Origin of the sequence: Calidifontibacillus erzurumensis, from assembly GCF_013303125.1 — a bacterium.
GTDB classification, from domain to species: domain Bacteria; phylum Bacillota; class Bacilli; order Bacillales; family Bacillaceae_J; genus Calidifontibacillus; species Calidifontibacillus erzurumensis.
This window is the reverse complement of sequence record NZ_JABTTE010000010.1, coordinates 57,672-113,748: the sequence shown is the minus strand read 5'-3', so window position 1 is coordinate 113,748 and position 56,077 is coordinate 57,672. Positions and strand designations below refer to the sequence as shown.

The following is a 56,077-nucleotide window of genomic DNA, read 5'->3' as shown; positions in this document are numbered from 1 at the left end:
TGTCAATCAAAACAGTAAGGGGTTATTGAAAAGCTGGCAAGCCTTTTTTTATGCAGCTTGGTTCTGCATAAATTCTCTGCAAATCTCTGTACTTCTATTTTGCAATAAACAGGGAATAATCTTGCACGATTTTTAATAAAATAATTAAGTCATTTATGTGGGATCATTATTTCAATTGTGTTTGTTTCAGATGCCTCATTCATGGGGATCTACCTCATTTTCAAATTTTATTTCTAGTTTTCATTCACAGTTAAGACAAGTTGGGCTATAATAGAACTATATTTTGTCTTTGGAACGCTTACATAAGGAGGGTTTTCCCATGGGTTTTATCTTAATCATGGTTGTTATCCTTGCATTTTTAACAGCGATCTTTACTGCTGGATACAATGACAAACCAAATGAAAATTAAGAAAAGCTTTAAGCGTCTGTTAAAAAGATAAGCCTACATAATGAGTAAAAGCGGATGATGAATTTTGCGCTGCTCAAACTTATGGACGCTTACGCTAGACAATTGTTTACAAAATTTATACGTTCTTACTACCAAAAAAATGACCTTCGTGAAGTGATTTGTACACCTCGCGAAGGTCATTTTTATGATAAACCAGGAAAGTTTTGTTGTCGTAATGCTTCATACACTAAAATAGCAGCCGTGTTTGATAAATTTAGTGAACGAACATTTTCTGTCATCGGTAAGCGAAGGCAAGTATCCGGATGCTCGGCAATTAAATCTTTCGGTAAACCGGTAGTTTCTCTACCAAAAATAAAATAAATTTCTTCATTTGGATTGCTGAAATCAAAATCTGAATACTTATTTTTTCCAAATTTCGTAATAAAGTAATATTTACCACCTTTGTTTTGATCAAAAAAGATATCTAATGAATCATAATTGTATATTGTTACAAATTCCCAATAATCAAGACCGGCTCTTTTTAAATATTTATCTTCAGTTGAAAATCCGAGCGGATGGATTAAATGTAAGGGAGTATTTGTCGCCGCACAAGTCCGAGCAATATTGCCTGTATTAGCAGGAATTTCTGGTTGGTATAATACAACATGGATCCCCATTTTTTCACCCCAAAATTTATTTCATATGTTTATTAAATTTTTAGCCCATCTATTATAACACTTTTAGCCATTTAGTTGTAACTAGCTTGTATTTGATGATTGAATTAAATTCCCTGGACAATTCATGGAGAAATTTACAATCACCATTTTATGTAATATTGAATGTTTTCTCCTTCCCCATTCATTTAGTGAAGAGCTCAAACTAAATGAATGGGATCGAGTTTTTTCCATATTTATTTTATATGTGGCATCATGTGGCATCTTACTTCCGATCAAGAATATGGAAAAATTTATATTTAATATTCGGCGTATAAGCGGATGAATCTTTATAAGCCCAATAACGCATTCTACTATTATACGTGTGGGCATTTACTAACGGTTCATTATTGGCATCTTTTGCAACGACGATGGTATTATGGTTCCATCTACCATCTCCTTCAAAATCGTAACATATTACATCACCAAGGCTTAAATCGCTTGCGGAACGAACTTCTTTTGCATTAATGCCTTGCTCTTTGTTAGACCCACTTAAATGCCAGCGAAAAGCGTGGGCCACCGCCCAACTGTAACTCCAAGAATTCCCGCTATACCACCAGCCTTTGTTTCTGTCCCCAAAACCGGACATCGGAATGCCGCCTTCATGCAAGCATTGAGAAATAAAATTCGTGCAATCATCTTTGAACCTTTTATATTTAGGATTGTAGCTATTCCACCATCTCTCAGCATATTGAACAGCTGCTCTTCGATTATATTGATACTTCTGACGCTGGTCAGAGGAATTAAAAATATCTTTTAATCGTATTTCATTTTCATCTTCATCTATTAAAGAATAGTCGCGTTCCACTGCGGAATCGGAAATAATTTGACCAGCTTTTATAATCGCCTGCCGCTCTTCCATATTTTCTTCGAGATAAAACTTTTCATTCGGTTGTTTCACTAAATATTGATGGTGGACCACATAGTCAATATATTGCAAATCATCAATTTTCTTTTGTTCTTTGATACGGCCATTGGCCATTGCCTTGACGATTTCAAAATCCCGTTCTGAAAAAAGAAGCTTTTTTCGTTCGAGGACAGCAAGTTCATCGTCCTTCAATAAAGGATCTAGTTTACGACCCAATTTATTGCCAACAAGCACCTTCAATCGATCATTCGTCAGCCGCTCCAACTCCTCTAACCATGAAGCCATCAATCGGTTCATTCCTTTCTTGTAGGCATTCATCGTTATAAGTATATGAACTGCATTCGAAAGTCTGACACAAACATCTAAAAGTGCCGCAGAAGGTGCCAGAGACGGTACACCAGAGGGGTCTGGCACCGCACCTCAGATGGTGCCACAGACGGTGCACCAGAGGGGTCTGACACCGCACCTCAGATGGTGCCACAGACGGTGCACCAGAGGGGTCTGGCACCGCACCTCAGATGGTGCCACAGACGGTACACCAGAGGGGTCTGGCACCTCTATAAAGTGCAAATATTTTCTATTTCGAGCAGTTTTACTTTTTTGTCCAGACCGCCGGTGAAGCCGCCTAGTTTTCCGTTCGTATTGATGACGCGGTGGCAAGGAATGATAATTGGCAGCGGGTTGTGACCAATCGCTGTTCCGACTGCTCTTACCGCTTTTGGCGATCCAATGGCTTCGGCCACTTCTTTGTAAGTTTTGGTTGTACCATATTCAATCTTTAATAATTCATTCCATACTTTCTTTTGAAATGGTGTGCCATGTACATCAATTTTTAAATGATCGAACGCACCTTTTCCACTACCGCTAAAATAGTTTTCAAATGCTTGTACATATGGCAAGAACAAATCTATACTTTCTTTTAAAGTGATATTTCCAAAATGTTTTTTCAGCCATTTCACCAAATCATCCGACACATCGTCCATCTTTCCGAACTCTACATCACATAATCCGTCATCTACTGTACCGACAATCGTCAGCGGTCCAACGGGACTATCCATCTCCAAAAAATAAATTTCTTTAGTCATTCTCCTCATGACCTTTCATTTAGTGATACGAATCATTTTTTTTAAATTAATCCTGTTTTTCAATCATTCTGTCCATCAATAACCGAAGACCTTTTTCTATCTCTGCCAATACTTCTTCATCCGTTTCTTTGAGCTTTGCTCGTTCTAAAATTTTCTTTCCTTCAGGCGCCCCTATTCTCCCAATGGCCCATGCAGCCGTCCCTCTAATGACCGGTCGCGGATCTTCTGCCAACACTTTCGCAAGGTCATCAATAGCCGTCACATCTTTATAATGGGCTAGGGCAAGTATCGCATTACGCTGCAACGGTTTTTTCCCGCGCCACGATCCAGCAATTGGTCCAAATTTTTCTTTAAACTCCTTATTGCTAAGAAAAAGCAACGACCTCAGCCGCGGCTTTACAACTTCAGGATCCGGCTCCATTTCAGGATGTAAGTGGAAATCCACTCCTTTATTATGAGGGCATACCATTTGGCAAGTATCACACCCATAGATGCGATTCCCAATTTTCCCGCGATACTCATCTTCCAAAAATCCTTTCGTTTGCGTTAAATATCCGAGACATTTTTTCGCATCCAATTGACCTGGCTGAACTAAAGCACCCGTTGGACAAGCTTCTAAACATTTCGTACATGTTCCACACATATCTTCAATGGGTTGATCTGGTGGAAAAGGAATGGTCGTAATCATTTCTCCCAAATATACAAAAGATCCAAATTCAGGCGTGATGATCGCACAATTTTTCCCGCTCCACCCAATACCGGCCCGTTCAGCCACTGCCCGGTCAGATAGCTCTCCTGTATCAACCATTGACTTCACTTGAGCTTGAGGCACTTTCTCCAAAATAAATTCTTCTAATTTTTTTAAACAGTCGCGCAATATATGGTGATAATCATAACCCCAAGACGCCCGGCAAAAAATGCCTCGCCGATCACTTCTAGTACTTCGTGGTGCATCTTTGATTTTCGACGGATAAGCTAACGCTATTGAAATAATGGAGCGTGCACCTTGTAAAAGCAATTCAGGATTCGTCCTTTTTTCAATATCTTGTTCCTCAAAACCAGATTGATAATTTAATTGTTGCTGCTTATATAGTCTTTTTTTCAATTCTAAAAATGGATCGGCGCTAGCAAATCCAATCTTATCAATCCCAATTTCCTTACTAAAATCAATAATTTCCGCTTTTAAGTTAGCAAAATCCAAATGCCGCCCACCTCCATTCATCAAAAGGGCTGTCCTAAAACTTAGTTGCGCAAATGTTCTACTACTAAAAAAATCTTTATAAAAAACCGCTCACACAGCGAATATTCAACCGTGCTTGAGACCATTCTAGGATCACATAATATTACCTACTACTAATTAAAAAACGCAATGCCCCGTTTTCCTTGAAACGAAACACTGCGTTGATAACAATTTTTATTATTAAAGTGAACTCGATGTTTCACATTATATCACCGAGCCTTCATTCAATCAATAGGTTTCTTGTAAAAAAGTTGTCGAATTTGAAAGAAATTTTGTATTGACATAGATACTTAGCATCAGAAATTTTACATTAACTACCAATTTTCATCAAAACATACTTAACTTATATTTCTTAGACAATAATTCTAATAACTTGATCCCCGCAATGCTGTTTCCTTTTTCATCTAATGCAGGGCCAAAAATGCCAATCCCAAATCTTCCTGGAACTGCCCCCATAATTCCGCCGGAAACACCGCTTTTTGCTGGAATACCAATTTTTATCGCAAATTCTCCGGAAGCATTATACATCCCGCAAGTGACCATAAATGTTTTACAAATACGGGCAACATTAGCTGGCATAATTTGCTTGCCGCTCATTGGATCAATACCATCCATAGCAAACACTACACCTATGCGTGCTAAATCCAAACAATTCATTTCAACAGCGCATTGTTTTGTATATAAATCGATTAGCTCTTCAATTTCCCCATTAATTGCACCATGTTGTTTTAAAAAATAACATAGGGAACGGTTAAGGTAAGTTGTTTCAAATTCCGAACGGGCAACTTCTTCATTGTAAGTAATCTTAGGGTCATCTGCCAATTCCCTGATAAAACTTAACAATCGCTCAAATTTCTCTTCAACGTCCGCACCTTTAATCATTTGGGTAACGACTAAAGCACCGGCATTTATCATTGGATTTAAAGGTTTCGAAGGAGCCAATGTTTCTAATTTAATCATTGAATTGAAAGGATCTCCTGTCGGCTCCATCCCTACCCGCTCAAACACATACTCAGGTCCACGATCCATTAAAACTAAAGCCAAACTGATCACTTTTGAAATGCTTTGGAGAGTAATTTTTTTCTCAATATCTCCTGCTGAAATACAGCTTCCATCCGGATAATGAATGGCAATCGATAAATCATTTGGATTTGCTTTTGCCAGTGCTGGAATATAATCGGCCACTTTTCCTTTTACAGTATATCTTTTTGCTTCCTTTACATATTCATTTAATTCCTCATTGGATTGACATAACATTTTCATCACCATTACTAGTATGATGAAAACGTATTTGAAATATGATTCGTTTCTTTATGTAGGAGGTCAATTATTCAGTTTTATCCAGACTAGAATTTCGTTCATTCAATAAAACTACACGACAACATGATCAGGTCTTTGATTCGTTACACCTTTCATAAGGTTATCAGCTGCAAGTTCCGCCATTTTTAATCTTGTTTTAATACTTGCGCTGCCAATATGCGGCAATGCAACAACATTAGGTAATGTCAAAAGTGGATGATCCAATGAAACAGGTTCAATTGCAAAAACGTCTAGACCTGCAGCCCAAATTTGACCTGTTTTCAAAGCATTATAAAGGGCTTCTTCATTTACAATCCCGCCCCGTGCTGTATTGATTAAAACAGCAGTTTTTTTCATAAGTGAAAGTTCCCGTTCAGAAATTAAATTGACGGTTTCTGGTGTATAAGGCGTCATAATAACTACAAAATCCGATTGCTTGAGCAATTCATCTAATTCCACATATGTTGCTCCAAGCGTTTTTTCTGCGTCAACTTTTCGATTTCGATTGTGATACAAAATGTTCATATCAAAAGCTTTCGCTCGTCTTGCAACGGCTTCACCAATTCTCCCCATGCCAATGATACCGATTGTTGCACCGTAAACATCTTGTCCAGTTAACTGCATCGGTGACCATGTTTTCCATTCACCATTGCGCAAATAAGTAGAAGCCTCTATTAAACGGCGAGCAGTCGCCATAAGTAAGGCAAATGTTAAATCAGCAGTAGTTTCTGTTAATACACCAGGTGTATTTGTTACAGTAATTCCTCTCTCCCTGCAAGCTTCAATATCGATATTGTTGTAACCAACAGCCATATTGCTAACAACTTTTAAATTTTTTGCTTTTTTTAATAAATCAGCATCTATCTTTTCAGTAATTAAGCAGAATAATCCTTCAACATCAACAATTTTTTGTTCAAGCACCTCTCTTGGAATCGGTACTTCTTCTTCATTCCACATGTCTACATCGCAAACAGAAGAAATTTTTTCGACAATTTCCTGGGGAATTTTTCGTGTGATTAAAACTTTTGGTTTCATTGTAATCACCTTTTCTTATATTATTTATTTATAAAAATAATAACATTAGCTAGAAACTTAACTACAATATTTAGCTCAAAAAATTATATAAGAGAAGCGGCAAACTAGACAATTATTTTTATCACAAGCTTCCTTACTTTACTGTTTTAAAAATTTGACCAACATCATTAATATTTTCGTTGTTACCCTTATCCTACGAGTTTAATAATTCTCCAGAATTGCAAAATCCACAACAAAAATGGCCGTTCAAAGTCGTATTTTCCAACTATGAACGCCCTTTTCTTTCACCATTTTTTTAATATAAATTTGTAATTTTTCCCCAAACCTAAATTCTAATTACATTTTCTATGCCTCTAAACGACCCTAATCTCCCTTTCACTCATGATTTATCAATAATCCTGGCCCTTCAAAAAAATTTTACAATATATCCATCCAAATTTTCACGGCTGTCGCAAATATTAAAACTGCTAAAATGATTTGCAAGATCTTAGTATTAACTTTTTTCCCGGTCATTGCACCTAATGGTGATGCTAGCAAACTAGCAATAATCATTATGAATGCCGGAAAGTATTCCACTTGTCCTGTTGTAATTTTTCCAATCGTTGATCCAATGGAAGAAATAAAAGTGATCGCTAAAGATGACGCGATGGTCATTCGAGTTGGGATCTTTAAAACGACAAGCATAATTGGAACTAACAAAAAAGCACCAGCCGCCCCAACGATGCCCGATCCTATTCCGACGATAAAAGCTAGTGAAGCTGCGAGCCATTTATTAAATTTCACTTGATCGAGAGGAATATCATCAATTCCTTTCTTAGGAACAAACATCATGATGGCTGCGATTGAGGCGAGAATGCCGTAAATGACATTAATTCCTTCCTCTGACATTAGTTTAGAACCAAAACCGCCAATGAAACTTCCTAGTAAAATGCTGATCCCCATATAAGCAATTAAAGTTTTATTTAAATAGCCCCCTTTACGGTAAGCCCACACACCACCTAATGTTGCAAAAAAGACTTGTACCGCACTGATACCGGAAACTTCATGGGCTGTGAAGGCAGAAAGTCCAAATAAGGGCGGGATATATAAAAGCATTGGATATTTAATAATCGAACCACCAATACCAAGCATGCCAGAGATATAGGAGCCTATAAAACCAATAAGAAAAATTGTAATGATTAATGCAAAATCCATAAGCTCCCTCCTTTCTAAAATGAAGGAATTATCCATTCTCCTCTATAATATTCATGAAACTTTTGATACAACTAGGCGTTCAAATACCTAAATTTTCATAGAACTTATAACCAAACTTGTGGTCAGGGATTCCTCCAATCCCACTATCTACCAATTTTCATAAAACGTTTGACAAACGAAGTAAATCCCTGATCCATACCTTTCTAATTTTTAATAAAACATTAAACGCAACCTAAACAAAGGAAAGGGACCTCAAAAGATCCCTTCCATTATCAACCTGCATGATGGACCGCGCATCGGTTTGGACCTATTTCTAATTCCTGCATTTTTTCAGGATCAACGAATTTTCCTCTGCGGTTAATTGCAACAATTTCTTCAAAGTTCGGCGGTTTTACTGAGCTTGCAGATTTTTCAACTTGTTCTAGGAATTGTTCTTCGGTCGCATTAAACATCTTTTCATTGCGCTTTCGAATATCTCCAAGCGTTGCACCAATATAACCAAATTCATTCATTTCTTCATCTAAATTTCCGTAGTGACCAGGAAGGACAATGACATCATCCGCAATTTGAGAAACTTTAGAATAAACCGTTTTGTACAAGTCTTTCGCCCATTCTTTCACCTTATTTCCAAGATCCGGGCGGCCTAAGCCACTAACAAAAATCGTATCTCCAGAGAATAATAGTTTGTTATTTACAAAGAAGGAGACACTTCCTGGTGTATGCCCAGGTGTTTTAACAGCTAATACTTCCAACATGACATTTTTAAATGTGATTTTTTCATGATCTTCTAATGGGAGAAAATCAAATGTAGCCCCTTCACTTTTCATTAAATAGTAGTCAGCTCCTAATTTATCAGCAAGCATCCGACCACCTGAAATATGATCAGCGTGAAGATGTGAATCTACAATATGCTTGATTTCGGCCCCAACCTCTTTGGCAAAAGCTTCATATTCTTCTACAAATCTTGATGGGTCCACAATGAGTGCCTCCCCATCAGAAACGATCATGTAAGATAGACAGCCTTTTCCAACCCGTACAAATTGATAGACCGTAACATCTTGATCTTCATATACTTTTATTTTTTCTAAATGTTCACTCCATGATTTCATGCCGCCTTCTAAATAAGATGCACTTATACCTGCTTCATCTAACATATCTGCAACCATTTTGGAAGAGCCTTCTTTTGCACAAACAACGAGTATTTCTTTATTTTTTGGAAGTTTTTCTTTAATCGGATCGACCCCATCAATTAATTCAAAATAAGGAACATTCAAATACTCAAAATTTTCCCCTTCAATTTTCCAATCATTAAAATCAGCTTCATTACGAACATCTAAAATAAACAAATTTTCCTTCTTAAGAGCTTTTTCAGTAATTTCCTTTGCAGTCATTGCTTTTACTGCCATAATTTAATTACCCCCTTAGGTATTTTGGTTTGTAAAAAAAATTATTATAGATATTCGGATTCGTTGTGGAAAAACTAAATTTCCACAACACAATCCGAAAAAATAGATTAGAACGTCAATGTAATATCTGCATCTTTCGCATATTCTAAAAATGTTACGGCTCCGCCAACTTCAATCCCATCAACAAATGATTCTTTTGTAAGACCCATGACATCCATCGTCATTTGACAAGCGATAAATTTTACACCCATTTCTTGTGCCATATTTGCTAATTCAGAAATAGGCGGAACATTGGCATTTTTAAAACCTTCAGCGATATGCTCTTTTCCTGCTGGCAATGGCAATTCTTTATTTGCTTCTTTGTGAATTAAATTTAGTCCTTCAAATGTAAAGAAAACTGCTACTTCCATATCTGTGGCTGCTGCTGCTGTTGCAATATTAAATACTTTGTATGCATCAAATATTCCACCATTACTTGCGATAATTGCTACTCTTTTACTCATTTAAAATACCTCCTACATTTTTATTAATTTATGCTCAAGGCTTTTGCCTTGGTTCATTTTTACTTTTTTAAGTGAAGAAAACATTTTACTATTATTGAATCCCTGTCGTTTCTCCAGTCCATCCACTCATACCTGGAACGACATTAAAAACTTTTCCAAAACCATTTTTAGCTAACTTTTGTGCTGCAAAATCACTTCGGTTTCCATTCCGACAAATTACATATATTTCCTTATCTTTATCTAGTTCCTGCAAACGGTCCTCGATGTCACCTAAAGGAATCGAAACGGCTCCAGGAATATGACTGAAAATGTATTCTGCTTCTTCCCTTACATCCAATATGACAATCGGCTCATTGTTTTTTATTTTGCTTATTAATTGTTCATTTGTAACGACGTCAGGATGCTTTCTTTCAATCGTTTCATCATTTGGAGATTTTCGAATATAGTGTTTTAAAACATTTTCATCTTCCAGTGTACCTATATATTGATGGCCAGTGTTTTCAGCCCAAGCTTTAATATCAGCTTTCGAACCTTTATCTGTTGCAATGATTTCCAACACACATCCTGCTTCAACTTCATTAATTGCCTTTTTTGTTTTCACAATTGGCATTGGACATGATAAACCTTTTGCATCAACAATTACATCAGCTTTTATACGATCCATTACAAACCTCCACTAAAATTAATATAGCGTTACCTGTATGGGTATTCATAAATTAAAAAATTTTTTCTACAGTACCTTCCCATTCCAACATGCCGCCAACCATATTAACTGCCTTATATCCGCGGCTTTCAAGAAATTGAACAGCCCGACCACTTCGAGCACCAGAACGGCAAATTATAATATATTCTTTCGATTTATCTAACTCATGCAGCCGGAACTCAAGTAAACCTAACGGAATATTGACGGCACCCGGAATTTTTCCAGTTGCGACTTCATGAACTTCACGTACATCAATTAAATGTAGTTCTTTCCCCTTTTTTATTAATTCTTCTAATTCATTCGCTGTGATTGTTCTCATTGGTTTTGGCCCCCATCTCTATTTTTTAGATCCTTTTTTAATCCAAAACTTTAAAACTTCATTATCAATATCTTGTTTGATTAATATGTGCCCTGCTGATTTCGCCCATGCAGGGAGGTCTTTGATTGAACCTTTTTCTGTTGTGTGAATTTCTAAAATTTGGCCAGATTCAAGTTCATCCATCGCTTTTTTCGTTTTAATGATTGGCATTGGACACGATAATCCTTTTGCATCTAAAATTTTATCAGAATTCATCTCTGAAACCTCCAAAGCATGTATTTATCGATTCGAATATAAAAATTGGTATTAACTCCTTCATCTAGGGTAAAATTAATTTACAATTCATATCATATACCCCATATGGTATTTTGTCAACCTTTCAATACAAAAAAATTTATAAAGTATTTTTAGTATTTTTTACTATGCCATGAATGAGCGGACCTTCGTGATCTTTTACTATATTAAAAATGTAAGTAAAACGTGAAAAATTTTGCGAAACGAAACGGATTACAACAAAGAGCGAAATTTCTTTATTCAAGATTGGTAAACCAAATTTTTAGGTAAACTTGGCAAATCAATCGATCGAACGCACAAATAAAGCTCTCACCCTTTCGTTCTCTTTTGAGGTGATTCACTGAATATCTTCATCGATTTATCTATATGCTAATTTTATAAAAATAGTTGTAATAGATTAAAGAATGTAAATTATAGATTGACCAACCAACGAGGAAGGTTGATAGAAAAAGTATTAAGAACCAAACGATAGAACAAATAATGGTAAAGAAATATGGCTATAAACCATCCGACATACCATTAGAAAAGTGGATGCACTTTAATCAAGAATAGATAACAGGCACTGGCCTATTAAATATTGGTTGCACTAAACACCTAAGGCAAATTTTGAAAATAATAAGGTACAAAATCATAGATGATTTCATACCTTCATTTGCTTACTTTTTATATTAATCGCCCATCCAAAGAGAACTGGTATATAGACGGCCTTTACTAAAAAATTAAGCTTTACGAAATATTTTTAAATTGCTTCACTAAACGCAAAATTGCAACCACACGTTCCTCTATCCAGCGATCCGCTTGTTTCATAGCTTCCTCTAAAGTACACGGTCCAGGAACGATAGAAAAAGCAGACAAAATTCCGAGTTCATCAAACTTATTCGCAGGCAAACTTAGTCCACCACACAAAGCAATTACCGGAATATCATACTCCTTCACTGCATTACAGACCCCATTAATTACTTTTCCTGACAATGTCTGTGAATCGAGCCTTCCTTCACCGGTAATAACCAAATCGGCATCTTTCGCTTTTTCTGTAAACTGAATCCCTTCCATGACAACTTCAATGCCAGACTTTAGTTCAGCTCCTAAAAATGTAATAAGCGCAGCACCCAAACCACCAGCAGCCCCGCCACCGATAATGTTGCTCATTTCAACGTTTTTTTGCTTATGTACAACTTCTGCGAAATGATTTAATGCTTGATCTAGTTTAGTGACCATCTCTTTTGTCGCACCTTTTTGCGGCCCAAATACAAAACTTGCACCATTCGGTCCACAAAGCGGATTTGTCACATCGCAAGCGACAACAATCGTACTTTCTTTGATACGTGGATCTAAGGTAGATTCATCGAAAGTATGTAAATCGAGTAAAGCACCTCCGCCTTCATCAAGCGGTGAACCATCTTTTTTATAAAAACGAACGCCCAATGCTTTTAACATTCCTAAACCAGCATCATTAGTCGCACTCCCACCAAGCCCAACGATAATTTTTCTGTACCCGTCATCCAAAGCTGCTTGGATTAGTTCACCCGTACCAAAGCTTGTTGTGATCAATGGATTTCGTTCATGTTCCTGAAGAAGCGGTAAACCCGAACTTTGAGCCATTTCAATAACAGCCGTTTCACCGTCACCAAGCACACCATATTCCGCCGTTATTCTCCTGCCAAGAGGATCGGTCACTTCAACTTGTTTTTTCACACCACCTGAAGCAGCAACCATATTTTCCATCGTCCCTTCCCCGCCATCGGCTAAAGGGATTTCAACCACTTGAGCATCGGGGACAACTTGATGAACTGCTTTTTTTACAGCCAAACAAATATCTCTAGCGGAAATCGAGCCTTTAAATGAATCTGGTGCAACTACGATTTTCACAGTATCCACCTCATTTTCATTGTTATTATTTTCAATATAAAATCTATGAAAGAAAAAAACACCTTTTTCAACTACAATACAAAATTTCTAATCAATTGGTTTCATTCATAGATAACGAATGCAGCCGTCAACCAAAACCTCTTTAAGAAAGCAATAGAAATCCGGTAACGACCGTATACTTTTTCCAATTTTATTTACCATCAATCCTCTTTTTAAGGGATCATTACGCTAATGAGCACTATTTCCATTCAGTTAAATAAAAATAGTCCAATTCCCCCCTAGAATCTAACCAACTCACCACTCTTTTGCGCTTTAAACTCAACTAATTTTTACAAAAAATTACATTTAATTTAAAAAAGAACAGAGATTCTGGAAATTTTTGCGGTGTTCAACAATTTGTTTGCGGTCAATACCATCTAGTTTTGCAGTATAATAAAGGTAATATTTCTACTAAAATTTGTAAGGAGGGAATCCATATGAATCTTGATTTTCTATTTGGTTTAATTAGTGGATTGCTTGGAATGTTTGATATTAGTGGAGTAGTTACTTTTATAGCAGGAATTAATGATTATATTACTGGTTTTTCAATGACTTTTTAATTGAATAAAAGCTATGCCAATAATGCCTAATGAATCATTGACAGACTTTGATTCTTTAGGCTATTTTTTTGAATTTGAGAAAACAGTACAAGAGGAATCTCTTTGCTGGAAGCTCGCAAGTGAAACGCTAATTCCATTATTTACATAGATTCCTCTCATTTGATCCATTACTCCTATATATTATTTAGAATCAAAAATTTCAAAATCCTATCTTACGTGTTTAAAAACATTCCAGTTTATACTTCCTTACAAATATATTACTTAAAATACCATTTCCAAGCATTCTCGTATAATATTTTTTCAGCTTCTTTTTCATCGAATATACGCTGAATCAATTCAACGTCTGCATACGAGAAAGGTCTTTTTGCCCTTGTAGATGGCAAATCGGTGCCAAACATGAGTGCATCTGGATTTGTTTCAAAAATAGATTTCAAAGCATTTTCAACATTGAGTTCGACTCTCCCAAATCCTGTTGCTTTCACACGAATCCCTTTTTCTACTAACTTCAATAAATGGGGCAAACCCTCTTCTGACAAACCTAAATGATCGATCGAAATCGCCGGCAGCTTTTCAATCGTTGATGCGATTTCAGGCAAATCTTTTGCATCCATATAAAGTTCGCTATGCCAACCAACGAGATCATACACTCTTCTTGCAAAATAATCGAGTTTCGGTAAATCTTCTGAACCACCACGTTTGATATTAAAACGTAATGCTTTTACTCCTTTTTCATGTAAGTTTATTATTTCTTCGTCCGATACAGTCACAGGCAATTGGGTTACGCCGCAAAATGTTGGGCCAAGTTGTGCCAGTGCATGTAACAAATACTCTTGGTCAAAACCTTGAAATGAACCGGATACAACTGCACCACCAACCACATTTAAATTAGCCGTATCTTTCAAATAATCTTCTGTAACATAATTAGGCGGCAAATATCCTTGGTTCTCCTGAATTGGAAAATTGTAATCAATAATATGAAAATGCGCGTCAAAAATTTTCATATCAATCTCCCCCCTTTGTATCTTAACCTATCAAAATATCATATATGAAGTAAACTTAAAATAAAATCAATTTTCTGGTACCTTTATTTTTAGGATTTTGGTACTTTTCTTTATATCAAACCGATGCAATAATTTTTAAAATCAATACTCAATTTTTGTACAAACATATCGAATGATTAAAAAACTGATTCCCCTATACACTTGGGATCAGTTTTTTATTACCATTTCGCCGTGTTTTTTGAATTTAAACCATGCACATAGACCAATTCTCTTACAAATACAAATAGGTAGGTGTTCAATTTATGACAAAACCAATAAGAGTTCGCTATGCTCCTAGTCCAACGGGCCACTTACATATTGGGAATGCCCGTACCGCACTCATCAATTATTTATTTGCTAGAAGTCAAAAAGGAAAATTTATTATTCGTATAGAGGACACGGATATCGCACGAAATATTCCTGGCGGCGAAGAAAGTCAGCTTAAATATTTAAAATGGCTTGGAATCGATTGGGATGAAAGCATCGACAAAGGTGGAGCTTATGGACCATACCGTCAAACAGAGCGCCTTGAAATCTATACTAAACTAACAGAAGATTTGTTAGAAAAAGGACTTGCCTATAAATGCTATTGCACCGAAGAAGAGCTTGAAAAAGAGCGTGAGGAACAAAAAGCTAGAGGAGAAATGCCTGCTTATTCAGGTAAATGCCGTCATTTAACTCTTAGCGACCAACAAAAGTTAGAAAAAGAAGGTCGCAAGCCTAGTATACGTATAAAGGTACCAAAGAATAAAATCTATTCTTTCCTTGATATCGTAAAAGGCAAAGTATCGTTTGAATCAAACGGAATCAATGATTTTGTCATTGTAAAAAAGAATGGGATTCCAACCTATAACTATGCTGTTGTCATTGATGACCATCTAATGGAAATTAGTCATGTCCTTCGTGGAGATGATCATATTTCGAATACACCGAAACAATTAGTCGTCTATGAAGCATTTGGATGGGAACCACCGGCTTTTGGCCATATGACATTAATTACCAATGGTCGAAAAAAGTTAAGCAAGCGCGATGAAACGATCATTCAATTTATTGAGCAATATGAAGAGTTAGGCTATTTACCAGAAGCAATCTTTAACTTTATTGTTCTGTTAGGCTGGTCACCGGGCGGAGAGGAAGAAATTTTTACAAAAGAACAATTAATAAAAATATTTGACGCTAAACGTCTAGCTAAATCACCGGCAGTGTTTGATACAAATAAATTAAAATGGATCAATAATCAATATATGAAGAAAATAGATCTTGATCGACTTGTTGAACTTTCATTACCGCACCTCATTCAAGCAGGTAGATTGCCAAAAGAATTAACTGATGAACAACGAAACTGGACTTGTGAATTAATTGCCCTTCATCAAGAAAAGATGAGCTACGGAGCAGAAATTGTTGAACTGACAGAGTTGTTTTTTAAAGAAGATCTTGAATTTGATGAAGATGCAAAAGAAGTATTAAGTGGAGAAAACGTTCTTGAAGTCATCAAAAGTTTTAAAATTGAGATTGAAAAGCTGGCTTCCTTTACCGCTGATGATATTCAGGCAGCCATAAAAGCCGTTCAAAAAGAAACAGGACAAAAGGGGAAAAACTTATTCATGCCTATTCGCGTTGCAGTGACCGGTCAAATTCATGGTCCTGATTTACCAAAAACAATCAGTTTATTAGGGAAAGGAACCACTCTTTCACGGCTTGAAGCATTGCTTAAAAAAGGTAGTATCCTCCAATAAAGCGATGGTTCCTTCGTCAAAACGAGAGAATTTCCCGAATTCTAGCTCCTTTGTAGAAATTTGGAACACTTCTACAATAGGAGCTTTTTATTTTTTATAAATGTTCGCTCTTCCTTCATTTCTACGATAAAAAAATCACGGCCTTTTGACCACAACCGAGAATAAAAATAAATTCTTTCACTTTTTTCATAGAAAAATAGTAGTACAAACCTAACCTAGGTCTGCACTACTAATGGTAGCAAGTTTCTTCCATTATATTATACCCAACCTCTAAAACGAGAAGCTTCTGCCATTTTACGAATACCTACCATATAGGCTGCCAGTCTCATATTCACCCTGCGCAGCCCTGCCATTTCATACACATTGTTAAATGCTTGAATTAAAGTTTTACGAAGCTTTTCATTGACTTCTTCTTCAGACCAGTAATAGCCCTGGTTATTTTGCACCCATTCAAAATAGGAGACAGTTACTCCCCCAGCACTTGCTAATACGTCAGGTACAAGCAAAATTCCACGGTCCGTTAATATTTTAGTAGCTTCCAAAGTTGTCGGACCATTAGCTGCCTCAACAACAATCGATGCTTTAATATTCGGTGCATTTTCTGCTGTAATTTGATTCGATACGGCAGCCGGTACAAGAATATCGCAATCCAATTCTAAAAGTTCTTGATTTGTAATTGTATTTTTAAATAGTTTCGTTACGGTTCCAAAGCTGTCTCGGCGATCTAATAGATAATCAATATCCAATCCATTCGGATCAAAAAGGGCTCCGTATGCATCAGAAATACCAATGACTTTGGCCCCTAAATCATGCATAAATTTCGCTAAATAGCTGCCTGCATTTCCGAATCCCTGAACGACCACGCGGGAACCTTCAATAGATATTCCTCGTTTTTTAGCCGCTTCTTCAATATTAATGACAACACCTTGAGCCGTTGCCTTTTCTCTGCCATGAGAGCCACCTAATACTATCGGTTTGCCTGTAATGAACCCTGGAGAATCATATTCACGAATTCGACTATACTCATCCATCATCCAAGCCATTACTTGTGAGTTTGTAAAAACATCTGGGGCTGGAATATCTTTCGTAGGACCAACAATTTGACTAATCGCCCTTACATACCCACGGCTTAAACGCTCCAATTCCCCCATTGACATTTCACGAGGATCACAAACAATACCGCCTTTGCCGCCGCCATATGGCAAGTCAACAATCCCACATTTTAAACTCATCCACATCGATAATGCCTTAACTTCTTCTTCAGTAACCTCTGGATGAAATCTTATTCCGCCTTTCGTAGGTCCAACTGCATCATTATGTTGTGCGCGGTAGCCTGTAAAAATTTTTACAGTTCCATCATCCATTCTAACGGGAATTCGTACCGTTAACATTCGTAAAGGCTCTTTTAATAGCTCATACATTTCTTCTGTATATCCTAATTTTGTTAGTGCTTCTTTTATAATGATTTGAGTTGATGTTAATAAATCTAATTGTTTTTCCACTTTCTTCTCAAGTTTTATACTCATAAAGCACCTCTTGAATGATCATAAATTTTAAGGTTCATTTTCGTGGCAGGCGGATGCTTTCCCGAGGTCTAGCTTGAGCCACCTCGCTCCTTGCGCTCCTGCGATCTCTCAAGCTAAAGTTTTCCCCCAAGAGCCTCTTTCTGCCATACGATATCAAGTGCAAACATCATCATTGGTCTTAAATACAGCTTAACTTTTCATGAATGATGTGCATACAGTTATACAAAAAGCTGATTCCAGGGGGTGAATCAGCTTTTTGTTTTAATGAATTCTCTAATTAAGGGGTGTAAAAAATAGAGAATTATTCACAATTAAACATTACCAATTGATAGATATTTAGTTTCTAAATAAGGCTCAATGCCTTCTAGACCTCCTTCACGACCTAATCCACTTTCTTTCATACCTCCAAATGGAATATGAGCACCGGATGGAGCACCGTCGTTCCAGCCAATAATTCCGAAATCCAAATTTTCATGCAAGTAAATGCCTGTTTTATAGTTATTCGTGAAGAAATAAGCCGCCAGTCCATATGGAGTACTGTTCGCAATTTCAACCGCTTCCTCAAGAGTTTTAAAAGTAATAATCGGAGCAACAGGTCCAAACGTTTCTTCCTGCATAATGATCATATCCGTTGTAACATTTGCTAAAACGGTAGGATAAACAAAGAAATAGCCTTGTTCTTTATCAGCTTCGAACCGGTTTCCTGCCAGTACAGTTGCTCCTTTATTCACCGCATCATTGATATGCTCTACAACCTTATTGAAGCTGCTTTCATTAATAATCGGTCCGATTTGTGTCCCTTCATCAAGCCCGTTGCCTACTTTTAATTGGCTTGCTTCCTCTGCTAATTTTTTAGAAAATGCTTCTGCAACATTTTCATGGACAATTAAACGGTTGGCACATACACATGTTTGACCTGCATTTCTAAATTTCGTTGCCATCGTTTGCTTCACTGCAAAATCAATATCAGCATCTTCTGCAACAATTAAAGGAGCGTGCCCGCCTAATTCCATCGTCACATGTTTGACAGTATCCGCACTCTCTCTAATTAATTGCTTTCCAATAGGAGTTGATCCGGTAAACGTAATTTTCCTAATATATTCGTTCTTTGTAAAAATTCTTCCAACAACAGAACCAGATCCATTCACATATTGAATCACATCCGTCGGAATCCCTGCTTCATGTGCAAGCTCCACTAATCTCATCGTCGTCAGTGGTGTCTCAACAGCAGGCTTAACGATAAATGGACAACCGGCTGCTAAAGCAGGAGCGGCTTTTCTTGTCATCATCGCTGCTGGGAAATTCCACGGTGTGATAGCCGCGACTAATCCAATTGGCTGTTTAGAGACAATGATTCGTTTCGTTTCCGTTGATGCAGGAATTGTGCGGCCGTAAATTCTTTTGGCTTCCTCTGCATACCAATCAATATAGCTTGTCGCATAATCAACTTCAGCCCGTGATTCAGCTAAAGGTTTCCCGTTTTCTAGCGTCATAATTTTTGCGATTTCTTCTTTATGCTCTTGAATCATCCGCGACCAGTTATATAATAACCGAGAGCGTTCATGTGCATTTACTTTTGACCATTTTTTAAAACTGTCATGCCCTCTTTTAATGGCTTGAACAATTTCTTCTTCTGAATTGACTTTCACTTCTTGTACGACCTGGCCAGTGGCAGGGTTTTTAACTATGATTACATCGCTCATCTAAATGACACTCCCTCATTTTGCAATTATTGAAAAGCATTTTCTAAAATAGCTAGTCCCTTTTCCAATTCTTCATCAGTAATGACGAGTGGTGCTAGGAAGCGAATAACATTGCTTTTAATTCCTGCAGAAAGGAGCAATAAACCGTTATTATTTGCATATTTTACAATTTCAGCTGTTTTTGTTTTGTTCGGCTTTTTACTCTTGCGATCCTCCACCAGCTCTACTGCAACCATGGCACCTAAACGGCGAATTTCACCGACATACTCATGTTTTTCTGCAAGCTCTTTTAATTTTGCTTCAATTTTTTGACCAATCATTTCTGCTTTTTCTGGCAATCTTTCTTCTTCCATAATATCGATCACAGCTAATGCAGCCGCACAAGCAACTGGATTCCCCGCATAAGTCCCGCCTAATTCACCAGGGTCTGCAACAGTAAGAATCTCTTTTCTGCCAACGACACCACTAAGTGGAAGTCCTGCTGCTAATGATTTCGAAACCGTCATTAAATCAGGTACAACCTCGAAGTGGTCAATAGCAAATAACTTTCCAGTGCGTCCAAATCCCGTCTGAATTTCATCAGCAACAAAGACAATTCCATGTTCTTTACAGAATGCATGAACCGCTTGAACGAATTTTTTCGGAGGAATAATAAAGCCGCCTTCCCCTTGAACAGGTTCCATTACGACGCAAGCAACTGTTTCAGGGGCTACTGTTGCAACGAAGAAATCTTTAAACTCTTCAATTTTCATATCAATATATTCTTCATCCGTCATGCCTTCTGGCTTATGATACATGTACGGGAATGGAGCTTGATAAATTTCTGGAGCAAACGGACCGAATCCGAACTTATATGGTTTCACCTTACTAGTCATTCCCATTGTTAAATTGGTTCTTCCATGATAGCCGCGGATAAATGAAACAACTGCTTGACGTCCTGTATAGCGTCTGGACATTTTAACCGCATTTTCAACAGCTTCTGCCCCAGAGTTAAAGAAAATTGCTTGTTTTTCATAATCTCCAGGTGTAATTTGGCATAGTTTTTCTGCAAGATTGATATACGTATCGTACATAATAACGTTAAATCCAGGATGTAAAAATCTTTCCACTTGATCTTTAACAGCTGCGATTACTTTCGGATGACAGTGACCTACATTCAATGTGCCAATTGCGCCCGCAAAATCGATCCATTCTTTTCCTTCTATGTCTATGACCGTTGCACCTGATGCTTTATGTGCGATGCTTAAATTTCCGTTACTTACACCTCTTGCGACATATTTTTGTCTCTTTTCTTGTAATTCCTTTGTAGATAATAAAGAAGTTGTGCCCATCGTTCTCCCCCTCGGCTTCCATAATTTTTTAATGATTGAAATTTAATGATATTCTGACACCTTTTTGGTACAATAAAAAGTACCAATAATAAAAAAATGATGGTACCAAGAGGCAGGGATCTCTAATGATTTTTTTAAAAAAAGCTCAAGAGATGGACAAGAAGTATATTTATCAACATATTTACGAGGAAATAAAAGAAAACATTTTGAACGGAAGGCTTAAACCCGGAGAAAAATTGCCACCAAAAAGAACATTGGCGGAACATTTAAATGTCAGTATTAATTCTGTGATGAACGCCTATGAACAATTGCTTGCAGAAGGCTATATTTATACGGTTGAACGAAAAGGATACTTTGTCGAAAAAATCACGCAATTTATCAATGTAGGAAACACCAACAAACCGTTATTAGCCGACGATTTAAAAGAAAGCATCCATGATAAAGATGGTTGGCTCTCACTTTCCCATATGAACTCGAATATTTCACTTTTTCCGTTTAAAGAATGGATGAAATGTCAACAAAAAGCCATTGAGAATCATAAAAGTGAACTGTCAGAAATTATCCATCCACAAGGCCCTTACATTGTCCGAAAAACCATTAGCCGGCTAATCTATCTAAATCGTGGAGTCGTTTGCGAACCGGAACAAGTCGTGTTTGGGGCAGGGACGATGTCGTTGATCCAACAATTAATGGGGATGCAAGATAAAAATTCAATTGTTGCGATGGAATGCCCTGGCTACTCAAGGCTGTACCATCTTTTGAAAAGCATGGAATTTGATGTCCATCCCATTCATTTAGATGATAAAGGAATTAACATTCAAGAAATCGAAAAATCGAATGTGAACTTTGTATTTGTAACACCGTCCCATCAATTCCCAACTGGAAAGATTATGCCCATTTCAAGACGAATTGAACTTTTAAACTGGGCAGCTGTAAGTGAGAATCGTTTTATTGTAGAAGATGACTATGACAGTGAATACAAATATGAAACAGATAATATTCCTTCATTACAAAGCTTGGACCGCAATCAACGTGTCATATATTTGGGCACTTTTTCAAAAACGATGCTGCCTGGTATGAGAATTAGCTATATGGTTTTACCGCCCGATCTATTAAGAAAATACCGCCTCCATTATTCGAATTTTATACAACCGTGCAACACATTAAATCTTTTTACATTGCATTATTTTATCGAAAACGGCGACTACAACCGTCATCTTAAAAGAATGAATAACCATTATGAAACAAATAGAAAAATCCTAATAAAAGAACTGAATAATCGTTTTGGAGAAAATATTAAAATTGAAGATGTGCCGGCAGGACTGCATTTTCTGGCCCACTTTAAAACGGATAAATCGTATGAGGAAATCGTAAATCTTGCAAATAAAGAAAAATTAGAAGTCTATACAATCAAACGTTTCATGTATGACAAACCATATTACCAGGATGGTTGGGTTTCTTTAGTTATTGGGTTTGCAAATATACAAGCAAATAAAATAGCAGAGGCTATAGATCGTCTTCATCGAATACTTTACAAGAAAGAAAAGTAATAAGAAATTAGTAGAATTAAAATATTTAGAAAAAACAGGTTAGGTGAAATTTGTTCCTAACCTGTCTTTTTTCTTTAAGGATTTGAAATTACCGTTAGAAATTCAAGCGCTTACAAGTTTATTTTCATCGTTTAAAAGTTTTCTACATTTGCACGAACTTCTTGTAAACTTTCCCTTGTCCGAAATTTAAATAATAAAAATCCCATTAAGCACCAAGTTCCTAAAATAATCCATTCCATTGGCCAAACTAGCGCTGAAGGCATTCCTGGGAAATAGAAAGTGACAAATAAAATACTGAGGGCGACTGCAAGTATACCTACAGTCTTCCAATATTTAATTTTATACGGACGCTCTAAATTTGGTTCTGTTTTTCTCAGCTTTAAAAAAGCAAGAGAAACAATCATATAACCAACTACAATCCCTACTCCTCCAGCGTCTACAATCCATACTAGGGCAGGTCTCCCAAGAAATGGTGCAACGAAAGCAAGTATACCTAGAAAAACTATTGCATTGGATGGTGTTTTATATTTAGGGTGTATATATCCAAACCATTGTGGAACCATATTCCGAACGGCCATCGCATAAAGAATTCGGCTTCCGCCAATGATGAATGCATTCCAGCTTGTAACAATTCCTGCTACTCCTCCAAATACAAGAAGCGATCCGAACCATGGATTTCCAAATAGATTTGCCATCGCATCGGCTGTTGCGAGAGATGAAGTAGCAAGCTGCTCTTCTGTTAACCCGATAGCAACCCCAAAAACGACAAATACGTAAAAAATAACAGAAGTAATGATAGAGATAATAATGATCCTTCCGATAATTTTTGGAGGCGCTTTAATTTCGGCTGCTACCTGCGGAATGACATCAAAACCTACAAATAAGAATGGGATCATGACTAAAACTATCATAATGCCTCCAACTCCATCTGCGAATAGAGGCTCTAAATTAGCAAAATTCCCATTTTTAAAAGCTCCAAAGACTAATAACAAACCAACGGCTACAATTGCCACTGTAAAAATCGATTGAAAAATTGCAGCCGGCTTAATTCCTAAATAATTGAGAGCGGTTAAAAAAATTGCCCCAATGGAACCGATGAGCGCCCAAGTTAAATATACTTTCCAGCCACCTAAGGTCCAAAGATATACTTTATGTTCCACAGGATAAATATAATCTAAAACCGTCGGCAATGCGACTGCTTCAAATGTAACAACCGAAACATAGCCGAACAACACGGCCCATGCAGCGACAAATGAAGATTTCATTCCAAAAGCTCGCAAGACGAAGACAAGTCCTCCGCCTGTTTCTGGAATAGCTGATGCCAACTCCGCATAAGTTAAACCAATAAAAATTACTAAAAGGCCCCCAAGTAAAAAGGCAATCACACTTCCCATAAAGCCTGCTTTCAATACCCATTCTCCTGATAGCACGACCCAACCCCAGCCGAGCATCGCTCCCATTGCTAGAAACAATACATCTACTTTCGACATCGATTGCGAAAATTTTTTCTCCATACATTCACCTCTTCATTAAAATTTCATTCTTTAGACGTACAACCCACAACACTGTAAGCGTTTTTACATTTCATTCTACTTTTCCTTTGAATATTAAATTAAAAGCGCGTGCCCCCTTACTATATTTCTATAATTCAGAATAATTAAATTACAATAACATTCTTACACTACTTTTCTCTATAAAAAAGTACCAAAGATTTATCATTAATAGTACCAAGAAGCTTATGAATACCTAATACAGTATTTAAATAGTAATGCAAAAATATGAAAAAGTATGTATAGATTTATTTTATAGACATAAAAAAATATTATACTTTTAAAAGTATTATATTTTTTAAAAATAATGTTCTTCTGATACTTTGATGAATGTATGGTTGATCGATTCATCGGTTACTTCTAATCTTTTACACAACAGATCAATAACCCTTCAAAACAAATATAAAATATTCAATTTTGAATAAAACCCCTTAGAATTCCTTATCTATTACCTTCTCTTTCCTCTTATGTAGAAAAGGCTACTTATTACGCGAAGATATAAGAAACGAGGCATGATTGAATCTTTAAACTTTACCAGCAATGCTACTAAAAATATTCATTTTTAAATATATCCCTATACATTTTTGAATATTTTCAAAAAATGTCTTCATCCTTCCTATTTTTTCATGATTATGAAGAATATTCTCATACTTATACTAAATACTAGCATTTGTATGAAAAGTAGAAATTTTTAGAAATTTGTTTACATCAGTCGAACGACCTCCTATAATGAATTTATATTCAGAAATGAATGACAAAATTTCGCTTTTGAATATACCCCCCTATTAAATATTTTCGAAATTGCATGAATATTCTATTTTGAAGTTTGGCACACTTCTTGCATTATTAATCAGTAAGACAGTCAGAGGGAGGTGGAAAGATGAGCCATGCTTCATTTGTAAAGGAATTATACGATGAATTGGAAGCACGCCTACAAATGCTAGAACAAAATGCTGAAACAGGAATTGTAAAAAGACAAACTATGAAAGATTATATTATGCCTACAGTAATTTCCGCTCTAATTACGATCTTTTTCTTCTCAGTCCTTCTGTAGAATCATTGAATTGGTTGGAAGAAGGTCTTTTTAGCGTTGCATTGGTTGTTAGCGTTTACAAATGGTCGGCTCTAGCTGAAGGCTAGAGCTAACTAAAATTTTTCATTTTCGTTCAATTTTAAGAAATAGGGGGGTTTTTCTTGAGCAGAAATATTCATGATGAGGTTAAGTTTGGATTTCTTCCTGCAAAAGAATCGGAGAGAGAATACGGTCTATGGGATTTTATCTTTGTGCAAACAGCCTTCGGAATTGCCGCATGGTGTTTCCTTGTTGGTGGCTATACAGGAATGGTGCTAGATGCTAAAGGTTCCGTTGCAACAATATTAATGGGAAATGCCTTCCCAGTATTTTTAATTACTCCAATTGCCATCTATTTTGCTAGATATGGAATCGATACGTTTATTGGCTTCCGTTCAGCCTTAGGTTATCGAGGCTCAGATTTATTCTTCGCATTATTTGCAATTTTAAATCTCGGATGGATGACTATTGCCTGTTTTATGCTAGGACAGGCGGCAGCTAAAATTTCAGGTATTTTAGGTCTTGGCGAGTTTCTTTCCGCCCGTGAAACCGGAGCACCACTATTCGCTATTATTTTCTTCTTTTTAGCATTCTATATTGCATACAAAGGACCTACCGCTATTAAGTGGTTTGTAAGAATAGGTGTTCCTTCTATAATAATTATTTTAACCGGATTAATGATCATGGTTATTTTCGTCGAAGGGTTGGATTCTTTATTAGCCCGGCAACCGGCAGAACCATATGAAAGTCAAGCACGTTCATTAGCCACCGCATTAGAATGGAATGCTGGGCTTGGATTTTCTTGGCTTCCATATATAGGCATATGGGCTCGGCTTGCAAAATCTGAAAATATTGCCTATTCCGGAGCATTTTTAGGATTAGGTGTTATTTTAAATATCGCTGCAGTCTTTGGTGCGTTTACGGCTTTAATCGTATATTTTACAGATCCAACAGATTGGATGGTAGCAATCGGTGGACCAGTGGTAGGTCTAATTGGATTAATTCTATTAATTACAGGTAATTTTGCATCAGCGGTCGTATTAATGTATTCACAAGCTATTAGCTTTAAAACCCAATTCCCTGATAAGAAATGGATCATTGCCATTAGTACAACTTTACCGTCCATTATCCTTATGTTAAGTCCAACTTTCTATGATAAATATAATGTATTTTTATCTTTCATCGGTTATTCAATGGCTGTTATCGGCGGAATTATGATCGCGGATTACTTTTTCGTCAAAAAGCAACAAGTTTCCGTTAGAGACCTATATAACCGTAAAGGCAAATACACGTACTGGAAAGGGTTTAACCCAGCTTCAATTGTAAGTACAATCCTTTCTTCTATTTTTTATTGGAGCATTTACAACCCAGTAGCAGATGTTGCTACTCCAGTATTTAACTATTTATCAGCAAGTATCCCAACATTCTTTGTAGCGGGACTAATCCATTATGTCGCAGCCAAATACGTTTTTAGATTGGATAGAGATATTTATGATGTCGTTAATCATTCGGTAAGAAAGGAAGCGTAAGTCAAAGTGGAGTCGTTACATGAACCAATATGGGGTCGATGGGATTTAGTCGTCGTATCAATTATCGTTCATCTAATATTTCTGTTCTTTTTTATAAGCAGTTCCTTTGCACGGCCCAAAAAAGTTGACTTTAGAAGCAAAGGAATATTAGTTGGTTTTATTGTTGCTCTCTACTTTGAAATGTATGGTATTCCTTTAACGATCTTTTTATTACAACCTTTACTGCCGAATCCGTTGGAAAGTTTGTATCCCCTTCCGATAGCCATTCGAATTTTGGGCAGTGTGCTCATATTCGCCGGTTTCATCGTGATCTATTTAGGATGGAAAAAAATCCATCGAAAAAGCGACGGGGTTGTTACAGAAGGGATTTACCAATATATTAGGCATCCGCAATACGCAGGTTTGTTCTTGCTTACATTCGGTCAACTGATCCAATGGCCAACGATCACGGGTATTCTACTGTGGCCCATCTTATTGTTTATATATTATAGGCTTGCATTAAAAGAAGAAAGGGATGTTGAGGAAAAATATGGTATGGAATATACCAAATATAAATCTGAAGTGCCAAGATTTTTCCCAAAATTAAAAAGATTAAGGATAAAAAATGCATAGAGTTCTTCGGACTTCCTCCTATTATGTATAAAAAAATTTACATATGGAGGCGGTCCTTTCCTTGTTTTTTAACGAATGCCTAACACAGAAAATCTACATACATCTAAAACGATGAATGAGTAAAAGAAACGGAGGGTGCTTATGAATACTCAAGAGATTTCTACCATTGAAACGAAAGAAAGTATTTTTGCTTCCCAGCCATTTATTGCACAAAGTTTACAAATGAAAAATATCGTAAGTGTTATTGAAAAAGTTGGAAAGGTTTCTTCTACAGTGTTAATTGTCGGCGAGTCTGGAGTCGGCAAAGAACAGGTTGCGAATGCGATTTACCGATGTAGTAAGCGGAAAGGCAAACCATTTATTAAGATCAATTGTGGTGCCATTCCGGAATCATTAATTGAATCTGAATTATTCGGCTATAAAAAAGGCGCTTTCACTGGAGCTGACGCCAGTGGAAAAACAGGGTATTTTGTTCAAGCCCACCAAGGCATTATTTTCTTAGATGAAATTACAGAATTGCCTTTAAATCTGCAGGTAAAATTACTTCGAGTACTTCAAGAAAAAGAAGTAACACCCATTGGCTCTTCAACGCCAATTCCTGTTGACGTACAAATCATTGCAGCAACCAATCGGGACCTTCCTAAACTTGTAAAAGAAGGCCGCTTTCGGGAAGATCTTTATTATCGCTTAAATGTTGTCAATATTTATATACCGCCATTAAGGGAAAGAAAAGATGATATACCTCATCTTGTTAATAGTTTTTTAGAAATGTTCAACCGATTGTACCATAAGGAAGTTCATATTACGAAAGATGCCCTTGAATTGCTGAAAGACTATCCATGGTATGGAAATATTAGAGAATTAAAAAATTGTATCGAGCGGATGGTAGTTATAGCAGATACTTCAGTCATTAATACTGAAAATATTAACCTATATTTACCGAAAACAACTACCGAAGAAAATAGCAATATTCAAATTTACGATATCATTCCGATGAAAGAAGCATTGGAATACGTTGAGGAAAAATTAATCGTAATGGCAATAGAAAAATATAAATCCATAAATGCAGCAGCGAAAATCTTAGGGTTAACGCAACCAACAATGAGCAGGAAATATAAGAAAATAAAAGAAAAACGAAACAAAAATAATCCAAATAAAATCGATAAGAGTGTCTTAATAAAAAATGAGCTCCACAACCACCTTCAATCGATCGCTACTGTGATTGCCGCGTCTTTAAATATCGATAAAATAATAAAACTGAAAGAAAATCTTACTATAGAAAATCCAGAATATCATTACTTACAAAATAAATTAACAAAAATTCGAGTAAATGAAGGAAAAATTTGCTGGAGTTATATTTGGATTCTCGATTCTAATAATAGAGTCATTAATTTAGCAACGGATGAAAAATTAAAAATGGTTCCAGGGGAAGAATATATTGGTCCGCCAGAAATGATGGATGCGATCTATAAAGGATTTAAAGGGAAGGTTTCTGTAACGCCACTATATACAGATAAATATGGTCAATATATGTCGAGTATTGCACCAATCAGAGACGAAGATCAAAATATTATCGCTATCGTCGGGGCAGATTTCAGCGTGGACTATATTAACAAACATACGAAAAAACTCATGAGTCTCCTTTCTTAATATCCTCCGTGGGAAAAAAACAGTCCCACGGAGTTCTTTTTAGACAGCTTCTTCTATCTTTTCTTCTTTTGCCATATTTTCATAGACAATTTCAGCCAAATCTTTAATTCGCACATCTTTTTCCATTGTGCGGGCAGAATCCTCAAGCATCATGAGACAGAATGGACAGCCAAGTGCAATCGTTTCAGGCTCAACAACCGTCAATTGTTTCATACGATTATTACTAATTTTTTCTTGTTCAGGAACTTTATACCAATAGTTGCCTCCACCAGCACCGCAACAGGATGTTTTATCTTTCGATTCTTTTATTTCTAAAATTGGCTGGTCCATCACACTTTGGAGAACTTTTCTAGGTTCTTCAAAAATATTATTCCATCTACTTAAATTACAAGAATCATGGAATACGATTCTTTCGTTCGTTTTTGTTTTCAGTGGTACTCGGTTTTCCCGAATCAATTGCTCCAAGAATACGCTATGATGGTACACTTCGTAATTTCCGCCAAAATCTTTGTATTCATGTTTTAACATATTATAAGCATGCGGATCATGCGTAATAATTTTCTTTACTTCATAACTATTTAATAACTCAACATTTTCCATCGCTATTAATTGAGCCCGGCCTTCTTCACCCATCCGTTTTGGAATTTCACCATCATTTTTCTCTTCATGAGTGAAAATTGCAAAATCTACTTTGGCAGCTTTTAAAATTTCTACAAAGCTTTTTACAACATTTTGAATGCGAGGGTCATAAGAACCTAAATCACCAACCCAATATAAATATTCAGCAGTTGGATTTTCTTCTAATAACGGTACACCTAATTCGACTAACCATTCATTTCTCTTATATGACGGCAAACCTAATGGGTTGAAATTTTGGTCCAGATTATTAAATAAAGCCGTTTTCTGATTATCTAACTTGTTCTCGGCAACTAAATATCTTCGTAAATCAAGAATATAATCGACATGCTGGATTTGAGCTGGACATTCCTCCATACAAGCACCGCAATTCGTGCAACTCCAAATCTCATTTTCTGTCAGTAAACCTGATTCAAAAAAATTAACCTTTTGTTCTTCCAAATTCACCGTATATTTATCAAACGTATTTTTCAATTTTTGAACGAATAATCTAGGGTTTAGTTCCCGCCCGCTTGCATGGGCCGGACAGACGGATTCACATCGACCACAATTCACACATGCAGCTAAATTTAATTTTGCCTTCCAGTTCAAGTCTTGAGCACAAGCAATTCCAATTTGAAGCTCGTTTTCTTCATCATCCTCTTGATCCTCTAATTCCATAATATTGAAAGGTGTCGTCAGTTTCGCTTTTTCTCGATCCACTGGCAATAAAAATTGATTTAACGGAATGAGAATGACATGTTTAAGGACAGTAATCGGTAGGACAGCAATAAAAGCAAAGGCTACAAATAAGTGGGACCACCAAAGACCAACATAAATACTACCTAATGTTTCAGCAGATGGCTGAAAACTTATAAAAACTTTTGATATTCCATAGGCGATAAATGAAAAGACGCCCCATTCCACTGGTTGTAAAGTTAATCGTATCCCTTCTATAATAAAGCCGCTTAATCCAAGATATAACAAACATAACAATAAGAAGAAATTTTCATGACTTGAATGCAAATGTTTGGGCTTGATGACTAGTCTTCTATATAAAGCCATCGTGATTCCGATGACTAATAGCAGTCCTGCAAGTTCTAAAATAAACTCATAAATTAAATAAAAATTGCCTTTGATCAGGCTTTCTACACCAAAATGTTTTAAAATATCTTGCTCTAAAAATACTAGAAAAGTTCCAATAAATAGAAAAATCATTCCATAAAATATGGAAAGGTGCATGACTGCAGAATACTTATCTCTACGAACTTTCTTTTGTGCGATGATGTTTTGAATAATTCTCTTAAAGATTTCATTCCCATGGTTTTTATATTGAGTTTTTAATTCACCCCAAAGTTCTTTTATGTTAATCCCATAGTTTTTTATTTTATTAGATACTGCCCAACCAATAAATACGACAACTACTAGAAAAAATGTATACATTAAATAGGGTGTCCATCCAGGTAAGAATGGCAGATACTCCCTAAAAATTTCCTGCATCTATAAGCCCTCCCCTCACGACTCAAATTTGATCCAATCCCCCTTAGACTTGTAAACCATCTAAGGGGGATGTGTTTATTTATTAATTTTCAAACCAACCAGTTGGTTCAACATTCATATTGATATTAATTTGCTTCACTTCTGTAAATTCCTCATAGCCGTATGTTCCTAAGCCACGGCCAATTCCGCTTTGTTTATAACCGCCCCATGGCGCTTCATTATAAGTTGGGTGGTACGTGTTAATCCAGCAAATGCCTGCCCGCATTTTCTTAATGACACGCATAGCCTTCGCACCATCTTGTGTAAATACACCAGCTGCAAGTCCGTATGGGGTGCCATTGGCTAATTCAATCGCTTCTTGTTCATCTTTGAATTTTTGAACAACTAATACGGGTCCAAAAATTTCTTCTTGAACAATTCTCATATCAGGTCTCGCATCCACAAAAATCGTTGGTTCCACGAAAAATCCTTTATCAAGTTCATTTTCTACTAACCGTTTTCCGCCACAAACAAGTTTTGCGCCCTCTTCGATACCAATTTGAATGTAGTTTAGTACTTTCTCCATATGCTCTTTACTTACTAGCGGTCCCATTTCTGTACTCTTGAAATATCCAGGACCTACACGAATTTTTTTCGCTCTCTCTACTAATCTTTCAATAAATTTATCGTGAATGCTCTCCTCAAGCAGCAAACGGGAACCTGCTGAGCATACTTGACCGGAGTTTGCAAAAATACCAAACAGCGCATAGTCTACAGCTGTTTCAAAATCAGCGTCTGCAAATACGATGTTCGGAGATTTACCGCCTAATTCTAATGAGATCTTTTTAATATTTCCTGCGGCAGCTTTCATAATTTCACGGCCGGTTTTTGTACCGCCTGTAAATGACACTTTATCGACATCATGACTTGCAGCAATTTCAGCACCTACGGTAGGTCCTGGTCCAAGAACAAGATTGGCTACACCCTTCGGTATACCTACTTCTTCAATAATCTCAAACAATTTAACACTAGTTACTGGTGTGATCTCCGATGGTTTGTAAACGATCGTATTACCAGCAGCAAGGGCCGGAGCAATTTTCCATACTCCCATTAATAATGGATAATTCCATGGAGTAATTAAGCCACAAACGCCCACCGGCTCACGAACCGTCATCGCTTGAGTCGCATCAGCTACCTCATACGTATATCCATGAGGTTTTGAAACTAATCCGGCATAATAACGGAAACAATCGACAGCATCACCAATATCAAATTCCGCTTCACGATGAGGCTTCCCATTATCTAAAGTTTCTAATTCTTTAAACATTTCTGCGCGCTCTTCAAGCTTATCAGCAATTTTATATAAATAATTTGCTCTCTCTTTCGCAGGCAAGTCTGACCAGACGCCTGAATCAAAAGCCTCTCTAGCAACTTTAATAGCGATTTTTGCATCTTCTTGGTCGCCCTCTGCCGCCACTGCGATGACTTCACCATTGGCAGGATTTATAATTTCCCTCGTTGCCCCTGATAAAGCATTGACCCATTCGCCATTTATATACATCTTTAAATTCATAAAGTATCAAACACCTCTCATTGACAAATTTAAACGTATATTTATATTGAAAAGCTCTCTAGCTGGTCGAGCTTTTAGTTTTCGTTTCCTTCATGAATTAATAGATTCTATTTATTTACAACTGCCTGAAGCGCTTGTTGTAATTTTGGAACAACTTCATATAAATCGCCGACAATTCCATAGTCTGCAATTTCGAAAATAGGCGCATTTTTATTATTGTTAATCGCAACAATCACTTTGGCATCTTTAATACCAACAGCATGTTGAATTTGTCCTGAAATTCCAATCGCTACATATAGATCAGGCGCAACGATCGTACCTGTTAAACCGACTTGTCTTTCTGGCTTTAACCATTTAAAGTCTTCTACAATTGGTCGAGAACATCCTAATTGGGCACCGATTGCATTGGCTAATTGTTCTACGATGCCAATATCTTCTTGTTTATTAATCCCACGGCCAATAGATACAATTTTTCTTGAAGATTTTAAGTCTACGGTTTGTTCGATTTCGCGTGTTTGTGTAATTTTTTTCTTTAATGGTTTTGTTTCAAACGTTTCTTCACTAAAAGTTGATAGATTATTTTCTTCATTTTTATAGATTTCCCGGCAGCTATTTTCATTTAATGTTACAACGATAGAATTATTTGTTAATTTGTAATTTCCAATAACGACGCCACCGTATAACATTTTTTCAGCTATTAATGAACCGTCGCCGTCTTTTTTAATCGCCAGGCAATCCGTTAAGCAGCTTGCTTCTATTTTTGTACTTACACGTCCAGCAATTTCTACTTCAAACGGTTGGTTTAACATGACTAGCGTGCTTGCCTCATATTTTTCCATTACTTTTGCAACGATCTCACTGACTGTTTCTGGGAATTTTCCCTCTCCAGAAGCAAAAATTACTTTATCAACTCCGCAATTCACTAATTTTTGAGCATCTTCACGATTTCCGATTACTAATGCTAAAATTTCATCTGCACCAAATTCTGATTGAATCTTTTTTGCTTCGTTCAGAACATAAGGAATTTTCTCTGTATTAGATCCATATAAAAGAATACTCGCCATCTTAAAATACGCCCTCCCTGCTTAATTCTTCTACTAGATTATTGACAGCTCCGTCTAAATCGCCTTCAAAAATAACTTTTTTGCGTTGAGTGGAAACAATATTATAATCTCTTAAACTGACGTTAGCAGTTACACCGTCTAAGTTGTCTAATTCACTTAGGGACATCGTTTTAATTCGGTTCGCCTTTACTTTCATAATTTGAATAGCAGTCGGCAGGCGTGGAGTATTGATGGAACGGTCCACCGTCACAACGACAGGCAGTTCTGCCTCAATGGTCTCAATCGTTTGTCCGATTTTCCGTTCGGTAGTGACTTTACTTCCAGCCACATCGATTTTTTGAACATATGAGATATTCTCATAACCTAACCATTCAGCTAAACTAATGCCGGTAATGTTATTGCTAATATCCTCAGAAACTGAGCCAGCGAAAATAAGATCAAAACCACCAAGTTTTTGGATCGCTTTACTTAATATTTTTGCAATTTGAACAGAATCATATTTAGATACATCTGTATCCTCCACGAGGTAAGCATTGTCAGCGCCCATTGCCAATCCTTCTTTTAATGTCTTTTGGGCTTCTTTTGGTCCTATTGTTAATAAAGTTACTTCTCCATTCGTTGCTTGCTTAATCTTTACCGCTTCTTCAATAGCATTTTTGTCATAGTCATTGATTTTGGTAGGAACTCCTCGTAATACTAATTCCCCGTTTTGGTCTACGCGAACTTCTGTTGTATCGACTACGTGCTTTACACAAACTAGAATTTTCACCCTAAATCCTCCTTGTATTTATTTAATTGAGAAGGAGTTATCAAACTAGCAAAATACTAGTTTGATAACTTGCCTCAAGATAATTACTCTTCCTCGGGTGGTGCTGGAACACCATCTGAAAAGTGGTTTAGCATCCATTCCAAGTACATCGTTCTACATTTAATAATTCTTCGACACTCTGCATCATTCATAACGGTTTGTTTCACATAATGTTGCATTCTCGCAGGATCAACTTCATAGTATCCTTTCTCAAAAATGACTTTTTCTGCCATGGTTCTCCCTCCTTTTATGCGATCCCCATTGATTTCGCTACTAATTCAACAACATGTGTCGGGCTTACATCGATTCCAGATTTAGCAGATGTTTCTGTTAGATGGTCCTTACAATGTGGACAAGCAACTAACAATGTATCTGCCAATTCAACTGCATCTTGGATTCGTTTTTTACCAATTTGATAAGCTTTATCCGGGTGAATCTTTTTGAACGATGAAGTACCATTTCCGCAGCAGTATGCCCATTGCGTAACAGGATGTTCATCATTAAATGTAATTCCCGGAATCTTTTTAATTAAATTTCTCGGCGATTCGTTAATGTTTACCATTTTATTTAGTGAGCATGGGTCATGGTACGTAACAACCATTTTGACCTCATTGGTAAGCTCGATTTTTCCTGCCTCCACTAATTCCCACAAGTAATCGGTTACAAATACGCACTCAAAAGGCAAAGGACCAAAATGTTTTGGATATTCTTTTACGAAATACGTATACTCATGCGGGTTCACGATAATCACCCGTTTGGCACCCGCTTCCTCTAGCATGCGAATATTTTCTCTGCCATGTTGAAGCCAAAGATCTAAATTTGTTTCTAACAACTCACCATTGGTGACGGCAGGTTTTTTAATTACATTTACTTTTTCCCCTGCCTTCATCATAATTTGAGCGGTTAATCTAGGAAGTTCAGATGATTGTGTTGCACTAAAGTAATCGACAAAGAGAAATGTTTCGTCTGGTTTATATGTTTTCTTGTCCGCCATGTTAATCCCCCTTAAACAATGTTAATTCCTAAACCTTTAGACCATTGCAGCAATTCTTCTCCTGAGCCGTTGTACAAATTCATATGTTCATCAATATATTTTTGAACTTTATCAAATCCTTCATATGTGTTGCCGGAAGCGATTACATCTCTTCTAAATTTTCTTACTAAATCTACTGTTGTCGTTTCGTATTTATAGAAGTCTGCAGAGAATAATGTAGTTGGACAACGCAACTCACATGCTCCACATTGTAAGCAATGTGTAAATTCGTCTTTAATATTGTTGATCGTATCCAAACCTTTCGATACGGCAAAAAGCATCGTCTGAAAGCCGTAAGATGTATGGTTTTCATCGCGATCGATCGTATGAACTGGACATACTTCACGGCAAAACTTATGTCTACAAGCAAAAGTTGCATAACAATCTTTCTGTAATTCTTCACTGATCGGTTCGCCATCTTTAAATGGAGTTGTATAATAAAACTCTTTTTTAGATAATAGTTCAGCCATCTTTATTCCTCCTTATAAGCGTTATCTAAAAGGTATTTGTTTGGATTCATAATATTGTTTGGATCGAGAAGCTTTTTAATCTTTTTCATTAATTCATAGTTTCCGTTTGGTCCTAGCTCTTCATAAATAACAACTTCTTCATCCCCTGGGCGTGTTCCACCATGGCAGCAAGAGATTGTTCCTTCATGTTCCACAACGACTTTGGCAATTTCTTCTTTCATTTTGAGCCAGTCTTGCCAAATCTCTTCTGTCATTGCTAATTCATTGACACCGATATCAATTTCAACTAAGTAATCGCCCCATGGCTTATAGGCATTCGCTGTGTACATGAACATGCCCCAGTTATCGAAAATTCCGTCATGTTTTTCCACATATTTATTAACTATCTTGTGCCATTTCTCTTTAACTCTAGGCAGTTCAGAGTAGTTAATAGCTGCATCTTCACAGTGCCATGAAAGTAATACAACCTGTCCGTCAGCACGTCGTCCATGGAATGGGATATGGTACCGGTCATGACGGGAAGCCCAGTCCCCTTCTGACATTTCTTGGCCTAAATATCTTCCGCCGCATTCTTTAGCGATTTTGAAAATGACTTTTTTCGCTTCATTTACTTCCGCATTTGTTCCATAAAGAACGGTACAGATTACACTTCTGTCATCATCACGTAATGGGATAAATGCTTCATCATCCCGCTTTAAATATTCAATCTTGCGCTCATCGTACATAATTAATGCGCTTAAAGTTTTTAATCCAGACGTACCTAATTTGTAAACGGCTTTATAGTTTTCTTCGAAACTCTTGAAAGCAAAGAATGCTGGGAATACAGCTTCTGGACGCGGGAAAATTTCTAATACGGCTTCCGTTGCAATTCCAAGAGTTCCCTGGTGTCCAATAAATAAGTCTTTTAATCGATAACCAACAGCTGATTTACGAATTTTCTTTCCGCCGCCCTCTCCTACATGGATCACTTCACCTGTAGGTAACACATGTTTTAAGCTGACTACTAAATCTCTCGTATGACCATGGCCTGAACCAACGAGGCTTAAACCGCTGCATCCGATTCTTCCACCAACGGTTGCATTGATATAACCAGCTGGGTCATCTGGATGCCAATAACCTAACTTACCAAGAACTTCATTTAAACGAAGAAGATTGATACCTGTTTGAACGGTTACAGTCATATTCTCTTCATCAATTTCTAAAATTTGATTCATTTTTTTAATATCTATAACAATTCCGTGTTTCAAAGGAACCGCTCCATCGGCAAGACCGCTTCCGCCACCCCGTGGAACGATCGGCACTTTATACTTATTCGCAATTTTGACGATCCCTACCACATCTTCCGTAGTACTTGGTAATACAACAATGTCAGGAAGATGGTCTTTCCATCTTTGAACAGGGAAAGGGGAACAAGAAGCACTTCTTGTAACCTTATGCCTCATTTCTGTTAAAACGTTTTCTTTTCCTAATAAATCGACTAATTCTTGTACTGTCCTGTCCAATACTTCAGTAGAAAGCATTTTGTCACAACTCCTTTTCTATTAATCTAAGAATATTCTGAGAATAGAGTCATTTACTCTTTTCGCTTTATTTAATAGCAAGTTCCATGCCAACTTAGAAAATATTTAAAAATCAATATTTTAAGAATTTTTGAATGTTAATGGGCATCTTTTCTATTCAAAATTAAATTTTCGTTATTTAATAATGAATATTCATTTTTTCAATCACTTCCAGCCGGAACTAGATCTTGTTTCACAACTGCAAGAACCTTCCCCGGAAAAACGCTGTCTCCTACTTTGACTTGTAAAGTATAAACCTCTCCGCTAAGTCCAACTGATAAGGTCGTAACCTTGCCATCTTCTTCTCTAATCTTAAATAATTGCTCCCATTCATATATTCTCGAAGTGGTGTCTATAAGCACTTCTTCAACGATTCCATAACAAGGGCTTATAACAGGCTCTACAATATTCAAAGATTTTCCTCCTCTCTTTCTAGCTTTTAATATTGAGTTGTAAATTCCACTTTGCTTAATATTTGTTGAAAAAATTGTTGGACGACCTCTACATCTTCTTTTTTGATTCCTAATGGCTCTCTCCATAAAAACTCATTTTCAATGTCTTCTTGACTCATTAAAACCATTCGTCCGGTTTGGATGGAGACTACCATCGATTTATTGTAAAAATGACTGGAATAAATGACCGTTAAATCATACCGGCTGTTAGTTGTCCCTAGACAAAAATAATGAACAGCTTGTGTGTCTCTCACTTCCTGTAAAATTTCTACCATAATATACCTCCTTACAATGAAGTTTAGCCTTGAAGTTAATCACCTCACTTAAGCACAAAACCATTGCCTGACCGATCTTTCAGCCTCAAAATCTCGAAATTTTGAAATGAAATCTATTTCAACAAATATTTAGGCTGCAAACTTCCATGCCCCTCTGCAAACTTGAGCTGTTTTAACACTTTATTCAGGAGTAACTTCGATATTTATTTCGTTTTAATCAGCTTCGTTATTTGGCCAATTTACCTTTGTTGATTTTGCATGAATAAAAATAGGATATGATTGCACTTCCTGTTTTTTCTAAAATATCTGGAACTGCAACCATTTTGTTTTTTCTAACGACGAAACCACCTCTTTCCTGTTTTTTCACTTTTTAAAAGATTGCAATTTTTATGCCAACTTCAATTACAGTCATTTAAGCCATTTTCTGTTACGTTTGAACTTTATTTTTCAAAATAAGCGCATAGCGAATATTCATTTTTGAATAAATCAAGATTTTGCTAAATACCCCCTTAGGGCGTTTTTGGCAAGTTAAGCTCTTTTGTATGTACTAAGTATTACTTTTATAATTTTTCAAGAACTCAACTACGCAAACGAAGTTTTCCATCTTTTTTGGGGTGGTGATTTTTCACTTGTTTAAACCTATAGAGATCAATAGCAAAATTGGAGAAGGAAGGTTTTAACATAAAATTAATAAAATGAAAAAATACATTTGGCGGAGTCTACATGGGTGTGAAGAAGCAGGTGTCGATCTTAAGGAGGGAATATTCAAAATTAAATAAAACGAGAAACAATGTGAGGGTCAGGTTTTTAAACCTATTAGGGGGAATGAGTTTACCTATATAGTAAAAGGTAATTGTATATTATTAAGTACGACAAATCCTCAAATGTCAAAAGGTATGTTAGAGCCAGCGTTAAAACATTTTCCATTGGAAAATACAGTCCCACTACAATACTTACAAGCTCCTTCGTATTTTTGCCATTTTAATGGATGAAAGAATCAGAAAAAACGATTGGTAATACATCCGTGTAGAGGAACGTTGTATATAAAGAAAACCAGCTAATAACTAACTTGAAGAAATTCAATCATACCATTAATTATGCAAGGGAGTTCTTATAGGAACTCTTTTTTGTGATAAGTAGAAGGCATGGTCATCATTTAAAGCGCATTAAACATATGATGTTCGGTTGCACTAAGCTTGATTATCTTGATAAGCATGGACTGAGATACCTGAAAATTCAATGATTCTTCAAGACTTACGGACATCTGTCTACTCCAAACGTCTGAAAGAACCATTTTTAAATAGACTAATCAATCGTCCTTAAGTTTCCTGATCGATACATATGTATTGACATCGGTATGATTTCATCTCATAATACCCGTATTAGTATATGTAAAAAGCGGGTGAAATGATGTTAAAACTACAAACAACTGATATTAATAAAATAGCCGCTTCTAAAGATCTTCAGAAAAATTTATATAAAAGGACTTTAATCGTTGTGCTTTTATCACAAACTTTAGGAGGAGCTGGTTTAGCGGCAGGAATTTCTGTGGGGGCTTTGCTTGCCAAAGATATACTAGGAACTGATAGTTTGACAGGACTACCAACAGCACTCTTTACTCTTGGTTCTGCTTTATCCGCCTATATTGTTGGGCAAATAGCTCAAACTCACGGGCGAAGATTAAGTCTTTCCTTCGGCTTTCTCACTGGGGGACTCGGAGCATTGGGCGTCGTCTTAGCAGCATATTTTCATAGCATTATTTTTTTATTCGTTTCTTTGTTTATTTATGGTGCTGGTACATCTACGAATTTACAAGCCCGCTATGCTGGAACAGATTTGGCAAAGCCATACGAACGAGCAAAAGCAGCGAGCATCGCTATGGTTGCAACAACCTTTGGTGCCGTAGTTGGTCCTAATTTAATTACACCGATGGGCAAACTTGCTGAAGCCATTTATATTCCAGCACTTGCTGGACCATTTTTATTAGCAGCCGTTGCCTATTGTTCTGCAGGTCTCATGTTCTTTTTCTTTCTAAAACCAGATCCATTACAGGTTGCAAGAGTAATAGAAGAAACCAACATAGGACAACAAGTAACGCCGCCTGACCTATCAACAGAAAAACAAGTGCAGCGGATTGGCATCATTACAGGTGCAAGCATTCTTATTCTGTCACAAATCATTATGGTTGCAATTATGACAATGACACCGATTCACATGGAGCATCATAACCGCAGTTTAACAGCTGTAGGAGTGGTCATCAGCCTTCATATTGCAGCGATGTATTTACCTTCTTTATTGACAGGTGCATTAGTGGATAAAATCGGTCGTATTAAAATGGCCATCGCATCTGCAGTTACCATTGCCATATCAGGAATTATGGCAGCTTATGTTCCTGGGGAATCAGTATTCTTGCTGTCAATTGCATTAATGCTATTAGGACTTGGTTGGAATTTTGGACTAATAACAGGAACAGCTATCATTGTTGATTCAACTACAATTCACAACCGCCCTAAAATCCAAGGCTCCATTGATGTCGGTGTTGCCTTAGGAGGAGCAACCGGAGGTTTGCTTTCAAGTGTTATATTTGCCCACTATAGTTATACCGCCTTAAGTTTGATTGGAGCTTATTTATCATTATTGATCGTCTTAATCATCATGTGGGTCAAAATAAAAAAACGTGTTCCCATTTAAATAGTTAAAGCCAATTCATTTTTGTATAAGTCTAAAATAAGAAAAATATCAAATATGATGGATGTGTACATCTTTTTTATAATAATGATAGATATCAAAAAATACTAAACGGCCATAGTCCTGTGAAATATAGGGCTATAGCCGTTTAGTCATTTTTTTCACTATCTATTTAAACAGGGGGAATTTTGGAATAGTATCCTCTAGCGATCTAGTTAGCAGTAAATATAAATTAAACTGCAACCTTGCTTACGTTTAATTGCTGATGAATTCTTTCTAAAATTTCATCTTCTATCACAACACCTTGCTCTGTTCTTTCAATTTGTTTATCGATAATAAATATACCTTGCGAAATACTTGTTGCCCCTATTGCAGTAAATACTGGTTTCAATGCAAAATCAATGACTAATAAATGTCTTGGTGTACCTCCAACAGCAATAGGGATAATATGTTTATTTTCAAATCCTTTTTGTGGTAATAGATCTAAATATGTTTTTAAGATCCCAGAATAGGCTGCTTTATAGACCGGTGTTAATACAACGACTACATCTGCCTGTTCAACTAAAGCATTGGCCTCTTTAATCGCATCACTATTATAATTTGCTGTAATTAAATCATGAGCCGGTAGTTTAAACACATCAATGGTTGTTACATCTTTGAAATTTTCTTTAATGTATTCCTGAACCCCAGTTACACGGGATGTACTTGCATTTGCTCCATTAATAATCACTATTTTTGACATTTTTTCAACCTCCAATGAAAGCTTGTTTTTCTTTATTTCCATAAATCATGTAATAAATAGGTATACAAATGAAACCGATACAGGATGCTATCATATATAACGAACGGAAGCCGATCCCTTCAATAATATGTCCTAAAATATACGGTCCTAAGCCGAAACCTAAATCAAGGAACATAAAGTATGTTGCTGTCGCCAGACCTAAACGATTAGGATCTGCATTTTTGACGGCAATTAATTGAGCGGCGGAATTAAAATTACCAAAGCCTAATCCCATACAAGCAGCCGCTATCAGAACCATCCAATTGGCTGTCGATTGGCTATAAACAAACATGCCGGTGGCAAACAATAACATGCATGGATACACGACGACATTTACTCCACGGGCGTCCATCACTTTTCCTGTAAACGGTCTTGAACAAATGACACATATGGAATGAATAAAAAAGAAATAGCTAGCTGCATCAATGAGTCCCGTTTCTTTTCCATATAACATTAAGTAGGATGTCACGCTGGAAAAACAAAAACCAAATGCAAACATGAACAATGAAATTGGAATCGCCTGTTTATCGATATAGCTTGATAGATTCCAAATATTCGACTGTTCATTTGATGCCGCTTTCTCTACATGAGGTATCTGTAACCCTACTAGCTTAATAATGACAATACAAACGAAGACCATCACAACATTTAAGGCAAACATCCATTCAAATCCATGATTGAAATGGGTTAATAACATACCAATAAATGGACCAATCGCTGAACTGAGAACATGGCTTAAACTATAGTAGCTAATACCTTCCCCTTTTCTTGTAGCAGGTATAATTTGGACACAAATCGTACTAGTCGTTGTACTAACAAGTCCGACTGTAAAGCCGTGCAAAATACGAATCAGTAACAACGTTGCGACACTATGCGTTAGAAAGTATCCCATCGATATAAACACGACTCCGACAAGGCCAATTAGAAGCACTTGGACTAGGCCAAATCGATCCATTAATTTTCCTATTACTAGTCTACCTACTAAACAACCGAGAACAAAAATACTAACGACTAAACCAGCCGTGCTGACGGTTGCACCATATGTTGTGACGGCATAGTCAGACATTGTCACCATTAATAAAAAATACATCATCGTTAATAGGAAATTGACGAAGGAAATTGTGATAAATTCCTTCGTCCAAAGCTTTTGTTCCAAAGTCATACACTCCTTTTCTAATAAAACCTATACATTTAATAGGTTTTATTAGAAAAAATCACCTTTATTGGGCAACTTTTTGCTGAATAAACGGATTGACCGGACGTTTCAACCCTAGATTTTCGCGTAATGTTGTACCTTTATACTCTGTTTTAAAAATTCCACGACGCTGCAATTCCGGAATGACAAGTTCCACAATATCAATGAGCCCTTGAGGGAATGTTGGTGCCATGATATTAAAGCCGTCGGCTGCTTCATTTTCAAACCACTCTTGCAGTTGATCCGCCACTTGTGTTGGTGTTCCAACAATTTCCCGATGGCCGCGTGCCCCTGCAATGTTGTTATATAATTCTCGCAACGTTTTTAACCCTTTTCTTTCAACAATTCCTTTTATGATATTTGCTCGAATATTCGGATTCGTACGATCATGTTGTTGACCTTGGAAATCCGGAATTGGACCGTCAAAATCATAATTTGATAAATCAGTACCAGTAAAGTTTGATAAATACGCCAAGCCTACATCAGGCGTAATATAGTTGTTTAGCTGTTCATGTTTTGCTTTCGCTTCTTCTTCCGTTTTCGCAACGACAATGAAAGCACCAGGCATAATCTTTAAATCTTCTGGATCGCGTCCGTATTTGGACATGCGACCTTTTAAATCTCTATAAAACTTTTGTGCATCCTCTAATGTTTGCCATGCTGTGAAGACAACTTCAGCTGTTTTCGCAGCCAATTCTTTTCCTGCTTCTGAAGAACCTGCCTGCACAATAACTGGATGTCCTTGTGGTGTCGACGGTGCATCTAAAGTGCCTTTTACTTTAAAGAACTTTCCTTCATGTTGAACTACATTCACTTTATTTAAGTCGTAATAACGACCGCTTTCTTTATCGATAACAAGCGCCTCTCGATCAATGGAGAACCATAATTTTTTCACAACGTCCACAAACTCATCGGCGCGCTCATAACGCTCAGCATGTGCATAGTGCTCATCCCGTCCAAAAAGGAGCGCCTCCCTTTCATTGGCTGATGTAACCACATTCCACGCTGCACGGCCGTTTGATAGATGATCAATCGCAGCAAATTTACGTGCTACATGGAATGGGTCGTTATAGGACGTTGTTAATGTAGCCGTTAAACCGATATGTTTTGTTACCGCTGCTAATGCGGAAATAATTATTACTGGATCTAGCTTTAAACCTGAATGCGAATTCTCTAAAATCGGTTGCCCAAAGACATCCGCAAAGAATAAATTATCGAATTTGCCTCGTTCTGCAATTTTCGCAATTTCTGTTAAATAGGATAAGTCTGTAATTTTGCGTACCTCTGCTTCCGGATGTCTCCAACTTGCCACGTGATGACCAGGTAAATTGATAAATGCTCCTAATGCTAATTGTCTTTTTGTCATATCCAATCACTCCTCATTATGAAATTTTTTGTTCTACTATTTTTTTAGAAAATTGATTGGCTGGTCTTTTTAAACCTAAATGCTCACGCAAAGTTGAGCCATCGTATTCTGTTCTAAAGATTCCTCTTCTTTGCAATTCAGGAATTACTAATTCTACAAAATCCTTTAAGCCGTCTGGGAATGTTGGCGGCATAATATTGAAGCCATCTGCCGCTCCTTGTTCAAACCATTCTTGTAATTGATCAGCAATTTGTTCTGGTGTCCCAATAATTTCACGATGCCCCCGTGCACCTGCGATCCGTTGATACAACTGACGAATGGTTAACTGCTCGCGATCTGCTAAATCTTTCACCAATTGGAAGCGGCTCTTAATACCATTAATTTCAGATATATCCGGTAATTCTGGTAATGGTCCATCCACTGGATAAGTGCTTAAGTCAACTCCTAATTGCTGAGAAAGGCGGGAAACACCTAACGATTCAGGAATTAAATCTAATAACTTTTGACGTTTTTCCTCTGCTTCTTCGATTGTTTTTCCAACAATCGGGTATACACCAGGCATAATTTTTAACTCTTCTGGATGACGTCCGTATTTTGCCATACGGCTTTTCACATCACGATAGAACCTTTTAGCTTCATCTAATGTTTGCCATGCTGTAAAAATGACCTCGGCAGTACGTGCAGCTAATTCCTTTCCTGCTTCGGAAGACCCTGCCTGTACAATGACCGGATGACCTTGTACGGGGCGGGCAATATTCAATGGTCCAGTTACATAAAACCATTTGCCGTCATGATTAATTGGGTGAACTTTCGTTTGATCTAAATACTGGGCATTTTCTTTATCGTAAACAATTGCATCATCTTCCCAGCTATCCCATAACTTTTTCGCAACATCAACAAACTCTTTAGCTCGTTCATAACGAGCGGCATGTAATGGTTCTTCTTTAAAACCAAAGTTATTGGCTGCTTCTAATCCATGGCTTGTGACAACATTCCATGCCGCACGCCCGCCACTGATATGATCCAGCGAAGCGAATTTGCGAGCTACGTTAAACGGCTCATTATATGTTGTTGATACTGTGCCAACTAACCCAATTTTGGAAGTAACAGCTGCAAGAGCTGATAACAATGTAAATGGCTCAAAGTAGGCTGTTGATTGTTGTTCAAAAGCGCTTGTTCGATAACCGGCTGCAACACCATCTGCTAAAAACACCATATCGAACTTGCCACGCTCCGCAAGCAATGCTTGCTGTTTTGCAAATTCAAAGTTCAATACGTAATCAGCCTTAACAGTTGGATAGCGCCATGCTGCCACATGATGACCTGGAAGCATTAAGAAAGCTCCTAATTTTAATTGTTTTTTTGACATACCTATCACTCCTATTGATTTAGTAGTATTTATTGAAAAAAATTATTTTTTATAAGGATTAAATTCATTTGTATACAAATCTTCTGCTTTCACTTGGCCTTCTTTTAATTCGCCATTTTTCACTAACCAATCAATCCAAACTTGAAATTCTTTCTCCGCAATGGCTCCACCTTCTTCAGCAATTCCAGTGCTTTTCCAATATTTCAAGTTTTCAGTTGTTTCATTTCCTTCACGAGCAGAAACAATTTCTTCAAGTTTTGCAATGACTTCTTCACGAGGCGTCGTTCTTGCCCATTCAATCGCCTTCGCCACACCTTCAACAAATGTTTTTACTGTATCAGGATTTTCCTTAATGTATTTTTCTGTGAAGAAAAACTCTCCAGCTGTAAATTCACCAAATAGATCAATGTCTTTAAAAACAGGACGAATGCCCCCATTTGCTAAAGCTTTATCTTTCGCAATGCCACTTAGCTGTGCGGCATCAATTTGACCTGCTCGTAAAATTTGTTCGGCACTTGCACTTGGTACAACAACTAATTCCACTTGCTTGATTTCATCTTCTGTTAATCCGTTGTCACGCAAAAACTGCTTGATCGCAAACTCGGCATGGGCGCCTAAAATGTTAACACCGATTTTTTTACCGATTAAGTCTCTCGCTGTTTTGATGTCACTATCTTCTAAGACATAAAATCCAACAAAAGTATTTTCATCACTTCCGTAAGCACCTACAACCGATTTGATCTTTACACCTTGTGCATACGATTTAATAATGGCGCCGTTAAAGGCCCAGCCAAAATCTATTTCACCTGTTGCTGTCAGCTGGATGCTTTCTGGTCCACCTACCATATCACTGACTTTTTCCAGCTTAATATCTCCCAAATACCCTAACGCTTCGGCTAATTCAGGATATATGACTTGGCCCGGTGTGCTTTGATATTGCAAGACTTTGTCCTGCCCATTTGCGTTTGCACTTGCTGTATTCTTTGTGTCATTACTGGAGCATGCTGATAAAATGATTACGACCACTGCTAATGTTAGTAAAAATATCGATAGTTTCTTCATTCTTATGTCACCTTTCTATATCTACTTATTGTTTTATATATAACTAAACTTATAAGTTTAGTTGGTATTAAGTTACTATTTTCAATGCTTCCAACGAGAAAAGTATCGCTCTGCACTGGAAAGACCGTAATTGATGATTAAACCTAATAGAGAAATCGTTAAAATCCCTGCATACATTTCCGCAATTAAAAAGTTATATTGCGTATAGGTAATAAAATATCCAAGACCTGCTTTTGCACCAACCATTTCAGCGGCAATTAATACTAAGATGGCTCCAGTTCCTGCCATCCGAATACCTGTAAAAATCGTAGGAACAGACGCAGGTAAAATCACTTTATAAAACAATTTAAACGATGAAAAGTTCATAGAACGTGCTGAATTAATTAACAAAGGATCGACGTTTTTAACAGCAGAAATGGTGTTTAATAATACCGGCCAAGTGCATGCAAATAAAACAATTGCAATTTTGGACACTTCACCAATTCCTAAAATTAATATAAACACCGGCAGTAACGCCAATGCCGCCGTATTGCGGAACAATTCTAAAATCGGTGTCAGTAAATCTCGTGCTAACGGATACCACCCAATCAATAACCCTAATGGAATAGCCACTGCTAAAGCTAGTAAAAAACCAAATAATGAGCGTAAAATACTCGCTTCAAAATGTCTCCACAACTCTCCAGTAACAAGTAAGTTCCACCAAGTACGGACAACTTCTGAAAACGGCGGCAGAAAAGTTTTTTCGACCAATCCTGCTTGTGGTACGAACTCCCACAATGCTACAAACAGGATCAGTACAATCGTCTTTTTAAAAGCTGTTATGAAACTTGAAAACGACTGTGTAAAAGATTTTTGTAGTACAGTTTGTTCACTAAGTTGTGCTTGTTGTTTATTTACCGATATCATCTATAAACCTCCATTCTTAAATATATGCCCCTTGAAATTCTTGCTCATGCAGCAAACTCCAAACCTCATGTCTAACTTTTACAAATTCAGGATTTGATTTAAGATCAGCATCCTCCAGTCGATTTTTAAGTGGAATATCTACAATTTTTTTTACAGTGCCAGGATTCGCCGTCAGTACAACAACTCTCTGTCCTAAATACACAGCTTCATCAATTCCATGGGTAACAAAGATAATGGTTTTTCTAGTTTTCTTCCAAATACGCAATAACTCGGCTTGTAAAGTTTCACGCGTTTGGGCATCCAGTGCAGCAAACGGTTCATCCATGACAAGGACGTCTGGATTAAATGCTAAACTTCGAGCAATGGCAACCCGTTGTTTCATTCCCCCAGATAGTTCATGGGGGTATCTATCAGCAAAATTCTTTAATCCTACTAAATCTAAGTAATATTCTGCTTTTTCTTTCCATTCACTTTTTGGAACGCCCTTTGCTTCTAACCCAAACTCTATATTGCCCCGCGCAGTTTTCCACGGAAACAAAGCATATTGCTGAAAAACAATGCCCCGATCTAGCCCTGGTCCAGTAATTTCCCGACCATCGATTAAAATCCGGCCTTTCGTAGGCTCTGTTAACCCCATTAACAAATCAAGCAACGTTGACTTCCCACAACCACTCGGACCAACTAATGTAATGAATTCACCTTCTTTTACAGAAAAATCAACATCTTGAATAGCTGTGAATTCACGCTGCGATCCTTTTTTCTTTTCATCTCGAACGAAAAACTTTTTCGTTACCCGCTGAAACTCAATTTTATTCATCCTATCCCTCCTATTTCTAACTAAACAAATATGTTTAGTTTTAAATAATTAAAAAAATTATTAATGAATGGTTCCACTGACAATTAAAAAAGGCTCCCTTATCTATTATTTAGATACGGGAGCCTCTAGTTGTTCTAGTGGGCTTCACTGGTAATTTTTTGAAACTGATTATAAAGAAATGCAATGTTAATGTCAACTGTTTTTATAAGAATAATTAATTTAAAAATTTCTATAAATCGTACCTATCATAATTTAAAAGGATCCTTATCCATTCGATCAAGGAGCCTCTAGTCGTTCTAGTAGGCTTAATTGGTAATATTTTGAAATTGATTATAAAGAAGCGTAATTATAATGTCAAGTATTTTTATAGGAATTATTTATTTAAATTTGATTTTTCTTCAAATCGTCCATTAGCTATTAATCAATTAAACAAAACGCTCCCCTACCCAAGTAAAGATAGAGGAGCTTCTAGTGTTTCTAGTCAGCTTATTTATAATATTGTGAAATTCATTATAAAAAGACACAACTTCAATGTCAACTATTTTTATTGGAATTATTTGGTTAATGGATTAATTTTTTGAAAACAAAATGGAATCTCAAGATTATATTCAATTTGCATTTCTAACGAATAGTTCACATTTATGTTTTCCCCTAAAAAATAAAATAGATGTCACAACTTGAGAAACAGTTTTATGAAATTATGGAATAAAATATAGAGCATTTTGACGGTGAAAATCATGTAGGCATAAGAAAGCCCTTACGTTTATTTGGTGAAGATTGTATTCTTTTGATTTAAAAATAAGCATAGGAATTGGCCCCCAACTGAAAATGGTGGATTGCTTTTCACATACTATGTCAAATTACCAATCTAATCCAAATCTATTAATATTCCTGTTCATTTGTCGATACTTAAAGTAAAGAGACATCAGGAAACTATCAATTTAACGATGGTGATCACTTCTTAATCATCATTTTAACAACAGCAAAATCAATCGACTTTCTTCAGTATGTTGAAACAATGCAAGAGGTATGGAACTATTACCTTCTATATGTGTATATTGCAAAATAAAAATACATAGTTTTGCAGTGCAGTTGCTCTGTAGTAACTTTACACGGAGTAGCGGGCATGATAGCCTTTTATGGTGAAGCCAGTCCTTGATAATACTGGCTTCCTGGCTTAGAAATCATGCCCGCAGAGGCTCCGTGTCAAGTTGCAATTCTCTGTATTCGATTCTGCAATACTATGTATTTTTCACCTGCAAAAAACATATATGATTATTTATAGCAGGAGGAGTTACCCCAATGAAGATTGATCTCGGATATATCGGAGCGACGGTCGCCAGAAATAGTACCAAAATGACATCCATACATGAAATTAAAAATCCATTAGCTGGAAAGCAAATAGAGGTCATCAGAAATGGAGAGGCCTACAAAATCACCTTTTCAGATGAAATCAAACAGGTTCAAGGTTTGATGGAAATGACGGTAGAAGAGTTTTTTTCAAAAGATATTAACGTACAAAACGCAGACCCTTCCGATATTTTTTCTTATCGACCACAGGATCAATGGCTCGTTTTCAGTCAATATTTACATGAGTCCAAATATTATGATTCGCTAACCGATGAAGAATTGAATAAAGTGGAATCTATCTTACAACACATTACAGATGGAATAGATAGTTTAGCAACATATGCAGGGATTAACCTTTTTGGAATAAAGAAACAACAACTTAACTCTTATGAAGCACATCTTGAACTTGCTTCTTCGACAGCTGCACTTCAACATTTTAGTGATATGTTTTTAAGTGGTGATGTAAAAAACGGATTTGATCAATTGATTCAAGAGTATGTTCGTCACAATTCGAAAAAAGTGATGAATTATCAATCTGTAGAGGAAATTTTCTATGCAGCACGTGCCAAACTTAATCCACTGAATGCTACATTAACATACCAACAAACGCGTCATTTATCGATGTCGAATAAACTCGGAAAGACCGTTTATACACACGATGAAATTAAATCGGTGATAAAAAATTATCAAGAAATGTTTAAAGAAATTAAAAATGAAGCTGATTTATTTGCTGTTCTATTAAATGCTAAAGAACAGCTGCTCGAATTTGTAACGAAAGGTATTTCACCAATGGACCCGGATTACCAATTAACAAAAGATTTTGTTACAGAACGATCCAATGATACATTCAAGCGAATAGAGAATTATTGGCATATCTTATTGAAGGAAAAATAAAATATAAGACTAAATTTTGTATTTTAGTAACATCTGCATTTTTTGGGGGTGTCCAAAAAGTTGTATTTTCAACGCTGGTTATCTCTATTCCATCTTTTACCGCTTGGCTGCAGGCCAGTATTTTTATCATAGCAGTTTGCAACTTTTGACTTTTCGGTCGACCCCTTTATTGGTGCTATTTCAAATATAGAAAGAGCTCTTGGATCATCCTCTTGGCATTAAAAAGGAATGGATAACCTTTTTAAATGGCCTCTTGTCTGATATATCTTAACATTTGTGACGCGTGGAGCTAATTTTTTTAACATCTAAATCAGAAAAATAATGACTTTTTAATGTCTTTTTCACCCAAACTTATTTTGGTAATCATTCAAAAAAGTAATAACCTTTTTCATTACCAAATTGCTAAAAAAATTAGCACATGTATTCAACGGCAACTTACCACTGACATATGTGCTAAATAGTTTTTACATTATTCCCCAAAAAAAATTATTCAATAACCTTTTCAAGGATTATCCGTTCATAAAATCCGCCACGTTCCTTCAGTTTTTCAGTCTTAATTGCTAATACCTTTTCCATATCTAAATTAAAAGCATATGCTATGCCGTCTATGACTTCTAACATATCTGCAAACTCTTCTTCATTAGGAGTTGCTTTAAACTCATCTAATTCTTCCATTAACTTTTGGAATAACAACGGCTTAACTTCTTCTGCAGTAGCAATGTGAGTAATAGGTTCTTTGTTATCTTGCTTTATGATTTGTGGTATTTTAAACTAATTACACACGGTTCTTATGCAACTGTTTATAAATATACTGATCCGCACTATAATTGTAAATTTGCTATTAAAAGGGCAAAAAAGTATTTAATTACGTCCCGATGAAATTGAAAGATTCAAAAATGAGTACCCCATATATTAAGAAAACTTGATTCTCCATTTATTATTCGTGCTTATCACTATAATGAAAAAAAAATGAAGATACAATGGAGTATGCTGATGCAACCTTATACCAGTTTAATAAATCTAATAATAATACATTACTTTTAGATGAACGGCGTGCACTCGTAGTACAATTATTGAATGCTTTCGAATATATTCACGCAATAGGCCTATTGCTTAGAGACATTAGTTATCACAATATTCTGATTAATTATTATGAGGATGGTTCAAATTTGTTAAAGATATCAGACTTTGGTTTAGTTAAACTGCCGGATAGTGTTTTAATAAGGCAAGGTACAGAAATCAGCTATAAACGATTATAATGATTTAATGAATATTGGATTTGAAAATTATGAAATCAGGCATGAAACCTATGCACTTACTAAAGTAATCTATTTCATTCTTACAGGAAAACAATCAAACTATGCTTAGTTTACATTGCCACCGTTGGTCAAAGCTATTGTAGATCAAGGTTTAGACGTGATTGGCATGGTCAAAGAAACAAAACAACGGTATCACGTGAACGGTCAGTTCGCTTCTTTAAAAAACAACTTTATCGTTTAGCTGATCCCATACAAACAAAGAAAGGAATTCTTCGTTCCATTCGCACCACTATGGCGAATGGAACAGCAATTAAAGTTGTCTTCGTCCAAAACAGAAATTAGAAAAGTGAATGGCTTGCCATCCTGAGTACCGATTGCACACTTTCAGAACAAGAAATTGTTCGTATTTATGGAATGCGCTGGGATATTGGGGTGTTCTTTAAGACTACGAAATCTCATTAAAACTTCAAAAGGAATTCCAAAGCCGATCATATGATGGCTTAATTGGTCATACTACTATTGTGTTTGTGCGATATATCGTTTTATCTTGGCAAAACACTGCAACACAGACCAACGTACCATCGGCGGGACTATTTTACGAATTGTGCGATGAAGTGAATGAGCTTGATTGGGCTGTCGCATTACTGCAATTAATCGAGTTTCTTCAAGATGCCCTTGAGAACACCAATAAAAAAAATCAAAAGTTAATTCAAAGTCAACTTGAACAGTGGATTTCAAGCCTTCCTAGTTATATCAAGGCTAGTTTGCCGATTTCACTCTGCCGTTTCTAAATTATTTTTAGCAATTAAAAATAGTTCTTACGGACACCTTTCTTCACCAAAAAGTCCATAAGAACCATTTTTAATTTACAACAAGCATAAATATTGCTGCGTAATTTAACAGCATACCATACCTATTTTATATAATACATATTACAAAAAAAATCAAGAAATTTCCTCACATTTGGTAATTTTTATAATATTTTCCAAGGATAACTTTAAAGATTTAACAATATTATATAGGTTTTGAATATAGGTAGGGCTATCAAGCATGACAATCAGCATTTCTTTGCCTCTTGTTGTAGCAACATAATGTTCATTTAAATCTTTGCCACTAATTAAATCAAAATGACTTGCAAAAATCATTACCTGATCGAATTCTAATCCTTTGGAAGAATGAATAGTCATAACTCTGTGTAAAAACTTTTTACCATTATAAGCATTATCAAACTCTTCACTTAAAATTACCTCAGAAAAAGCCTCCAACTCTTTGATGTCTACAGAAAGATCCAAAATACTAAATAAGTTAATAACAATTTCTTCTATTTTTTCCTCGGATATCTTTTCCTCTTTAAGGGGCTTAAGTATTTTATTGAATTCTCGAATCTGTTTATTATCAATCTCTCTAGGAATCTCATTAATAAAGTCATATATTGAGTATAAATTGTCTTTATTGTATTTTGCTAATTCTATAAATATGTATGAATTTTGAGTACCTAGATTATCAAGCGGTGTTTTTGGTATATAGACAAAATTATTGCCCATCTTATTTAAAATTTCGCATATTTGTTTAGCTTCATCATTTTTGCGAACTAGAATAGCAATTTCTTTTTTGAGATCAAATAAATCAATTGGCAAACAATTACCCAAAACTCCTATTACATTATTTGGTGTTTCACAAATATTTTTGTATAAGCCTTTTGTTTCTTCAAGAAAAACATTAGAATAATTTTGTATTTCAGGGCTACACCTGAAGTTAACTGTCAATTTGTATTTCCTAAAATCATTGTCACTCTCATATAAATTTTTAAAAAGCTCAGGTTTAGCCCCTCGCCATTCATATATTGACTGTTTGGGATCTCCAACTATAAATAACTTTACTTTTAATACACTTTGAATAAAAATAAATAAATTATGCATATCTTGATCACAATCTTGATATTCATCAATGAATAATCGTTGATACTTCGCTTTAATATATTGCCTTGCAACTTTGGATTTTTTTAATATTTTTAATGCTAACTGAAATTTGAAATTTTTTTGGTTATTGAAGTATGTTCCAAGTTTGTGATGGTTTTTTAAATTATTAATCCCTTCCTCAAAAGTATAAAACTTAGATTTCCTTGTATAAACTACTTCATATTCACTAGGAAAATCAGTACCTAATGCATCTTTTATAAATGGCCTTATTATTTCATTATCTACAAAAGTATCATTTGTCCCTACAAAATGTCCGTTTAAGTCCCCGCCTATTCTTTGTTTAATTTCATTCGCAGCTTTTCTGGTAAAAGTGATTGCAGCTATTTTATAATGACTTCTACTATTTTTTACCTCATACAAGATTTTTTCAACAAGGATATGCGTCTTTCCAGAGCCTGCACCAGCAGAAATAATAATGTTTCCATCGTCTGAAATGATTTTTTGACGAAGCTCTTTATCTAACAACTTGATACAGCTCCTTTAGGCACCTAAAATTTTCATGACTAATTATATCTTCACAGTCTTCTTTTGTTAAACCTTCAATAAGTTCAACCATATTAAATAATTTTTTATTTTGTAAATAAGTTACCGGATCTTTAGTTTCTAAAATCTCTTCCATTTGACTACCCACCGCATCATACAAATCATTTTCTAAGTCCACTTCTGATAAATATATATGGTGCCTCTTTAATTCTAATATTAAATCCTTATATTTACGAAATAATTCACGTTTTTTATCATTAATTATTTCAATTTTTTTCCTTTTTTTAATTCCATTAGGTAGGACAATTTCAATATCCTCAACTTCTTCTTTACCAAGGATTTTAAGGCACCTATTCAATCCAAAAGCCTCAAAAATAGATACCTTCCCTTTTCTCGCTCTTAAATCATTATCAGTCTTTACTATAGTCTTTATTTCGAGGTTGTTTAGGGTTTCAATATAATGTTTAAATGATGTACCACCAACTTCCAGAATATATCCCCCATTTAATTCATAATTTGGGGAAATCTCTGATAAAATTTTTTCAAATAGAATCTTTTCTGAAGGCCCTTCAACTAATAAGACTTTTTCCGCAAATAATGCATTAGATAATTCTCTATTTAACTTTTTCTTTATACTCTTAAAAGAAGAATCAATATAATAAAGATAAGATGAACACTCAACTTTATCTCTTGAGTATATCCTTATAAGTCTTGTATCATCCATATAATATAGGATCTCTGCTGAATGTGTTGTGATGAAAAAGTATTTATAAATACTTGCATTTTCAAATAGTTGTTTTGAAAATGCAATTTGAAGAGAACGGTGTAAACTATTTTCAGGTTCTTCGATTAAATAGATTAAAATTTTATCATTATGTTGTAACTTATTTACATGATTTATTATTGAGTATGATAAAAGCTTTCTTCTACCATCACCACTGGTAGGGTAATAATTGTCATCATTTTCTTTTTTTATGTAAGGAATAATATCTGAGAAAAAACCCTTTATAGCCATTTCCGATTTCATTTCAATTGTAATTTTTTCATCTTTTAAATTTCTGTATTCATTAGTAATGGCTGTTTCGAAATTATTGATTACACTAAGCTGTCCAATTTTTTCATTTACTTGATTAGTTAATCCCTTTATTTCTCTTATTAATTCGGAATCATTTTCCTCACTTTCACTTTCATTAAAGATAATCGATTTATTCTTTGAAAAAATTTGTTCTAAATTAATTAAAGGATTAATATAGACAACTTTAAAAACATTATCTAAAGAACTTGAAACTCCCTTCATTGGAACTTCATGAAGATTTGTTAGATCATCTCCCCATTTTAATATTGGGTTTCCATACATCTCTTTATCATCAAATTTTCCTTCAAGTTTAATATGGAAAACATCTCCACTTTCTGATGTCCTAGCACCCTTAATTTGTGAGACTAATTTCTTAGTATCCTCACTTTCATCGAAATCAGATAAATCTACTGTAAGTATTATTTCTATTGTTTTACTGATATCATTTTTGTGGAAATCTGTTTGAGAAAAACCTTGCTTCCTAATTTCTCTGTCAAGTAAAAACCTTAATGCATACATAAAATTGGTTTTTCCAACATCATTCATTCCAAATATTATATTTTTGTTATCTAATTCAATACAAACATCCTCAAAGTTCCTGAAATTTTTTAACTGTAATTTAACAAATTTCACTATTTCTCCCCCCTCATACTTTACCTTGCCAATAGTAATATTATATTTATTTAATTGATTCTATTAATCTAGAAAATA

48 protein-coding genes and 2 pseudogenes are annotated in these 56,077 nt (G+C 36.0%); 12 read left to right on the top strand and 38 right to left on the bottom strand.

Going from position 1 to position 56,077, the window contains the following annotated elements:
* Nucleotides 1–591: 591 nt before the first annotated feature.
* The 13 genes from trmL to HR057_RS09160 all read right to left on the bottom strand — a co-directional run bounded on the left by trmL (nt 592) and on the right by HR057_RS09160 (nt 12,916).
* Entirely contained in the window at nt 592–1,065 is a 474-nt protein-coding gene (gene trmL, locus HR057_RS09220; protein WP_173731135.1) for a tRNA (uridine(34)/cytosine(34)/5-carboxymethylaminomethyluridine(34)-2'-O)-methyltransferase TrmL, read from the bottom strand.
* A 262-nt stretch (nt 1,066–1,327) separates the two neighbouring features.
* The gene (locus HR057_RS09215) at nt 1,328–2,254 is read right to left on the bottom strand and encodes an amidase domain-containing protein (RefSeq protein WP_173731139.1); all 927 of its coding nucleotides are present in this window, start codon (nt 2,252–2,254) and stop codon (nt 1,328–1,330) included.
* A gap of 272 nt (nt 2,255–2,526) precedes the next feature.
* Entirely contained in the window at nt 2,527–3,054 is a 528-nt protein-coding gene (locus tag HR057_RS09210) for a methylated-DNA--[protein]-cysteine S-methyltransferase (protein WP_173731134.1), read from the bottom strand.
* Between the two features lie 46 nt (nt 3,055–3,100).
* Nucleotides 3,101–4,255, bottom strand: a complete 1,155-nt coding sequence (gene queG, locus HR057_RS09205) for a tRNA epoxyqueuosine(34) reductase QueG (protein WP_173731133.1) — start codon at nt 4,253–4,255, stop codon at nt 3,101–3,103.
* 366 nt (nt 4,256–4,621) lie between these two features.
* Nucleotides 4,622–5,551 (bottom strand): glutaminase A, encoded by a 930-nt coding sequence (glsA, locus tag HR057_RS09200; protein ID WP_173731132.1) that lies wholly within the window; start codon nt 5,549–5,551, stop codon nt 4,622–4,624.
* Between the two features lie 114 nt (nt 5,552–5,665).
* Complete coding sequence (locus tag HR057_RS09195; protein WP_173731131.1) at nt 5,666–6,628, bottom strand: 2-hydroxyacid dehydrogenase; 963 nt, start codon at nt 6,626–6,628, stop codon at nt 5,666–5,668.
* A gap of 417 nt (nt 6,629–7,045) precedes the next feature.
* Nucleotides 7,046–7,822, bottom strand: a complete 777-nt coding sequence (locus HR057_RS09190) for a sulfite exporter TauE/SafE family protein (protein ID WP_173731130.1) — start codon at nt 7,820–7,822, stop codon at nt 7,046–7,048.
* 272 nt (nt 7,823–8,094) lie between these two features.
* Nucleotides 8,095–9,228, bottom strand: a complete 1,134-nt coding sequence (locus HR057_RS09185; protein ID WP_173731129.1) for an MBL fold metallo-hydrolase — start codon at nt 9,226–9,228, stop codon at nt 8,095–8,097.
* A 107-nt stretch (nt 9,229–9,335) separates the two neighbouring features.
* On the bottom strand, nt 9,336–9,731 hold the full coding sequence (locus HR057_RS09180; protein WP_173731128.1) for a DsrE/DsrF/DrsH-like family protein: 396 nt from the start codon (nt 9,729–9,731) through the stop codon (nt 9,336–9,338).
* A gap of 91 nt (nt 9,732–9,822) precedes the next feature.
* On the bottom strand, nt 9,823–10,395 hold the full coding sequence (locus HR057_RS09175; RefSeq protein WP_173731127.1) for a sulfurtransferase TusA family protein: 573 nt from the start codon (nt 10,393–10,395) through the stop codon (nt 9,823–9,825).
* Between the two features lie 52 nt (nt 10,396–10,447).
* On the bottom strand, nt 10,448–10,753 hold the full coding sequence (locus HR057_RS09170) for a rhodanese-like domain-containing protein (protein ID WP_173731126.1): 306 nt from the start codon (nt 10,751–10,753) through the stop codon (nt 10,448–10,450).
* An 18-nt stretch (nt 10,754–10,771) separates the two neighbouring features.
* Nucleotides 10,772–11,008 (bottom strand): sulfurtransferase TusA family protein, encoded by a 237-nt coding sequence (locus HR057_RS09165; RefSeq protein ID WP_173731125.1) that lies wholly within the window; start codon nt 11,006–11,008, stop codon nt 10,772–10,774.
* 765 nt (nt 11,009–11,773) lie between these two features.
* Nucleotides 11,774–12,916, bottom strand: coding sequence for a glycerate kinase (locus HR057_RS09160; RefSeq protein ID WP_173731124.1), 1,143 nt, complete (start codon nt 12,914–12,916; stop codon nt 11,774–11,776).
* A 476-nt stretch (nt 12,917–13,392) separates the two neighbouring features.
* Between HR057_RS09160 and HR057_RS17230 the strand changes: the two genes are divergently transcribed.
* Nucleotides 13,393–13,515, top strand: coding sequence for a hypothetical protein (locus HR057_RS17230; protein ID WP_268990201.1), 123 nt, complete (start codon nt 13,393–13,395; stop codon nt 13,513–13,515).
* A gap of 257 nt (nt 13,516–13,772) precedes the next feature.
* Here the strand turns inward: HR057_RS17230 and HR057_RS09155 are convergent, their stop codons facing one another.
* The gene (locus HR057_RS09155) at nt 13,773–14,516 is read right to left on the bottom strand and encodes an amidohydrolase family protein (RefSeq protein ID WP_173731123.1); all 744 of its coding nucleotides are present in this window, start codon (nt 14,514–14,516) and stop codon (nt 13,773–13,775) included.
* A gap of 302 nt (nt 14,517–14,818) precedes the next feature.
* Between HR057_RS09155 and gltX the strand changes: the two genes are divergently transcribed.
* Nucleotides 14,819–16,291, top strand: coding sequence for a glutamate--tRNA ligase (gene gltX / locus HR057_RS09150; RefSeq protein ID WP_173731122.1), 1,473 nt, complete (start codon nt 14,819–14,821; stop codon nt 16,289–16,291).
* Nucleotides 16,292–16,548: 257 nt separating this feature from the next.
* Here gltX and HR057_RS09145 read toward each other — a convergent pair whose 3' ends face one another.
* The 3 genes from HR057_RS09145 to gabT form a co-directional block, all read right to left on the bottom strand.
* Nucleotides 16,549–17,817, bottom strand: coding sequence for a Glu/Leu/Phe/Val family dehydrogenase (locus HR057_RS09145; protein ID WP_173731121.1), 1,269 nt, complete (start codon nt 17,815–17,817; stop codon nt 16,549–16,551).
* Between the two features lie 311 nt (nt 17,818–18,128).
* Entirely contained in the window at nt 18,129–19,520 is a 1,392-nt protein-coding gene (locus HR057_RS09140) for an NAD-dependent succinate-semialdehyde dehydrogenase (RefSeq protein ID WP_173731120.1), read from the bottom strand.
* A gap of 26 nt (nt 19,521–19,546) precedes the next feature.
* Entirely contained in the window at nt 19,547–20,851 is a 1,305-nt protein-coding gene (gene gabT / locus HR057_RS09135) for a 4-aminobutyrate--2-oxoglutarate transaminase (RefSeq protein ID WP_173731119.1), read from the bottom strand.
* Nucleotides 20,852–20,976: 125 nt separating this feature from the next.
* Here gabT and gabR point away from each other — a divergent pair, with 125 nt between their 5' ends.
* Nucleotides 20,977–22,401 (top strand): MocR-like transcriptional regulator GabR, encoded by a 1,425-nt coding sequence (gabR, locus tag HR057_RS09130; protein ID WP_173731118.1) that lies wholly within the window; start codon nt 20,977–20,979, stop codon nt 22,399–22,401.
* A gap of 131 nt (nt 22,402–22,532) precedes the next feature.
* Here the strand turns inward: gabR and HR057_RS09125 are convergent, their stop codons facing one another.
* Nucleotides 22,533–23,915: an APC family permease gene (locus tag HR057_RS09125; protein ID WP_173731117.1), complete on the bottom strand. Its 1,383-nt coding sequence runs from the start codon at nt 23,913–23,915 to the stop codon at nt 22,533–22,535.
* A 916-nt stretch (nt 23,916–24,831) separates the two neighbouring features.
* Between HR057_RS09125 and HR057_RS09120 the strand changes: the two genes are divergently transcribed.
* From HR057_RS09120 to HR057_RS09105, 4 genes are all read left to right on the top strand, one after another.
* Nucleotides 24,832–25,005 carry a hypothetical protein gene (locus tag HR057_RS09120; RefSeq protein WP_173731116.1) on the top strand — a complete coding sequence of 58 codons (174 nt, stop codon included), beginning with the start codon at nt 24,832–24,834 and terminating at the stop codon, nt 25,003–25,005.
* 140 nt (nt 25,006–25,145) lie between these two features.
* Nucleotides 25,146–26,552 (top strand): purine-cytosine permease family protein, encoded by a 1,407-nt coding sequence (locus HR057_RS09115; protein ID WP_173731115.1) that lies wholly within the window; start codon nt 25,146–25,148, stop codon nt 26,550–26,552.
* Between the two features lie 6 nt (nt 26,553–26,558).
* Nucleotides 26,559–27,164: a methyltransferase family protein gene (locus HR057_RS09110; protein WP_173731114.1), complete on the top strand. Its 606-nt coding sequence runs from the start codon at nt 26,559–26,561 to the stop codon at nt 27,162–27,164.
* Between the two features lie 141 nt (nt 27,165–27,305).
* A complete protein-coding gene (locus HR057_RS09105; RefSeq protein WP_173731113.1) occupies nt 27,306–28,814 on the top strand; it encodes a sigma 54-interacting transcriptional regulator in 1,509 nt (502 codons plus the stop codon).
* A 39-nt stretch (nt 28,815–28,853) separates the two neighbouring features.
* On the opposite strand, the gene HR057_RS09100 is transcribed toward HR057_RS09105, so the two are convergent.
* The 10 genes from HR057_RS09100 to HR057_RS09055 form a co-directional block, all read right to left on the bottom strand.
* The gene (locus tag HR057_RS09100; RefSeq protein WP_173731112.1) at nt 28,854–30,929 is read right to left on the bottom strand and encodes a heterodisulfide reductase-related iron-sulfur binding cluster; all 2,076 of its coding nucleotides are present in this window, start codon (nt 30,927–30,929) and stop codon (nt 28,854–28,856) included.
* 82 nt (nt 30,930–31,011) lie between these two features.
* Entirely contained in the window at nt 31,012–32,481 is a 1,470-nt protein-coding gene (locus HR057_RS09095) for an aldehyde dehydrogenase family protein (RefSeq protein WP_173731111.1), read from the bottom strand.
* Nucleotides 32,482–32,588: 107 nt separating this feature from the next.
* Nucleotides 32,589–33,545, bottom strand: coding sequence for an electron transfer flavoprotein subunit alpha/FixB family protein (locus HR057_RS17035; RefSeq protein WP_230474407.1), 957 nt, complete (start codon nt 33,543–33,545; stop codon nt 32,589–32,591).
* Between the two features lies 1 nt (nt 33,546).
* Nucleotides 33,547–34,314 (bottom strand): electron transfer flavoprotein subunit beta/FixA family protein, encoded by a 768-nt coding sequence (locus HR057_RS09085; RefSeq protein WP_173731110.1) that lies wholly within the window; start codon nt 34,312–34,314, stop codon nt 33,547–33,549.
* A gap of 83 nt (nt 34,315–34,397) precedes the next feature.
* On the bottom strand, nt 34,398–34,586 hold the full coding sequence (locus tag HR057_RS09080) for a hypothetical protein (protein WP_173731109.1): 189 nt from the start codon (nt 34,584–34,586) through the stop codon (nt 34,398–34,400).
* 14 nt (nt 34,587–34,600) lie between these two features.
* Nucleotides 34,601–35,347: a (Fe-S)-binding protein gene (locus tag HR057_RS09075; RefSeq protein WP_173731108.1), complete on the bottom strand. Its 747-nt coding sequence runs from the start codon at nt 35,345–35,347 to the stop codon at nt 34,601–34,603.
* 11 nt (nt 35,348–35,358) lie between these two features.
* The gene (locus tag HR057_RS09070) at nt 35,359–35,856 is read right to left on the bottom strand and encodes a 4Fe-4S dicluster domain-containing protein (protein ID WP_173731107.1); all 498 of its coding nucleotides are present in this window, start codon (nt 35,854–35,856) and stop codon (nt 35,359–35,361) included.
* Between the two features lie 2 nt (nt 35,857–35,858).
* Nucleotides 35,859–37,376 (bottom strand): FAD-binding oxidoreductase, encoded by a 1,518-nt coding sequence (locus HR057_RS09065; RefSeq protein ID WP_173731106.1) that lies wholly within the window; start codon nt 37,374–37,376, stop codon nt 35,859–35,861.
* Nucleotides 37,377–37,576: 200 nt separating this feature from the next.
* Complete coding sequence (locus HR057_RS09060) at nt 37,577–37,828, bottom strand: hypothetical protein (protein ID WP_173731105.1); 252 nt, start codon at nt 37,826–37,828, stop codon at nt 37,577–37,579.
* A gap of 26 nt (nt 37,829–37,854) precedes the next feature.
* Nucleotides 37,855–38,142, bottom strand: a complete 288-nt coding sequence (locus HR057_RS09055; protein WP_196237905.1) for an SAV0927 family protein — start codon at nt 38,140–38,142, stop codon at nt 37,855–37,857.
* Between the two features lie 1,410 nt (nt 38,143–39,552).
* Between HR057_RS09055 and HR057_RS09050 the strand changes: the two genes are divergently transcribed.
* Nucleotides 39,553–40,833: an MFS transporter gene (locus tag HR057_RS09050; protein WP_230474406.1), complete on the top strand. Its 1,281-nt coding sequence runs from the start codon at nt 39,553–39,555 to the stop codon at nt 40,831–40,833.
* A 47-nt stretch (nt 40,834–40,880) separates the two neighbouring features.
* A complete protein-coding gene (locus HR057_RS17370) occupies nt 40,881–40,982 on the top strand; it encodes an IS3 family transposase (protein ID WP_407926122.1) in 102 nt (33 codons plus the stop codon).
* An 80-nt stretch (nt 40,983–41,062) separates the two neighbouring features.
* Here HR057_RS17370 and ssuE read toward each other — a convergent pair whose 3' ends face one another.
* From ssuE to HR057_RS09015, 7 genes are all read right to left on the bottom strand, one after another.
* Nucleotides 41,063–41,572, bottom strand: coding sequence for an NADPH-dependent FMN reductase (gene ssuE / locus HR057_RS09045; RefSeq protein WP_173731103.1), 510 nt, complete (start codon nt 41,570–41,572; stop codon nt 41,063–41,065).
* A gap of 4 nt (nt 41,573–41,576) precedes the next feature.
* Nucleotides 41,577–42,767 (bottom strand): MFS transporter, encoded by a 1,191-nt coding sequence (locus HR057_RS09040; RefSeq protein ID WP_173731102.1) that lies wholly within the window; start codon nt 42,765–42,767, stop codon nt 41,577–41,579.
* Nucleotides 42,768–42,831: 64 nt separating this feature from the next.
* Nucleotides 42,832–44,172: an LLM class flavin-dependent oxidoreductase gene (locus HR057_RS09035; protein WP_173731101.1), complete on the bottom strand. Its 1,341-nt coding sequence runs from the start codon at nt 44,170–44,172 to the stop codon at nt 42,832–42,834.
* A 16-nt stretch (nt 44,173–44,188) separates the two neighbouring features.
* On the bottom strand, nt 44,189–45,541 hold the full coding sequence (locus HR057_RS09030) for an LLM class flavin-dependent oxidoreductase (RefSeq protein WP_173731100.1): 1,353 nt from the start codon (nt 45,539–45,541) through the stop codon (nt 44,189–44,191).
* Between the two features lie 42 nt (nt 45,542–45,583).
* A complete protein-coding gene (locus HR057_RS09025) occupies nt 45,584–46,603 on the bottom strand; it encodes an ABC transporter substrate-binding protein (RefSeq protein ID WP_173731099.1) in 1,020 nt (339 codons plus the stop codon).
* A gap of 81 nt (nt 46,604–46,684) precedes the next feature.
* The gene (locus tag HR057_RS09020; protein ID WP_173731098.1) at nt 46,685–47,509 is read right to left on the bottom strand and encodes an ABC transporter permease; all 825 of its coding nucleotides are present in this window, start codon (nt 47,507–47,509) and stop codon (nt 46,685–46,687) included.
* 16 nt (nt 47,510–47,525) lie between these two features.
* Nucleotides 47,526–48,326 carry an ABC transporter ATP-binding protein gene (locus tag HR057_RS09015; RefSeq protein WP_173731097.1) on the bottom strand — a complete coding sequence of 267 codons (801 nt, stop codon included), beginning with the start codon at nt 48,324–48,326 and terminating at the stop codon, nt 47,526–47,528.
* A gap of 1,302 nt (nt 48,327–49,628) precedes the next feature.
* Here HR057_RS09015 and HR057_RS09010 point away from each other — a divergent pair.
* Nucleotides 49,629–50,570 (top strand): hypothetical protein, encoded by a 942-nt coding sequence (locus tag HR057_RS09010; protein WP_173731096.1) that lies wholly within the window; start codon nt 49,629–49,631, stop codon nt 50,568–50,570.
* Nucleotides 50,571–51,056: 486 nt separating this feature from the next.
* Here HR057_RS09010 and HR057_RS09005 read toward each other — a convergent pair whose 3' ends face one another.
* The gene (locus tag HR057_RS09005; protein WP_196237904.1) at nt 51,057–51,263 is read right to left on the bottom strand and encodes a nucleoside triphosphate pyrophosphohydrolase family protein; all 207 of its coding nucleotides are present in this window, start codon (nt 51,261–51,263) and stop codon (nt 51,057–51,059) included.
* A gap of 287 nt (nt 51,264–51,550) precedes the next feature.
* Between HR057_RS09005 and HR057_RS17365 the strand changes: the two are divergent.
* Nucleotides 51,551–51,715 (top strand): annotated as a pseudogene (locus HR057_RS17365) (protein kinase family protein); the annotation flags it as partial.
* A gap of 223 nt (nt 51,716–51,938) precedes the next feature.
* Nucleotides 51,939–52,620: pseudogene (locus HR057_RS17450) on the top strand (IS4 family transposase); the annotation flags it as partial.
* A 153-nt stretch (nt 52,621–52,773) separates the two neighbouring features.
* Here the strand turns inward: HR057_RS17450 and HR057_RS08995 are convergent.
* Together HR057_RS08995 and HR057_RS08990 are read right to left on the bottom strand one after the other, a co-directional pair.
* A complete protein-coding gene (locus HR057_RS08995) occupies nt 52,774–54,273 on the bottom strand; it encodes an ATP-dependent helicase (protein WP_173731094.1) in 1,500 nt (499 codons plus the stop codon).
* Nucleotides 54,263–55,999: an ATP-dependent nuclease gene (locus tag HR057_RS08990; RefSeq protein ID WP_173731093.1), complete on the bottom strand. Its 1,737-nt coding sequence runs from the start codon at nt 55,997–55,999 to the stop codon at nt 54,263–54,265. Before HR057_RS08990 ends, HR057_RS08995 begins: the two co-directional genes overlap by 11 nt.
* Nucleotides 56,000–56,077: the final 78 nt, after the last annotated feature.

Bases quoted from the DNA above. Each gene is read 5' to 3' on its own strand.
- gabT (WP_173731119.1), bottom strand. From the start codon at position 20,851: ATGGGCACAACTTCTTTATTATCTACAAAGGAATTACAAGAAAAGAGA.
- HR057_RS09070 (WP_173731107.1), bottom strand. From the start codon at position 35,856: ATGGCTGAACTATTATCTAAAAAAGAGTTTTATTATACAACTCCATTT.
- HR057_RS09210 (WP_173731134.1), bottom strand. From the start codon at position 3,054: ATGACTAAAGAAATTTATTTTTTGGAGATGGATAGTCCCGTTGGACCG.
- HR057_RS09165 (WP_173731125.1), bottom strand. From the start codon at position 11,008: ATGAATTCTGATAAAATTTTAGATGCAAAAGGATTATCGTGTCCAATG.
- gltX (WP_173731122.1), top strand. From the start codon at position 14,819: ATGACAAAACCAATAAGAGTTCGCTATGCTCCTAGTCCAACGGGCCAC.
- HR057_RS17035 (WP_230474407.1), bottom strand. From the start codon at position 33,545: ATGGCGAGTATTCTTTTATATGGATCTAATACAGAGAAAATTCCTTAT.
- HR057_RS09215 (WP_173731139.1), bottom strand. From the start codon at position 2,254: ATGGCTTCATGGTTAGAGGAGTTGGAGCGGCTGACGAATGATCGATTG.
- HR057_RS09120 (WP_173731116.1), top strand. From the start codon at position 24,832: ATGAGCCATGCTTCATTTGTAAAGGAATTATACGATGAATTGGAAGCA.
- HR057_RS09035 (WP_173731101.1), bottom strand. From the start codon at position 44,172: ATGACAAAAAGACAATTAGCATTAGGAGCATTTATCAATTTACCTGGT.
- HR057_RS17230 (WP_268990201.1), top strand. From the start codon at position 13,393: ATGAATCTTGATTTTCTATTTGGTTTAATTAGTGGATTGCTTGGAATG.
- HR057_RS09105 (WP_173731113.1), top strand. From the start codon at position 27,306: ATGAATACTCAAGAGATTTCTACCATTGAAACGAAAGAAAGTATTTTT.
- HR057_RS09095 (WP_173731111.1), bottom strand. From the start codon at position 32,481: ATGAATTTAAAGATGTATATAAATGGCGAATGGGTCAATGCTTTATCA.
- HR057_RS09175 (WP_173731127.1), bottom strand. From the start codon at position 10,395: ATGGATCGTATAAAAGCTGATGTAATTGTTGATGCAAAAGGTTTATCA.
- HR057_RS09190 (WP_173731130.1), bottom strand. From the start codon at position 7,822: ATGGATTTTGCATTAATCATTACAATTTTTCTTATTGGTTTTATAGGC.
- HR057_RS09180 (WP_173731128.1), bottom strand. From the start codon at position 9,731: ATGAGTAAAAGAGTAGCAATTATCGCAAGTAATGGTGGAATATTTGAT.
- trmL (WP_173731135.1), bottom strand. From the start codon at position 1,065: ATGGGGATCCATGTTGTATTATACCAACCAGAAATTCCTGCTAATACA.
- HR057_RS09020 (WP_173731098.1), bottom strand. From the start codon at position 47,509: ATGATATCGGTAAATAAACAACAAGCACAACTTAGTGAACAAACTGTA.
- gabR (WP_173731118.1), top strand. From the start codon at position 20,977: ATGATTTTTTTAAAAAAAGCTCAAGAGATGGACAAGAAGTATATTTAT.
- HR057_RS09030 (WP_173731100.1), bottom strand. From the start codon at position 45,541: ATGTCAAAAAAACAATTAAAATTAGGAGCTTTCTTAATGCTTCCAGGT.
- HR057_RS09015 (WP_173731097.1), bottom strand. From the start codon at position 48,326: ATGAATAAAATTGAGTTTCAGCGGGTAACGAAAAAGTTTTTCGTTCGA.
- HR057_RS09155 (WP_173731123.1), bottom strand. From the start codon at position 14,516: ATGAAAATTTTTGACGCGCATTTTCATATTATTGATTACAATTTTCCA.
- HR057_RS09170 (WP_173731126.1), bottom strand. From the start codon at position 10,753: ATGAGAACAATCACAGCGAATGAATTAGAAGAATTAATAAAAAAGGGG.
- HR057_RS09195 (WP_173731131.1), bottom strand. From the start codon at position 6,628: ATGAAACCAAAAGTTTTAATCACACGAAAAATTCCCCAGGAAATTGTC.
- HR057_RS09100 (WP_173731112.1), bottom strand. From the start codon at position 30,929: ATGCAGGAAATTTTTAGGGAGTATCTGCCATTCTTACCTGGATGGACA.
- HR057_RS09075 (WP_173731108.1), bottom strand. From the start codon at position 35,347: ATGGCGGACAAGAAAACATATAAACCAGACGAAACATTTCTCTTTGTC.
- HR057_RS09055 (WP_196237905.1), bottom strand. From the start codon at position 38,142: ATGGTAGAAATTTTACAGGAAGTGAGAGACACACAAGCTGTTCATTAT.
- HR057_RS09125 (WP_173731117.1), bottom strand. From the start codon at position 23,915: ATGGAGAAAAAATTTTCGCAATCGATGTCGAAAGTAGATGTATTGTTT.
- HR057_RS09140 (WP_173731120.1), bottom strand. From the start codon at position 19,520: ATGAGCGATGTAATCATAGTTAAAAACCCTGCCACTGGCCAGGTCGTA.
- glsA (WP_173731132.1), bottom strand. From the start codon at position 5,551: ATGTTATGTCAATCCAATGAGGAATTAAATGAATATGTAAAGGAAGCA.
- ssuE (WP_173731103.1), bottom strand. From the start codon at position 41,572: ATGTCAAAAATAGTGATTATTAATGGAGCAAATGCAAGTACATCCCGT.
- HR057_RS09145 (WP_173731121.1), bottom strand. From the start codon at position 17,817: ATGAGTATAAAACTTGAGAAGAAAGTGGAAAAACAATTAGATTTATTA.
- HR057_RS09010 (WP_173731096.1), top strand. From the start codon at position 49,629: ATGAAGATTGATCTCGGATATATCGGAGCGACGGTCGCCAGAAATAGT.
- HR057_RS09025 (WP_173731099.1), bottom strand. From the start codon at position 46,603: ATGAAGAAACTATCGATATTTTTACTAACATTAGCAGTGGTCGTAATC.
- HR057_RS09080 (WP_173731109.1), bottom strand. From the start codon at position 34,586: ATGGCAGAAAAAGTCATTTTTGAGAAAGGATACTATGAAGTTGATCCT.
- HR057_RS09050 (WP_230474406.1), top strand. From the start codon at position 39,553: ATGTTAAAACTACAAACAACTGATATTAATAAAATAGCCGCTTCTAAA.
- HR057_RS09185 (WP_173731129.1), bottom strand. From the start codon at position 9,228: ATGGCAGTAAAAGCAATGACTGCAAAGGAAATTACTGAAAAAGCTCTT.
- HR057_RS09065 (WP_173731106.1), bottom strand. From the start codon at position 37,376: ATGCTTTCTACTGAAGTATTGGACAGGACAGTACAAGAATTAGTCGAT.